Origin of the sequence: Lyngbya sp. PCC 8106 (assembly GCF_000169095.1) — a bacterium.
In the GTDB taxonomy this organism is placed as follows: Bacteria; Cyanobacteriota; Cyanobacteriia; order Cyanobacteriales; family Microcoleaceae; genus Capilliphycus.
Genome location: NZ_AAVU01000053.1, coordinates 1 through 44,235 on the forward strand (window position 1 = coordinate 1; position 44,235 = coordinate 44,235).

At 39.9% G+C, this 44,235-nt stretch carries 35 protein-coding genes and 2 pseudogenes; 18 read left to right on the forward strand and 19 right to left on the reverse strand.

Annotation, left to right across the window (positions count from 1 at the left end):
* Positions 1 to 276: hypothetical protein (locus L8106_RS25315; protein ID WP_009787370.1), on the reverse strand; the 276-nt coding region annotated here is incomplete at its 3' end.
* Between the two features lie 579 nt (positions 277 to 855).
* Here L8106_RS25315 and L8106_RS25320 point away from each other — a divergent pair.
* The 3 genes from L8106_RS25320 (at position 856) to crtO (ending at position 4,414) form a co-directional block, all read left to right on the forward strand.
* The gene (locus L8106_RS25320; protein ID WP_009787371.1) at positions 856 to 1,695 is read left to right on the forward strand and encodes an SDR family oxidoreductase; all 840 of its coding nucleotides are present in this window, start codon (positions 856 to 858) and stop codon (positions 1,693 to 1,695) included.
* A gap of 314 nt (positions 1,696 to 2,009) precedes the next feature.
* Complete coding sequence (locus tag L8106_RS25325; RefSeq protein ID WP_039897234.1) at positions 2,010 to 2,207, forward strand: hypothetical protein; 198 nt, start codon at positions 2,010 to 2,012, stop codon at positions 2,205 to 2,207.
* A gap of 512 nt (positions 2,208 to 2,719) precedes the next feature.
* On the forward strand, positions 2,720 to 4,414 hold the full coding sequence (crtO, locus tag L8106_RS25330) for a beta-carotene ketolase CrtO (RefSeq protein WP_009787373.1): 1,695 nt from the start codon (positions 2,720 to 2,722) through the stop codon (positions 4,412 to 4,414).
* Between the two features lie 124 nt (positions 4,415 to 4,538).
* On the opposite strand, the gene L8106_RS25335 is transcribed toward crtO, so the two are convergent.
* The gene (locus L8106_RS25335) at positions 4,539 to 5,438 is read right to left on the reverse strand and encodes a phosphorylase (RefSeq protein ID WP_198012996.1); all 900 of its coding nucleotides are present in this window, start codon (positions 5,436 to 5,438) and stop codon (positions 4,539 to 4,541) included.
* 104 nt (positions 5,439 to 5,542) lie between these two features.
* On the opposite strand from L8106_RS25335, the gene dusA reads away from it, so the two are divergent.
* Positions 5,543 to 6,559 (forward strand): tRNA dihydrouridine(20/20a) synthase DusA, encoded by a 1,017-nt coding sequence (dusA, locus tag L8106_RS25340; protein ID WP_009787375.1) that lies wholly within the window; start codon positions 5,543 to 5,545, stop codon positions 6,557 to 6,559.
* Between the two features lie 83 nt (positions 6,560 to 6,642).
* On the opposite strand, the gene L8106_RS25345 is transcribed toward dusA, so the two are convergent.
* Together L8106_RS25345 and L8106_RS25350 are read right to left on the reverse strand one after the other, a co-directional pair.
* Positions 6,643 to 6,852, reverse strand: coding sequence for a molybdopterin-binding protein (locus tag L8106_RS25345; RefSeq protein ID WP_009787376.1), 210 nt, complete (start codon positions 6,850 to 6,852; stop codon positions 6,643 to 6,645).
* Between the two features lie 231 nt (positions 6,853 to 7,083).
* Entirely contained in the window at positions 7,084 to 8,040 is a 957-nt protein-coding gene (locus L8106_RS25350) for a 3'(2'),5'-bisphosphate nucleotidase (RefSeq protein WP_009787377.1), read from the reverse strand.
* 93 nt (positions 8,041 to 8,133) lie between these two features.
* Here L8106_RS25350 and cpdA point away from each other — a divergent pair, with 93 nt between their 5' ends.
* The gene (gene cpdA, locus L8106_RS25355; RefSeq protein ID WP_009787378.1) at positions 8,134 to 8,964 is read left to right on the forward strand and encodes a 3',5'-cyclic-AMP phosphodiesterase; all 831 of its coding nucleotides are present in this window, start codon (positions 8,134 to 8,136) and stop codon (positions 8,962 to 8,964) included.
* Positions 8,965 to 9,065: 101 nt separating this feature from the next.
* Here cpdA and L8106_RS25360 read toward each other — a convergent pair whose 3' ends face one another.
* The gene (locus L8106_RS25360; protein WP_009787379.1) at positions 9,066 to 10,148 is read right to left on the reverse strand and encodes a class I fructose-bisphosphate aldolase; all 1,083 of its coding nucleotides are present in this window, start codon (positions 10,146 to 10,148) and stop codon (positions 9,066 to 9,068) included.
* Between the two features lie 227 nt (positions 10,149 to 10,375).
* Positions 10,376 to 12,451, reverse strand: coding sequence for a 7TM diverse intracellular signaling domain-containing protein (locus L8106_RS25365; RefSeq protein ID WP_009787380.1), 2,076 nt, complete (start codon positions 12,449 to 12,451; stop codon positions 10,376 to 10,378).
* A 688-nt stretch (positions 12,452 to 13,139) separates the two neighbouring features.
* On the opposite strand from L8106_RS25365, the gene L8106_RS30005 reads away from it, so the two are divergent.
* From L8106_RS30005 to L8106_RS25385, 4 genes are all read left to right on the forward strand, one after another.
* The gene (locus tag L8106_RS30005) at positions 13,140 to 13,721 is read left to right on the forward strand and encodes a COP23 domain-containing protein (RefSeq protein WP_009787381.1); all 582 of its coding nucleotides are present in this window, start codon (positions 13,140 to 13,142) and stop codon (positions 13,719 to 13,721) included.
* Positions 13,722 to 13,951: 230 nt separating this feature from the next.
* Positions 13,952 to 14,194 carry a hypothetical protein gene (locus L8106_RS25375; protein ID WP_009787383.1) on the forward strand — a complete coding sequence of 81 codons (243 nt, stop codon included), beginning with the start codon at positions 13,952 to 13,954 and terminating at the stop codon, positions 14,192 to 14,194.
* A 347-nt stretch (positions 14,195 to 14,541) separates the two neighbouring features.
* Positions 14,542 to 14,766: a hypothetical protein gene (locus L8106_RS25380; protein WP_009787384.1), complete on the forward strand. Its 225-nt coding sequence runs from the start codon at positions 14,542 to 14,544 to the stop codon at positions 14,764 to 14,766.
* Positions 14,767 to 14,884: 118 nt separating this feature from the next.
* On the forward strand, positions 14,885 to 15,460 hold the full coding sequence (locus L8106_RS25385; RefSeq protein WP_009787385.1) for an SH3 domain-containing protein: 576 nt from the start codon (positions 14,885 to 14,887) through the stop codon (positions 15,458 to 15,460).
* A gap of 7 nt (positions 15,461 to 15,467) precedes the next feature.
* Here the strand turns inward: L8106_RS25385 and L8106_RS25390 are convergent, their stop codons facing one another.
* The 5 genes from L8106_RS25390 to L8106_RS25410 all read right to left on the reverse strand — a co-directional run bounded on the left by L8106_RS25390 (position 15,468) and on the right by L8106_RS25410 (position 20,762).
* Positions 15,468 to 15,815 carry a hypothetical protein gene (locus L8106_RS25390; RefSeq protein WP_009787386.1) on the reverse strand — a complete coding sequence of 116 codons (348 nt, stop codon included), beginning with the start codon at positions 15,813 to 15,815 and terminating at the stop codon, positions 15,468 to 15,470.
* A 63-nt stretch (positions 15,816 to 15,878) separates the two neighbouring features.
* Positions 15,879 to 16,244, reverse strand: a complete 366-nt coding sequence (locus tag L8106_RS25395) for a response regulator transcription factor (protein WP_009787387.1) — start codon at positions 16,242 to 16,244, stop codon at positions 15,879 to 15,881.
* A 500-nt stretch (positions 16,245 to 16,744) separates the two neighbouring features.
* Positions 16,745 to 19,114 carry a CHASE2 domain-containing protein gene (locus L8106_RS25400; RefSeq protein ID WP_009787388.1) on the reverse strand — a complete coding sequence of 790 codons (2,370 nt, stop codon included), beginning with the start codon at positions 19,112 to 19,114 and terminating at the stop codon, positions 16,745 to 16,747.
* Between the two features lie 2 nt (positions 19,115 to 19,116).
* On the reverse strand, positions 19,117 to 20,049 hold the full coding sequence (locus tag L8106_RS25405) for a DUF1822 family protein (protein WP_009787389.1): 933 nt from the start codon (positions 20,047 to 20,049) through the stop codon (positions 19,117 to 19,119).
* A 53-nt stretch (positions 20,050 to 20,102) separates the two neighbouring features.
* Positions 20,103 to 20,762: a hypothetical protein gene (locus L8106_RS25410; RefSeq protein ID WP_009787390.1), complete on the reverse strand. Its 660-nt coding sequence runs from the start codon at positions 20,760 to 20,762 to the stop codon at positions 20,103 to 20,105.
* Between the two features lie 201 nt (positions 20,763 to 20,963).
* On the opposite strand from L8106_RS25410, the gene L8106_RS25415 reads away from it, so the two are divergent.
* Both L8106_RS25415 and L8106_RS25420 read left to right on the forward strand, forming a co-directional pair.
* The gene (locus tag L8106_RS25415; RefSeq protein WP_009787391.1) at positions 20,964 to 21,431 is read left to right on the forward strand and encodes a hypothetical protein; all 468 of its coding nucleotides are present in this window, start codon (positions 20,964 to 20,966) and stop codon (positions 21,429 to 21,431) included.
* Between the two features lie 55 nt (positions 21,432 to 21,486).
* On the forward strand, positions 21,487 to 25,755 hold the full coding sequence (locus L8106_RS25420) for an FG-GAP-like repeat-containing protein (RefSeq protein WP_009787392.1): 4,269 nt from the start codon (positions 21,487 to 21,489) through the stop codon (positions 25,753 to 25,755).
* Between the two features lie 127 nt (positions 25,756 to 25,882).
* Here L8106_RS25420 and L8106_RS34650 read toward each other — a convergent pair whose 3' ends face one another.
* Positions 25,883 to 26,029: a hypothetical protein gene (locus tag L8106_RS34650; RefSeq protein ID WP_156803827.1), complete on the reverse strand. Its 147-nt coding sequence runs from the start codon at positions 26,027 to 26,029 to the stop codon at positions 25,883 to 25,885.
* Here L8106_RS34650 and L8106_RS31790 point away from each other — a divergent pair.
* The 3 genes and pseudogenes from L8106_RS31790 to L8106_RS33965 form a co-directional block, all read left to right on the forward strand.
* Positions 25,976 to 26,274, forward strand: a pseudogene (locus tag L8106_RS31790) (hypothetical protein); the annotation flags it as partial. The gene L8106_RS34650 and the pseudogene L8106_RS31790 overlap by 54 nt on opposite strands.
* 85 nt (positions 26,275 to 26,359) lie before the next feature.
* Positions 26,360 to 26,932: pseudogene (locus tag L8106_RS33960) on the forward strand (Rpn family recombination-promoting nuclease/putative transposase); the annotation flags it as partial.
* 6 nt (positions 26,933 to 26,938) lie between these two features.
* A complete protein-coding gene (locus tag L8106_RS33965; protein WP_232228574.1) occupies positions 26,939 to 27,229 on the forward strand; it encodes a DUF4351 domain-containing protein in 291 nt (96 codons plus the stop codon).
* Positions 27,230 to 27,388: 159 nt separating this feature from the next.
* Here L8106_RS33965 and L8106_RS25430 read toward each other — a convergent pair whose 3' ends face one another.
* A complete protein-coding gene (locus L8106_RS25430; RefSeq protein WP_232228570.1) occupies positions 27,389 to 27,622 on the reverse strand; it encodes a hypothetical protein in 234 nt (77 codons plus the stop codon).
* A 176-nt stretch (positions 27,623 to 27,798) separates the two neighbouring features.
* On the opposite strand from L8106_RS25430, the gene L8106_RS31795 reads away from it, so the two are divergent.
* Positions 27,799 to 28,470: a DUF4351 domain-containing protein gene (locus L8106_RS31795; protein WP_232228572.1), complete on the forward strand. Its 672-nt coding sequence runs from the start codon at positions 27,799 to 27,801 to the stop codon at positions 28,468 to 28,470.
* A gap of 123 nt (positions 28,471 to 28,593) precedes the next feature.
* Here L8106_RS31795 and L8106_RS25445 read toward each other — a convergent pair whose 3' ends face one another.
* Positions 28,594 to 33,003: a filamentous hemagglutinin N-terminal domain-containing protein gene (locus L8106_RS25445; protein WP_009787398.1), complete on the reverse strand. Its 4,410-nt coding sequence runs from the start codon at positions 33,001 to 33,003 to the stop codon at positions 28,594 to 28,596.
* A 143-nt stretch (positions 33,004 to 33,146) separates the two neighbouring features.
* Between L8106_RS25445 and L8106_RS25450 the strand changes: the two genes are divergently transcribed.
* Together L8106_RS25450 and L8106_RS25455 are read left to right on the forward strand one after the other, a co-directional pair.
* On the forward strand, positions 33,147 to 35,822 hold the full coding sequence (locus L8106_RS25450; protein ID WP_009787399.1) for a CHAT domain-containing protein: 2,676 nt from the start codon (positions 33,147 to 33,149) through the stop codon (positions 35,820 to 35,822).
* A gap of 104 nt (positions 35,823 to 35,926) precedes the next feature.
* A complete protein-coding gene (locus L8106_RS25455; RefSeq protein ID WP_009787400.1) occupies positions 35,927 to 36,760 on the forward strand; it encodes a DUF928 domain-containing protein in 834 nt (277 codons plus the stop codon).
* A gap of 127 nt (positions 36,761 to 36,887) precedes the next feature.
* Here the strand turns inward: L8106_RS25455 and L8106_RS25460 are convergent, their stop codons facing one another.
* On the reverse strand, positions 36,888 to 37,118 hold the full coding sequence (locus tag L8106_RS25460) for a DNA-binding transcriptional regulator (protein ID WP_009787401.1): 231 nt from the start codon (positions 37,116 to 37,118) through the stop codon (positions 36,888 to 36,890).
* A 165-nt stretch (positions 37,119 to 37,283) separates the two neighbouring features.
* Positions 37,284 to 37,844 (reverse strand): hypothetical protein, encoded by a 561-nt coding sequence (locus L8106_RS25465; protein ID WP_009787402.1) that lies wholly within the window; start codon positions 37,842 to 37,844, stop codon positions 37,284 to 37,286.
* Between the two features lie 306 nt (positions 37,845 to 38,150).
* Here L8106_RS25465 and L8106_RS25470 point away from each other — a divergent pair, with 306 nt between their 5' ends.
* Positions 38,151 to 40,028, forward strand: coding sequence for a tetratricopeptide repeat protein (locus L8106_RS25470; protein WP_009787403.1), 1,878 nt, complete (start codon positions 38,151 to 38,153; stop codon positions 40,026 to 40,028).
* A 120-nt stretch (positions 40,029 to 40,148) separates the two neighbouring features.
* Here the strand turns inward: L8106_RS25470 and L8106_RS25475 are convergent, their stop codons facing one another.
* The 3 genes from L8106_RS25475 to L8106_RS30025 all read right to left on the reverse strand — a co-directional run.
* Entirely contained in the window at positions 40,149 to 41,624 is a 1,476-nt protein-coding gene (locus tag L8106_RS25475) for an alpha-amylase (protein ID WP_039897232.1), read from the reverse strand.
* Positions 41,625 to 41,946: 322 nt separating this feature from the next.
* Positions 41,947 to 43,119: a hypothetical protein gene (locus L8106_RS25480; protein ID WP_009787405.1), complete on the reverse strand. Its 1,173-nt coding sequence runs from the start codon at positions 43,117 to 43,119 to the stop codon at positions 41,947 to 41,949.
* An 83-nt stretch (positions 43,120 to 43,202) separates the two neighbouring features.
* On the reverse strand, positions 43,203 to 44,235 hold a 1,033-nt coding region (locus L8106_RS30025; RefSeq protein ID WP_009787406.1), incomplete at its 5' end, for a DUF2235 domain-containing protein.

Below are 44,235 nucleotides of genomic sequence, written 5' to 3' on the forward strand. Positions count from 1 at the left end.
GGGAGTCGAGGGAACTTCTACCCCACCTGAATTAATCGGATCATCCCCAATATTTCCGGGAGTTGTTGTGGGAACGTTTCCGGGAGTTGTTGTGGGAACATTTCCGGGAGTTGTTACAGCTTCTTGAGCAATTAAGAGATTATTCTCGAACGGCTCTGAATTTGTTTTAGTATTAATTGATTCTGCTAAACTCGATTGAGCAACTAGAGGTGTAATTCCTACTACCGCAGTCAAAGCAATAATTTTAGAGTTGAGTAAATTTTTAAAGTTAATCATTTGGGTAACTCCAAGTTACATGAATGAACAGTTATAAAAAACAACGTACTTATTATTATGAGGCAATCATTGCTGTTGTACATCTGTAACAAGAAAGATATCTTGAGAGAGAAACAAACCAAAAGATTAAACGTTCAATTGCTAATTTTTGCGAAGTTGATTCAGCATTTTTTTAGCCACAATCGCACCAAGAACAACTCCACCCACAATTTCAGCCGTTTTGACCGCTTTATCTACTTCTCCACCTGAATGTAGATGTTGTTTGAAAATCTCATCCTTTAGCCAATCTGTTGTAATACTTAAGTTATGAATGGGAATATGAAGTAACTCACTGAAGCGACAAGATTGTACCAGCCGACATCAAAGAAGCCTGAACATAACCGAGGAAGACCTAAAAGTTTTAATAGAGGATAAAAGGATTTAAGATCAGGTAAAGTCAGACTATAATTTATTAGGCATCGTCGCAAAATCCCTGCTTTGAGATTTGGTATTCCCCACACCTAACATTTATCCGCGCCATAGCCGATCGCGTATCTATCTACAGACAGAGAATTGACAATCAATTTTGAGGAAACGATTATGACTTCAACAGTTTCATCGACAGACCGAGTATTAGTTGCGGGTTCAACAGGTGGAGTGGGTCAGCTAACAGTCGCCAAACTTTTAGAAAAAGGGTTTCGGGTTCGGGTTTTAACTCGTAATGCCGAAAAAGCTCAGAAAATGTTTGAAAATAAAGTAGAGATTGGGGTTGGCGATATTCGCAACCTCTCTAGTTTACCGCCAGTCACCGAAAATGTTACTCAGATTATTTGTTGTGCTGGAACGACTGCATTACCTTCGACGAAGTGGGATTTTGACACCCTCCAACAGTCAACCGCACAACAAAGTTGGGCAGAATGGCTAAAAATCTATTTTGATGCTCAGTATCGCCGCAAACACGCCCAGAACAGTCCAGAACAAGTCGATGCCGAAGGGGTAAGTAACCTAGTCTCGGCTGCACCCAAAGACCTGAAACGGTTTGTATTTGTGTCTTCTGCGGGTGTTCTCCGCAAAAATCAATTGCCCTACAATCTTCTTAATGCGTTTGGGGTACTCGATGCTAAACAAAAAGGTGAAGAAGCTATTATTCGTTCAGGACTTCCTTACACAATTATTCGACCTGGACGGCTAATTGACGGCCCTTATACATCCTACGACCTGAATACATTGGTTAAAGCCACCACAGGCGGAAGATTAGGGGTTGAGGTGGGGGTTGGAGATCAACTCACAGGTCAAACCAGTCGGGTTGATGTGGCTTCAGCTTGTGTGGAATGTCTGAGTATTCCCGAAACCGAAGGTCAAACTTTTGAATTGGTCAACAAAGGGGTCAAACCCGAGAATGGGACGAACTGGAAAGCCCTGTTATCGAATTTGAGTTAAGGACTCGCCAACCTCTGTAACACCTGTGAGTTGAAAATCCGAGTTTATACAGAAGTTCAGGATAGATGGGTGGGGTGGGGTGACGATGATTACGGTTGTTAGCCTGTTGAGTCGTGACACCAGGGAGTTGAAAACCCGAGTTTATACGCAAATTCACGATAGATTGGCTCGGTTCAGTGACTCCCATCACCGTTGTTTACCTGTTGAGTTCACTCCATCTTTCCGTTATTCTCACCGAACCCCAAGAAGATGAGTCACTTCGCGAATTGGGAAAACAGGAGATTATCAATATATCGAGTTCAACCACTTACCCCATGCCTCAAGTTAACCTACTTCCCGGAGCCATCAACGAAATCATCGCCTCTGTCGCTGACAGCCAAAGCCTCTCCCAAACTGACCGTTATGGGTTAATGGCGGCGATGTTGGATGAGTCTTTGAGCGAAGATGATCATCGTTCAATTGACAGACTGTTACGCTCTGTGGTTAGAGGCTGGGTGCAAATCACAGCTTAAGCTGGTTGCCACCAACTTAGTCTACTCAACTCAACCCTGGCACTATTGAACTCGATGCGAATAGTGCTGGGGTTGTTTTTTAGATTGAAAAACTCAATAATTGACGAACGGTTAATTTGGCTTGACCGTCTTAACAAATTTTTGTTTAATCCTGCTGAAGTGAGGGTTTGCTAATTTATTTAATCCTTGTTTAATGATTTCTTATATATATTGCTTATTTAATGTCGAAATACCAAAATAATATGATCAGAGTTAGGATTTGTCCAACTCCTGTTAATCAAATCAGGGATGTATGTTCTCTGATGTCTGGACTAAAGACAGTCTATCTAAATATAGATTTCAACTGACTCTTTGATTGCGTACAATGCAATAAATCATTATAGTGAGATTAGATTTGTCAGTTTAGAGAATGTCTTGATCAGAGATGAACACCGCATCGAAAGATCCCTAAAAGATAATTTTATACTGAAAATCACACCTGTTCTCATCAACTACCATTCACACAAACTCACATGGAAACTTACGATGTAATTATTATTGGTGCAGGTCACAATGGTTTAACCTGTGCAGCTTATTTATTAAAAGCCGGATATAGTGTTCTGTTGTTAGAAAAGCGTTCAGTTCCTGGTGGTGCAGCGACAACAGAAGAACTTTTACCGAAAGAAGCACCTGGCTTTAAATTTAACCTCTGTGCGATCGATCATGAGTTTATTCACTTGAGTCCGGTTGTTCAAGAACTTGAACTGCATAAATATGGTTTAGAATATCTCTTTTGTGATCCGGTAGTCTTTTCGCCTCAACCTGATGGTAAATATTTCTTAGCCCACAAATCTGTTGAAAAAACCTGTGCGGAAATTGCTCGATATTATCCAAAAGATGCTGAACGTTATCGAGAATTTGTTAACTACTGGCAGCGTTTTATTAATGCAGCAACTCCGATGTTTAATGCACCGCCTAAATCAATTATTGATATTGCCCGCAACTATAATTCCGCAAATTTTAAAGATTTACTCTCAATGATTAATTCTATTGAGAAAAGTCTAGACTTTGTTCGCACGATGTTAAGCAGTTCTGAGGATGTTTTAAATGAGTGGTTTGACTCGGAGTTTATTAAAGCACCTCTGGCTCGTTTAGCCTCAGAATTAGGCGCACCTCCTTCTCAAAAAAATCTTGCTGTGGGGGCGATGATGATGACGATGCGACATAACCCGGGTATGGCTAGACCCAAAGGCGGAACGGGTGCTTTAGTACAAGCTTTAGTGAATTTGGTTCAGGCGAAAGGCGGTGTAATTTTAACGGAAAAATCTGTTAAAAAGGTGTTAGTTGATAATGGTCGTGCTGTGGGTGTTCAGGTCGATAATGGCACTGAATATCGAGCCACAAAAGGAATTATTTCTAATATTGATGCTCAACGTTTATTTCTGCAATGTATGGATGAAGCCGATGTGGATGCGGCTGATCCAAAATTACGTCAACGCTTAGAACGTCGGATCATTAATAATAATGAAACGATTCTTAAAATTGATTGTGCATTATCAGAACCGTTACGCTTTGAACATCACAATCATCAAGATGAATATTTGATTGGTTCTTTGTTAATTGCGGATTCTTTTAAACAGGTTGAAATTGCTCATCACGACTGCACAATTGGGAAAATTCCTGATGCTGATCCGTCCATGTATGCTGTTGTTCCCACGATGCTTGATCCGACAATGGCACCGGATGGAAAACATACTCTTTGGGTCGAATTTTTCGCCCCTTATCAAATTGATGGCGCTGAAGGAACGGGTTTAAATGGCACCGGATGGACGGATGAATTGAAACATAAAGTGGCAGATCGGGTGTTAGATAAATTAGCAGATTATTGTCCGAATCTCAAGCATTCAATCATCGCTCGACGAGTCGAAAGTCCGGCTGAACTCGGTGAACGTTTGGGCGCTTATAAGGGGAATTACTATCATATTGATATGAGTTTAGAACAGATGGTTTTTCTGCGTCCTTTACCTGAATTAGCCAATTATCGCACCCCAATTAAAGGATTATATCTCAGTGGGGCGGGAACTCACCCAGGCGGTTCAATATCAGGAATGCCGGGACGAAATTGTGCGCGAGTATTCATTTCTACTCAACAACCGATGTTTCAAATGTTAACTGAAGCCGGACAGTCTTTTCAATCCTTTACTAAAGCTTTTTTAGGAATTGTTTAGAACCGTAGGGGCGCTCTTGCTTGCGCCCAATTTTGAATCTATGTTGCGCCCAATTTTATTACGCCCAATTGTCGCCCTGTTTTAAATCCGATTTTGCCTCTTTTTTTACCTCCTATTCTTAATCTTATTTCCGAATACAAACATTCCGTAAAACAGTCATCGGAGTAATCTCTTTGAGGTGTTGTAGTTGTTCTTCAGTTTTCACCAACATCGCCCCGCAACATCCCAAAGAATTCACTAAAATCCCATCAAACCCTTCTTGAACTCGCGGAATTAACAGCATCCATTCTCGGGTCATCATTAAATTATAAGCCCCAGATTGTTTCCCTTTCATGCCATCTTCTCCGTGCAAACCCACTTTAGATAACAGGTTATAATAAAACTCTAATGTTGTGGCTGCGGCTTCTTCGGGAGAGTCAACTAAAAGCGGATCAAGACGTATTAAACCATGAATAAAAGGGAGTTGGGGACAGTTCCCAATCGCACCTAAAAATTGTGCTGAATTAATAGCAGGTTCAATCGGAACTTTAACCCCATTGGGAACTAAGGGAAGCGCGATTAATTGTAGATGTTTGTGTCGTTGACTCGCCCCTGCGTCTGCACCTGCGTTATAAAAAACAAACCCATCAATTTCAGCTAAACCCATCCACAAAGCTTCAAAATCTTGCAGGGTTAATAAATTTTCTTGTTCTTCAAATTCCCGGGTGACAATCAACAAATGATCATCGACAACATTATATTTATTCAGTAAACATAAATGAGTGGGTGACAAGTTAGCAACAAATAAATCTTCTTCATAGGGAAGAAACGGATTAAACGGTTTTCCAGAGGTTTCCGTTTTTTGCTCTTGTTGTTGTTTGGCTTTCTCTTTTCGTGCTAAATTGGAGACGATTCGCACAAAGAACAAAATGCCATCCTGTTCGATAAACTGATATTCAGTAGGGATAGACTGAAGCGCACCAGTTTGAAGTGCAAATTGGGTTTGTTCCTGAGTCCGTTTCCATAGTGTACCGGGTTCCAACATCATCGAACTCTTTTGACTAAACAACAAAAATAATACTGAGTCTATTATCTCCTAAACTGGAAACAATCGCAGTGATCTATCTGCTCTCTTATCGCTAATATCCGATGAATTTAAACCCCCTATTGTTAACACCAATTTCTGCAACTGATCGCGTTCATCGCCTGAGTGTCGCGCCGATGATGGATCGCACGGATCGCCATTTTCGGTATTTTATGCGCCAAATTACTAAGCGCACATTACTCTATACTGAAATGGTGACATCTGCGGCAATTATACATGGCGATCGCGAAAAACTTTTAGGCTTTTCTCCTGAAGAAAAACCCCTCGTTTTACAAATCGGAGGAGATCAACCCCAGGAGTTAGCAATTTGTGCAGAAATTGCCGAAGATATGGGCTATGATCAGGTGAATTTGAATGTCGGATGTCCGAGTTCACGGGTACAAGATGGCAATTTTGGGGCTTGTTTGATGGCGCAACCCCAACGAGTCGCCGAAGCGGTTTCAAAGATGCAACAACGAGTCAAAATTCCAGTCACAATTAAACATCGCATTGGGATAGATGATCGCGATCGCTATGAAGATATGGCGAATTTTGTAGAGATTGTTTCTCAATCAGGTTGTCAACAATTTACCGTTCATGCGCGGAAAGCTTGGTTACAGGGTTTAAGCCCAAAAGATAACCGAAATATTCCCCCGTTACGTTATGAAGATGTGCATCAGTTGAAACAAGAATTCCCCCATTTATTCATTGAAATTAATGGCGGGTTGACAATATTTTCTCAAGTTCACGAACAGTTAAAATCTGTGGATGCAGTGATGCTCGGACGTGCGGCTTACGATAATCCGTATTTATTTGCAACCGCCGATCAAGAATTTTATGGAGAAAAAACAACCCCTTTAACTCGTCATCAAGTCGTCGAATCAATGTTTCCTTATCTAGAATATTGGCTGAGTCGAGGCGTTAAACTCAATAGTATTATGCGCCATGTTTTACAACTCTTTAGCGGACAACCCGGAACGAAAGCCTGGAAACGTTATCTGAGTGAAAATGGTTATCTCGCAGGTGCAGGGGTTGAGGTCGTGCGAGAAGCGTTAACTCAAGTTCCTCAAAATAACGATTGATGTTGATCTAAACTCAATAAAAATAACTCAAGATGGGCAGTAAATGCCCACCTCTGGCAAACACGATGAAGTGTTTTTAAATGCTAATCAACAGCTAAGATTACATTGCTAGCTTTGACAACAGCATAGGCTTCTTTCCCCGCTGCCAAACCTAGTGCTTCCGCAGAAGCCTTAGAAATGATAGAAACCACTTCTACGCCGGGAGCAACCTCAAGAACGACTTCTGTATTAACAGCTCCTTCGTGTACTGCTTTAATGGTTCCTTTTAGGGAATTTCTTGCACTAATTTTCATGGATTCACCCTCATTGGTTGTTAAGGTTGGGTCGGTTTTTTATTATCGTTTAAACATACCGTTCCAGCATACGACTATACCATAAAAGCGAGATTAATCAAACATTAATTTTTTTAGACTCGACTTGACAAAAAAGGGGGAAAGCACCCTTACCCCCCTATAATTTAAAACGATCAAATTGTCAATCTAAAATGTTATGAATTCTCGACGAGAACTTGAAAATTATTCCGACTATTTCAAGGCGGCTAATACCGTATCGTGAATAATGCCATTACTAACAACAACCCCCTGATTTTCCATCATCTTCGGTTTAGAAGCAAAATCTAATGGCTTACCGTGCATATCTGTAACACGCCCGCCTGCTTCTTCGACAACGATCGCCCCTGCTGCATGATCCCAAATATTCTCGCGGTAGTCGGGAGACTTGGGAGAAGGAAGCCGTAAATAAAGCGCCGCCTGTCCTGAAGCCACCGCCCCGTACTTGGCTTGAGAGTCCATCCGCACTGAATCGGCTTTAATTCCCACCGCTTGGGCGATCGCATTTTGTCGATCCTGATCACCGTGAGCAGATTCCACACTTTCGACAAAGCGCAAATTTGCGGTATCATCAGCTTTAACGACCCGAATAGGAGTCTGTTCGGCTGTCGCAAAGGGCATCATGATCGCCCCTTCACCCCGAACTGCCATAAATAACATTCCGGGTTTATGATTGGGAACGGGATAAGCCGGACAAGCCATCACCCCGACTTTCACTTCGCCATCTTCAATCAACGCCAAGGCGATCGCATATTGATCTTGACGCAAAAAGCCTTTCGTCCCATCAATCGGATCTAACGTCCAAAAACGCTTGCCCACTTGACCATTTCCCCGATCAATCCAGGTTGTCACCTGTTCGGATGTGGCATCTGCAATCTCACCTTTAACATATTCGGTGACTTTTGCCAAGTTCTCCGCCATTTCCGGCTTGCGTAACTCTGTCGCGTCTTCTTCCCCGACAATGGGATCATGGGAAAAGACTTCACTAATGGCTTTACAAATAATCGCCTGTGAACCCAAATCTGCTACGGTAACAGGGCTTTTATCGCCTTTTTCCATAGCGGGGGGAATATCCTGACGCACCTTTTCACACAATTTAGCGGCGGCTAATGTGGCTTCAATTGCAACTTGCTTTTCGCGATCGTAGGACATTTTATAGACTCCTGCTGCTCTCCATACCGAGTATAGCCGCAGTCTGATGGGTAATGTCTATTTTCAACCTCAAATCAAATCAATTCGTGAATTATGCCTCAAACTGAACCAATACAAGTTATTCAAATTTCCGATACTCATCTGTTTGCCAACCCTGATCAAAAAATGATGGGTTTAACGACTGCTGATTCTTTGATCGCAGTATTGGATCGGATTCGTCAACTCAATATTAATCCAGATGTCTTGCTAATCACAGGAGATTTGTCTCAAGATGAAACTAGCAAATCTTACCAACAGTTACAAGCGTTAATTCAACCGTTTAATACTTCCACCTATTGGATACCGGGAAATCACGATGATTTATCCGTCGCGGAATCTATTCTTAAAAAAACACCCATTTCAATTAAAAAAGCCTTTAATATCAGTAATTGGAAGTTTATTTTATTGAATAGTCAATGTCCGGGAAAAGTTCACGGTGAATTAACGCCTGAGTCTTTAAATGATTTAGACTCTCAGTTACAACAGCATCCCGAACAACCGACATTAATTGCCTTACATCATCCCCCTGTGCTAATTGGATCGGAGTGGATGGATAAAATTAAATTACGGAATTCAGAGGATTTATTTGCCGTCATTGATCGCTATTCTCAGGTTAAATTAGTGATTTTTGGGCATATTCATCAAGAGTTTGAAACCATTCGCAACGGAGTTGTTTATTGGGGTTGTCCTTCGACTTGTGTACAGTTCAAACCTCAGTCAGTAGAGTTGACTTTTGATCAGGTTGCAACACCCGGATTTCGAGTTTTAACGCTTTATTCTAATGGGGAATATAACAGCAAAATTGAACGAACAAGTTATCAGCTACCTAGCTATCCTAATCCTCAAGCTTTGCGGGAAATGCTGGCTAAAAGTCCCGGAATGTAAAGTTGAATAAATTCAGTAAAACCGCTTTTTTATGATCATAAAAATCCCAGTTGATTAAACAAACCGGGACTCTTGAAATTTGACGGAATTAAATCGATGAGTTAAGCAATTGTGACTTCTGAAGACAAATAGACATCTTGAATCAGATGAAAAAGTTTAACCCCTTCAGAAAACGGACGTTGAAATGTTTTTCGACCTGAAATTAATCCACATCCCCCTGCTCTTTTATTAATCACCGCAGTTCTGACCGCTTCCGCAAAGTCACTTTTTCCAGAAGCACCCCCAGAGTTAATTAAACCACTCCGACCCGCATAGCAATTGAGAACTTGATAGCGTGTCAAATCAATCGGATGATCGCTAGTAAGTTCAGAATAAACTAACTCATGAGTCCGACCATATTTTTCACCTGTAGCTTGAGCAACCGCCTCATAACCTCGATTACATTGAGGTAATTTTTGCTTGATAATATCGGCTTCTAGAGTGACACCTAGATGATTTGCTTGACCTGTCAAGTCAGCCGCTAAATGATAATCTTGATCTTGTTTAAAGATATCATTGCGAAGATAACACCATAATATTGTTACCATTCCTAATTGATGAGCCTGAGCAAAAGCTCGACTGACTTCTTGAATTTGACGGCTAGATTCGGGAGAACCAAAATATATTGTTGCTCCCACTGCAACGGCTCCTAAATTCCAAGCTTGTTCGACATTTGCAAACATAATTTGGTCGTGAGCGTTAGGATAGGTGAGAAGTTCGTTATGATTAAGTTTAACGATAAAGGGAATGCGATGAGCATATTTTCGGGACATCATTCCCAACACACCTAACGTCGTTGCAACGGCATTACAACCGCCTTCTAATGCAAGTTTGATAATATTTTCAGGGTCAAAATAAAGGGGGTTTGGTGCAAAAGAGGCGGCGCCAGAATGTTCGATTCCTTGATCAACAGGTAAGATCGAAAGATAACCTGTATTGGCAAGTCTACCTGTCGAATAAAGTTGTTGAAGACTTCGTAAAACTTGAGGATGGCGATCACTTTGAGTAAAAACTCGCTCCACAAAGTCACTACCCGGTAAATGCAATTGATCTTGAGGATATTTGGCTTTGTAAGTCAGTAAGCTTTTGGCTTCATCTCCTAAGTAAGATTCAATGGAAGAAGGGTTAGATAGAGTGGCAGTCATAGTATTAATATTTGTCTAGACAACTAAAAAGTAATGGTTTGACTCTCTGCAATATAGTTCTAATAAAGACCTATTAAAGTATAAAGTTAAAATCAATACATCACATCCCTCTTTAGACATAACAGTTACGGTATCGGAAGATAGACTTTTTAATCTTAATTTTTTATTCTTCTTCAAAATACATAAACTATGAAAATAAAAAAATTTATCTATATAGCAATAAGAAATCATGGGTAAGTGCGATCCTCGTTATCTTCTTCTGCATAAATCCAAATTAACTCTAAATTAGTTTGTAACTTTTGTAAAAGCTCATCAATGTGGATTGGTTTAGTAATTAAGTCATTACATCCATATTCTAGAGCTAATTTTTGGACTTGATTAGACGCACTTCCAGAAGCAACAATGATCGGTAAATTTTGATATTCTGAAGATAGACGTAACTGTTGAATCATTTCCAAGCCATCTAAAACAGGCATGATTAAATCTGTAATTACTAAATCCGGTTCAAAGGCTTTAACTTGTTCTATTCCTTGTTTTCCATTATCAGCTTCCTGAACAGTAAAACCCAATGATTCTAGTAAACGTTTGAAGACAGAACGATTTTCTGAGCGATCATCAACCACCAATATTTTATATTTATCACCACTAAAACCAATAATATTTTCACTCTCAAACATTGATTGAGGCGGCGTTTTTAAACGAACATCAACTGCATCAAATTGAAGTTGTTTAGTCTCAGATTTAGAGAGGTCTAACATTTCATTGATCAGTGAGGAGAGATGAAAACCACAATTGTAAATGACATCTAGACCCTCTTTTTGTTTTGCAGTTAAGTTGGTTTCTCGTTGTAAGATTTGAGCATAGCCTAAAATCCCATTTAAAGGTGTTCTTAACTCATGACTAACATTGGCAATAAGTTGACTTTTCGTTTGGTTTGCTGCTTCAGCTATTAGTTTGGCGTTCTGAAGTTCTGTGGTACGTTCTTCGACTCGTTGCTCAAGTTGATTATTGGCTTGTTTCAAAGCTGTATTCAACTGTTCTTTTATCCTTAGTGTTTCTGTTTGAGCCTGTTCTTTTTGTTCTTTAATTATATTAATTTTATCAGCTAAAGCCAGTGCTATACAGAGAGCTGTTGGTAAAATTTCTAAACCCGGATAAATGTTTAAAATCTGAAACTGGCTAGGAAGCAAATCCCAATTGGAAAATATTGTTAGGTTAACCAGTATTAATCCAAATAGTTGAGCAAAGAAAAAGTAACGAGCCTGTTTTTGTCCTCTACTCCAGGCTATTATGATCACAATAAAAATAGTCCAATAGGTCAGTAATGCTAACCCTAAAATGAAAATAAATATTATATTTGAATAGAAAAAAGTAGCTAAAATGATTGAAAAAGTTATTCCTATGAGTAAGCTGTTTAAGATTTTATCCCAGAAAGGAGTTAAAACTTTTGTATTAATAAATGTTGTAGTAAATTTAATGAAACTCAGTAAAAATAGACCGAGTGTGACTGAAAAAATATGATCATTTAATCCGGGTTTGTCAATCCATAAGTCTTGATTAGTAAATCCATTCCTGAAACTGTTAAAAGTCATATTTGTAAATAAAAATAAGACATAGTAACCATAACTTTTATCCCGTAAAGTCAACCAGAAAAATAAGTTGTACCCAATCATAATTAGCATGAAACCATAGTAAATCCCAAAGATGAATCCTTCGGTTTGTAAGTGCTTCATCAAAGCATCAACAGACCATAGACTCAAGGGAATATTCATTAAACCTGTTGTTTGCAAACGTAGATATATTATTTGTTTTGTTTGAGGCGGTAAATAGAGTTTAAAAATAAAAAATCGATTGGGAAAATCCCGAGTAGAAAAGGGGAAAGCATATCCTGTTTTTTTGACAGAAAAGGAAGTTGAACTCTCCCCATGAGTAACTGGACTATAAAGCTCTATAGAAGATAAAGTTAACTGATCTAATTTTAAACGCCAATCTGTGTTTTTTTCTGTAGCATTTAAGACGGCAAAGCGCACCCAATAAACAGACTTTGTAAATCCTAAGTTGGGTATACTTTCCTGAATTTTAGTAAACTGACGGTTGTATTCAGATGAACTCACTTGTTCAATTGTTAGTTTTCTAGTTGGATCTTCTAAAAGTTCTACATTTAAACCTAGAGGATAGTACCCTTGTTCATGGGTCAACACGATAGTTTGGTCTGATAAAGCAGCATGAGAAGATGAACAGAGTAGGAATAGAGTCAAAAATGAGAAGATAATAATTGTTATAGTGTTAAAAATTTTAATCATCTAAAAATCCAATTAATCTTGTTTTTACTTCGGAAGTATGAGAGATTCAATCAAAAGATAAAAAATCGCAGTTGAACTTCGATCTGAATTATAGCGAAACTAATCTTCAATGAATAGATTTTTACAAGTTTTTCAGACAGACTTATAAACTTTTGCAGAAGAACGTTTTTGAATCCAATTTTGATTTGAATGAGTTTCTGTTAAGTTGGAGCGGATCTATGCAAATCTCTTGTCAGAGCAGTCTATGATGAGACTGATGCCCACCCTAGACAGCTAAACGGTTGTTTCTGGTCAGTCAGTAGAGTGAGTGGGTTTGGCGTTGATGAGTGCCATCACAATCGTGATCTCGGGAAACAATATATATAGAAGAAGCGAAGGCGAGTCGTCAGATGAACAGTCCAGTGAGAATAATTGCTGATTGCTTAGGCTGAAAATCGTTTTCCCCGGCTCAATCGCTTGATTAGCCTTGCTTTTAGCTTATAAATCCCCAGAAAGACAAGAACGTTTATCACCTCCGTATTGTGATCCCCCTCACTTTTTGGTTACTTTACCCTTACCGACGGAGCGAGATCACCTCAGAACACATCACTTTGTTCTTACTGACAACGACCCTGATTTTGCCTTACCTTAAAGAGTATCGCAAGCCAAACAACTCCTTACTCTGAACATTACCTCTAGGTAAACTAACATGAAAAGCACCATCAAAGCATTCGTCGCGTCCGCCATCATCACCGCTGGTTTAGTTGGTACAGTTTCTCAAGTCGAAGCCAAGCCTTCTAATACCTATGTAAGAGATCGAGTCGTTTTTGAAGTTGTCGAAATCAGTGCTGAAGAAAACGAATTCGGTACAGTTCCGATGGTGGTTCGTGAAACCTATGACTTGGATAATCCCGATCTATTAGGTGACTATCCTGTTGTTGAAACCCAAGTTGTTCAAGTTGGTTCTGAGCCTTTAATTATTTGGAGAGAAACTCTTTCCTCAAGCGATCCTAAAGGTTCCTATACACCGGAACGTCGCGCTCATGCCGTTAGCACTCGCTTAACAAATTTAGCGGAATCTTTAGGAATTGACACTCTAGAAGAAATGTATCAAGCTGGAGTCGTCAATAACGAAGTTGTAGTTTTTGCTTCTCAAGAAGCAGGTGAAGCCAATACGGATAATGTGGTTTTCACCCTATCCCCAGGAAATCGTGAACAAGGGGACATTTTTGTTGAACACATGACAGAATACGGAAATGGAACGGCCAGTGGTGAGCCGCTCTACAACTAAATTTCAGGTGCTTATAAATGGGAGTTGTACTCTAGTTTCCGTATTATTTGAGTTCAACAAGCAACTCCCTTTTTTTTTCTAAAAATAGTCCATGCTGAAGCACATTATTGAGAGGAGTGAAAGATGTTAAGTACCGTAGACCAATTCAATACCATTATTGAAATTGGTAGTTGGTTTTTACAAGCGGTTCAAACGCAAAGTATCCGATGTTATCTAGGAGAAAGGAAACGATGAAAATCACATTCACTGAAATCTTACTCACAGCAACTGCTTTAGTTACGACAATTGGTGTTCATGCTCAAATCGCTCCCCAAAAAGCAGCAGCTACAGTTAAGTTAGCTTCCCTGAATTATTCTCAATCGTCACCTTTGATCAGTTGGTCAGGCCTCAAAAAAACGACGAAAGATACATACTTGTGCCAGAGTGCATCACTCGATTTAAACAAGAATCTGAAGTCGTCACCAGGAACATAGGTTCAGTCAACTCATCAATCAAATGTCATCCCTGGCTGTTCAAATCAACTTCAAGCAAACTTTCGGGCAAAGTTGAATTGAAAGATAAAATCAAATATCAAACTAAAATTGAATAAAATCAACAGTTTAAAACTGAAACAAAAAGCTCATTTCTATAAGCTTTAAATCTTCAAAATAGCAGATTACAACAAAACTATAATTAAATCGTTATCATCAAAAAGCTCTGGAAAATCAAGAGTTTTATTCAATTTAAACAGATTCCACAGCTTTTCCAAATCATCGGTAAAAAGTGATGATTTTAACCCTTGATCCCTAACCTTTACCTGTAAACCTTACCTGTAAATCTTATGGACACTACCACTTTCGTTCCCGAAAATCAACACCGAATTCGGGAATGTAGAAATCAGGATCTACCCAAGCCCAAATCCCAAACAAAAGTTCGTAAAACTTACCTGAAATCGTTACACGAGCAAAATCTAATGATTACTCAAGAAGAATTAGATGCACTCGAAACCTATACCTTGATGATCCGCAACAAATTAAGCATTCTCAAGGCTGTGTACGAAGTTTAAAGCCTATTAGTTATAGCCAATAACTCTGTCTTCAATGAGTTTATTCCCCAAAAGAAATCGGCTATACTTCCCCAGTTTTCAACTCTGACCACTTTTTCACCACCCAAGGAGAACTCCCATGAAACTATTCTTCGGAAAAGTCGCTGCTTTATTTGCTAGCACCTTAATTACAGGTTTGTCAACATTTAGCACTTTCACTTCTGCTGCGTCTGCAAGTCGAGTTTACTACAGCAACCCCGACTATATCTATCTGAAAAACTCTAGATGTTTGAGCTACAACGACTACGGACAAGGAGTTGGAACATTACAAAACGGTTACTACAAAGTCCGTCGTTATGGCAACTTTAGTGATGGTCAACCCTACGCAGAAATTTTTGCTGATTTTTCGGCTTCCGGACAAGGTTGGGGAACTGTAAATTTACCCTTTTCTTGTTTAGAACTCAGCAGTAATAGAGAGTACAATACAATGGTAGCAGATAACTCTATTGTTGCGGCTAGAATTTCTACAGATGGTCGTCCTATTAATCTTCGGACAACACCAAGCTTGGCTTCTTCACTCGGTTCCCTTCAAAATGGAGAGCCTGTTGAAGTGATCGAACAAGGTAAAAGTAATGATGGTGTCAACTGGTATTATATTTCTTCAGTTGATGGTTTAACAGGATGGGTTCGCTCAGAATATATTGCTTTTGATTAATTCTGATTTAACCCGGCTTACGACACCGAACTTGTAAAAAGTAAGCTACAACTTGTGAATCTTGCATCTGCGGATAGTGAGTGGTAATCACATCATTGGCTTTCGGTTCAACGAATTTTTCGAGAACGAAACCGACATCAATGAGTAAATTCAACCACTCACTTATTGTGTGATGATACATCGGAATCCGAAACAGAAGCCATTGTTTTTGAAGTTCTTCTGGGGTTGAACCGAAGATCCATTCTGTAATTTGTCCATCAATTCTATCAAAATATCCTCCGACTTCAATAGCGTAAGTTTTCCCCATTTCATCTCGTAAATTTTTCCATTTATAGAAGATTTTTTGCACCCCCATCAGTCGCTTTTTTTAAGTGACAAGCATGGACGACTTTTTTCTCTGTTAACTGAATCGATTGGCTTAACTGGCTAATAATTGATCTCCTAACAATTTAGCTGTCATTGCCGCTCGGTTAGTCACATTTAATTTACCGAAAATTCGACGGAGATAAGTCGAAACAGTCCACTGACTAATACCGAGTTCCTTCGCAATACATTTATTCGGTAAACCCTCAGCAACTAATTTCGCAATTTCCTGTTCCCGTTGACTGAGTTGTACCGATTGATCTGACTTCGGTTGACAACGGACAAGATAATAGCGCGTTCCATCAATATTAGACTCGAAAATTACCTCGTTACTGGCGACACCTGAAGTTTGCAAAACAGGAGATGACGTTGCAGAATTCAATTGAGAAATCAGAGATTTTAGAATTTCTTGAAAAGTCATAGTTTTCTGTGAGTAGATAGTGTTAATCTCGTTTTCTGTGATCTCGTTGTCAGTTTATACATTCGGGATCTTGGATCTGATGCAGTTATCTGACGTTCCGAGAAGCAATTTCCTTGCTTATGTGCCATTGAACATCGCCGACAAGAGCCACGAAGTAATTACTGGGTATGTTTTAGAAGTGACACATTCGAGTCAGGATATTCACGGATAAATCAATAAATCTTCATATCCAAAACCGTAGATTTACGGGCTTCGGGAACATTTCTTCCCAAAACTGCGACAAGGACACTTGGTAAACTGTCACGTTGTTAATATCAAATACGGCTTCACCGATACTACATATCTTTCTCCCTTTCTCCCCACCTCCCCACCTCCCTATCTCCCCATTAATCCAATCATATGTAGCAAATATTTAAGTATTTCATATAAGTACCCATCGCCAACCTTTAGGATGATGAGGAGGATGTTGACAGGGTTCTCACTTTCCTTTACAGCTTGAATTAATGGCTTTCAGGGGTTTTGAAGGTTTTTTGAAGGTATACCCCGCTTGTCGTCCCAACAATCGCCAATGCTGAAGGAATTAAGGGTATCCAACCTCCTCTGAGAAAGAATCCCCAACAACATCCATACAGAACAATTAAAGTTGTTCCCGTCATCAACAAAAAAGCTTGAGGCGATCGCACTCTCGAAGTTATCACACCTGCAATTATCGACCAACTCAAGATCCACAGACTTTCTCCCCAGTCTGGAAACCACCAAATTAAAGGTTGATTATCCAAAGCAATACTGAGAATTTGACTGACCATTTGGGCTTGAAGTTCCACACCCGTTATAGTTTGAATGGGGTATTTTTGATCACTATAAGGAGTCAACCAACGATGATCATTAAAACTCGGTGCTGTGGTTCCGATAATCACAATGCGATCGCGTACCCACTCCGGATCGACTTCACCTGCTAACACTTGAGAAAGCGTTACTTGAGGTGCAATTTCTCCAGACGTGCGATAATTGAGCATGATTTGATGTCCACGCCAGTCTAAATCGGTTTGATAAGCACCGCTTCCTTGTTTTAATATATTGAAGACAGTATTTTCTAACTTTAACTGACCTTCAGATGTCGTTTTTGCGACAATTTTTTCATCCGCTAAATACCGTTCAGCTAATTTCCAACTAAAAGAAAAGCGCGTTTGACAATCAGAAGATAATCCGACTGACAATAAATTCCGACGAATCACCCCATCAACATCGATCAAAATATTACTAAACCCTTGACGGTTTAAGGGAACTTCAGGAGGGGGAAAAACTCCGGGTTCTTGATGATGACCATATCGACAAATCCCAATAAAATTATCGCTGTTTTGCAGGGAATTGCTGAGGGCTTTATATTCCGGTTTTACAGGCGTTTCTCGAAATAGATGTAAACCAATAACTCTGGGTTGATAGGATTCTAACTTTTCTAATAATAACGCTAATGAACGATCTGAAAGTGAACGTCCTTGTCGGTCTTCTGGAGGTTGTCTCTGTACATCATTTTCTGTAATTGTTACCAGCAATAACCTTTGATCTAGACCTTGATCGGGTCGCATTTGAAGAAAATGATCATAAGCTTTCAGTTCCCAAGCTTGTAACCCTCCAAGACTTCGCACTCCCCAAATTATCCCTGTCATTGTGATTGCAGAGAACAAAACTTTGGGTAACTCCCGCCATCGCCAAGCAGGAGATTTAGCAGGATTATAAATTTGCTTTTGAGGTCTATTTTCCTCTAAAACAGGAGGTGGATATCCGATCAAATCTTTCCAAGTGGGAGGAACATAAACCGGATTTTGACAAATCACCGGAAGCCAACTCGCACAGGGAAATTCTCGTTCAAAATCATCATGTAATCGTTCTCTTGCTTCTCTGACGGCGACATAAAAAGGTTGTCCGGCGGCGAAATTTGTGAGAAAATGTTTTAAAAATTCTTGAGCAACCCGATCCGGAACTAACTCTCGCATGACAATCACTTGAGGAATATTCAAATCATCAAGTTTGTGTGCGAGTCCCAAGCCATCACAAGAGTTAAAAATTGCCAGTTTTAATCCTCGTTCAACAGACTTTCTCAAACCGTACCATAATTGTTCTATTGTTAAACTCTCTTGAGGATTAATATAAATTCGTCCGGTTTCACCTTCCGTTTCACTGTGTCCCGCAAAAAAGATAATATCCCAAGGTTGTTCCCAAAGGCGATCATTAATTTGCTTCGCTTTCGGTTCAACTAATACCACCGGATCAGTATTCGGTAAACTTTGAATAATTTCTAAATCTTTTTTGATATCAATTCCTTCTTGATGACCCAAAATAACTAAAATTCTCACGCGGGAATGAACCGAAGACTTGGGAACATCTTTAATCGTTTCAATCTCAAGTGGACTCAACGCAATTTCAGCTTTTTGATAACTTTCAAAAAAATCCCAAAGATGCAAAGGTAATTTTTTTAAATCAGGATTTTTCGTGCGAATGAGAACCCGAACTTCTTCGTCTCTATTTAGTTCTTCTCGTAAACGTTTATCAATGAGTCGAAATGTATCAGCCTCCAACCAATCACTAATATGAACCTGTAATTTTTGAGCCGAAATCTGACAATCTTTAATCCGTTTGTGAATCGAACCTTGATGAATAATCGCTTGAGGTTTAATCCTGTAGGGTGCAGCTAAACTGCGATATTTTTCTTTCCAATGACATTTTAAATGAGCCGCTAAATCTCGATCTGCGGGTAAAAATCCTTGCTTTTCAAATAATGTTTTTCCCTCAGACGAACGAACTTCTAAGGTGACTTGAAAGCCTTTTGTTTCAAAATCTCCTTCTAATTTGAGAATAACAGATTTACTCATACTCAAACCGTTGATTCAATCACAAAAGTTTCTGTAACACTGATTTCCCTCAATACTATTTTAATACTAAACTGTTCTCCTGACTCCCCACTAAACTTAAATAATAGTTTTTCACTACCCCCCGCTTCCGCTTGCATCACTGATTTTCCGGTCTGATCGAGTATGATCAATTGTAATCCTTCGGGAAGATGACTGTAGGCTTGAGTCGGATAAAGTTCGACTGAAATATTCATTTCTGAAGGAGTTGTGGGAGTTAGCCCCACCAGCAAGGCTATTTCTGATTGATCGGGTTCGAGATAAAGCCGTTTAACTCGTTCTATCGCAGAGAGATGAGAGTCAGTCGTTTGAGAAGAAGTTCGATATCTTTGACGAAAATTCCACCCCAATTCTAGATGAGAAGGTTGGCTAATGGTTTCAATGGCTTCCCAAGTCTGATCAAAAATTCCTTGTAACCAATTCCCCAGATGGACTTCCATCTGATCAGAATGAACCGTTTCTAATTGTTCAATTAATTCTAAGAAATCATCCAGCGATCGCCAGTGTTCAAACGGTATTTTTTCGTTTTCAACTTTTTCAAGAAATCCGATAAATTTTGCTTGAGTAAATCCTTCATCAAACTGAATAGCCAGATAACCAATTCGATTATGCCAAACTTCCGCCGGAACGTCCACCACAGAAGCATCACACTTAACCGGACGACACTCTATTTTTCCTAAATTGGTTAGAGATAAATCAGCCATATCACCTAAACTTTGCGTGATCGGGTTCCAGCTATCACTTTCTTTTAAATCAGTCAAAATTTCCATCCACTGACAATAATTATTAACAGCTAAAACTGCCAAACTATTGTAATAAACTTGATCCCGTTTTTCAGGTTGAGATTGGTTTAAGGAAAAAATCTCAGCGATCTGGCGATCTTTGTTCGTTATTGGCATCGTAAAAAATGAGTTCATGGTTTTCAAATTTTGCAGCTAAAATTAGAATAAAATCAACTTTGCACCTGGTTTTTAATTTCAACAGAAAATTGTTTAATACATCGTTGATAAAAATCAGATAAGGTGGAAACTTTTATATCAAAAATATTTGAAATTTCTTCCCAGCTTTCCCGTTCGATAATGCGACGCCTAAATATATCCTGAAAATTGGCTTGAGGATAACCGCGAATATGTTTACTGGCAAAAACACCATTGACATCCTCCTCTATCGACTGTCGAACTAAATCGGATAAACATGGAGAGACTTCACCCGGTCTTAAACCCTGAATTTCCTGCTTTTTTTTCCCCATGACTTCACTAACTGCTTGGGTAAAAAATCGCCTTTCTAATAGAAAATTAACCCATCGCATGACCGGGGCTTTATCAGGCTTATACTTATCAATATTAGCGCAAATATAAAGCATCAGATTTTGAACCGCAATCTCATAAATTTCTTGATAATGTTCAGTAAATTGACTGGGATGAGGATGACGCAACCGACCCGAATTTAAAAGTTCTTGGGTGAGTCGAGTCAGCGCTTGACGTCGAGCGCGACTGCGACGAGGGTGTTGTTGGGCTGTCAAAGCCAACCGTTTGAGGTATTCATCCTGTTGTAGATGCCGATCTCGTGAGTCCACAATTGGTGTTACTCCTTTGAGTTTGACCGCCACCATTACGGTCTTTTACTTCTCTATCAAAGATTAAAGGCAGATTTTACGTCAAGTCAGTCATAGATTAACAAAATTTGATATGAGTTGTCCTCACCGATTACCAAACATTCCCTAAGTCTTAAGTTTTGTAAATAATTCCGGATCATCCGTAAAAACACGCAAACCGAAGCGATAGAGAAAGCGAACGCCTAGCAGTTCGGGACGATGACTCGTTCAGGATCTTTTCCATCAGGGGTTTTGGGTGCATTAACAGACTCTCGTTTATTTGAACAAAAGGAGTTCAGACTGATGAAGACATCTTCGCTTGACATCGACTCAACGACCAAACAACATCACCCTACATTATCTTCTGTGGGGAGAACTCAAACTCAATATGGGGAGAAATTCTATCGCTTACATTCACCAAAATTGAATTCAAATTCGACATCAAACTCAGAGCTAATTTTAACTCAGGTTCGCTTAGATGCAATTGAATCTGAACGAGTAATGGCTTGTTATCGCTATATCCAACTCTGTCAAGAACTTGATGAAATTACCTTGCAAAATGAACAATATTTTGGTTTTCATCTACAGCTTGAACAAGATAAAATTTATCAAGAAATTTTGATAATAATTGTTCAAATCTGTCAGATAGAACTTGAAAGAGTCAAAACTCAATCACTCAAGTATTGATCAGTCATTATTCAAATATCAAAACATCAATCTTCAATCTTTTTAGGGGAAACTCATGGTTTTTACACCGGACAATACAATTGTAGACGTTCTCGATGTCAACATTTTAGTTGGCACTTCAGGTTCAGATCAAATTCTGGGCTTAGGAGGAGATGATTTAATCTTCGGAGCAGAAGCAGACGACCAACTCTTTGGAAATGAAGGAGCAGATTCAGTCTACGGACACCAAGAAAACGATATCATTTATGGCGGTTCTGGGGCGGATTTTCTATTTGGCGGTCAAGGGGATGATTCCATCTTTGGAGATGAAGGAAATGACAGAATTTATGCTGACCGAGGAACAGATATTCTCATTGGGGGTGAGGGTGAAGATGTTTTTATCTTGGAAATTGGAACGGGTGACTTTAGCGTAACAACAACAAACCTGATTGTTGATTTTAATGTCGATGAAGACCAAATTGAACTACAGGATGGTTTGACCTTTGAAGATGTCAATATCGAAAGAACACCGGAAGGGGATAGTGTCATTCGAGATCCTAACTCTGGGGAAATTTTAGCATTATTACAAGGAGTAGATCCAGATTCTTTCAAAGAAAGTGTTTTACCACAACCTCCAGAAGAACCCATTATTAACGCATCTCTAGCCAATGATACCGGACTCGATGATCGCGATAATATTACAACCGATCCAACAATAACCGGAACAGTTACCAATAGCGATCAAGTTGCCGAATTAGAAGTTAGTATTGGTGGAGAATTTGTTTCCATTGCAACAGAAATTGCTGAGGATGGTTCGTTTACCCTGACTCAAGAACAGCTAGAAGAAACACTCAATATTTCCTTTACAGATGGTATCTATACCGTACAACTACGAACTGTTGATACAGAAGGATTGCGATCGCTAGAAACAGCAGAATTAACCTTTACCATTGCACCTGATGACGATCCTCCTGAACAAGACATTGAGTTAGTTCCTCCTGGAACTGATATGTTTGCACCGACCATTACCGCCGAATTAGCCAATGATACCGGAACAAATGAGAGTGATGGTATTACCTCAGACCCAACAATTACAGGAACAGCAACCGATAATTTTGGCGTTACAGAAATAGAAGTTAGTATTGGTGAAGAATTCGCTTCTGTTGAAACCAATATTGCTGAAGATGGTTCATTTACTCTGACTCCAGACCAATTAGAAGGAGCCTTAAATACTTCCCTCACAGATGACACCTACACTGTGTTGTTACGAGCCGTAGATACCTCGGGATTGCGATCGCTAGAATTAGCAGAAGTTAGCTTTACCCTCGACTCGACTCCAGTAGATGATGGTCAGTCAGGTATCGATAATTCCGATTCCGATGATAATGATCAAGATACGGATAATTCCGATTCCGATGATAATGATCAAGATACGGATAATTCCGATTCCGATGATAATGATCAAGATACGGATAATTCCGATTCCGATGATAATGATCAAGATACGGATAATTCCGATTCCGATGATAATGATCAAGATACGGATAATTCCGATTCCGATGATAATGATCAAGATACGGATACGGATGAAGATAATCCATCTAATCAGCCTAACGATGAGGAAATCTCTATTCCTGAGACTATTGAAGATACACCAACAAATCCAATCGAAAACGAAGAACTCCCCGATCCATTTGAGACTGAAACAGTTGATATCGAAGAAGATCCAGGTAATACCATCGAAGACGCCTACGAAATTTCAGTTAATACTCAAACCTTCATTTACACCGAAGAAGTTAGTGAAGACGATCCCGTTGACTACTACACTTTTAATGTCGTAAACAATCAAAACCTTAACCTTTCCCTAGAAAGTCTAAGTCAAGATGTTGATGTCTATTTATTAGATATCAATCAAACAATTATTGCGGCTTCTGAAAATATCGGAATTACCGCCGAGTCAATTACTGTTCCCCTCTCGGTAGGAACCTACTACATTCAGGTACAATCTTTTGATAATCAAACCACCACCTATGACCTGGACATACTATTTCCTCCTGCTTCCCCAGAAGATGACACCACAGAAGTAATTGAAGTCCCAGAAGATCCCGGTAATACCGTAACCGAAGCCTACGACATTTCCATTGACTCTGAAACCACTATCTACAACGAACAAGTCAGTGCGAATGATCCGATTGACTACTACACATTTAATGTAGAAAACAATCAAAACTTCAACGTTTTCTTAGAAAATATAAGTCAGGATGTCAACATTTCCGTATTAGATATCGATCAGACGATTGTTGCCACATCTGAAAATGTTGGGACGACAAACGAGTCAATTAACGTTCCATTATCAGCCGGAACCTATTATATTCAGGTAGAATCTGTTAATAATCAAACCACAACCTATGACCTGAATGTATTGTTCCCTCCGGCTCCTTCAGAAGATGAAGAACCAGAAGTAATTGAAGTTCCAGAAGATCCCGGTAATACGATAATAGAAGCCTACGACATTTCAATTGACTCTTCTGTAACCAATATCTACACCGAACAAGTCGGTGCTGTTGATTCAGTTGACTACTACGAGATTAATATAGAAAACAATCAGAACTTGAACGTTTTCTTAGAAAATATCAGTCAGGATGTCAACATTTCGGTGTTGGATATCGATCAAACAGTGGTTGCTACCTCTCAAAATATTGGAACGACAAACGAATCAATTAACGTTCCATTATCGGCCGGAACCTACTATATTCAGGTGGAATCGATTAGCACTCAAACCACAACCTATAACCTGAATGTATTTTTACCACCTGCCCCCCCAGAACCAGAACCACTGGTACGATATGACTTTGTTTACTACTCCAATGGAATAAGCACCCAAAGCGATTATTACACGGGTTATGTGTACGCCGAGGAGAGTTCTTTTGAAGTTGGAGAAAGCTATAATTTCTCTTCATCCGCTGGAGCTTACTATATTGCCAGTGAAAGTTCTGCACCCACAACTGCAAGCGTTGATCAAGTCTTTATCAATAACTATTACGATGTAGATATCAACATCAATAGTGCAGTTAGTTACAGCAGTTACTACTCCAACATTAATCAGGCTTCGGGTTCCTTCGGTTTGGGAAGTGAATATGATTTTGTGGAGTTTGAAGGCATTTTCTTCGGATTTGGTTTGCAGTTCATCACCACCAATATTGTCTTACCTTTCTTTATCACTCCCAACTTCCCCCAACGGGATGACTACTTCGTTGGCGATCGCCCCAGTGGTATAACTTCAGCAGACCTCGACGGCGATGGAGATAACGATCTGATTGTTGGCAATCCCGGTTTGATTACTCAAGATGGGTCTTTTGATGGAAACCGTGTTTCTATCCTCACCAACAATGGAGATGGAACATTTACGGCCCCGAGAAGCATAACTACGGGTTTCGGGCCTTCGTTTGCGGCCGAAGACTTTGATGGAGACGGAGATATCGATCTGGCAACCGCTCATACCGAAGAAGATTCTCTATCCGTATTTTTCAACGATGGTAATGGCAACTTCGGTTTCCCCACAACTTATCAAGCCGGTGATCGTCCTTTCATGAGTGGAGTTGGAGATCTTGATAACGACGGCGATATTGACCTGGTGACTGTCAATTCAGAAGCTTTGAATTTATTCACTGCAAATAATGAGGGTAACAGCATCTCGATTCATTACAATGACGGTGATGGTGGCTTTACTGAGCGAGAAATTCTAACAGTTGGAGAAGGTGTTAGCGGAGTTGAAATTGCCGATTTAGATGAGGATGGCAATCTCGACATCATCACATCTAACCAAGCCGAAAATACCATTTCTGTCCTCTTTAATACGGGTGATGCTTTCTTTACAACACCCGAGAAATATGACGTTGGAGAACGTCCAGTCACTCCAGTTGCAGCCGATCTCGATAATGATGGCGACCTGGATTTAGGCGTCCCTAATTTTGGTAGCAATCAGTTTACTCAGGGTACCATTTCAATACTGCGAAATGATGGCAACGGTAACTTTTCGCCCAGCGAGTTCTTCTTCAGTGAAAACGTTCCGAGTAACTTGACTCCGGCTGATATTGATGGAGACGGTGACTTGGACTTGATGATGCAGAACTCGGTCTTCATCGTGAATACCGGAGAACGGGCAGGAAATACCGTTTCTGTTCTCAAGAATAACGGTGATGGTCTCTTCAGTTTACCGGAAAGCTTTCTTGTCGGTAATACGCCATTCGGATTGGTGGTAGATGATTTGGATGGAGAAGGCGATCTGGATTTTGCGACCGCTAATTATGATGATGATGATGTGACGGTTTACCGACAAGTTTAGGGAATGTTAAATCGAGTTTTGTTGTATTAATTTTTGAATAACGTTTTGGGGGTAATCTTTTTGATGGTTGCCCTCTTTTTTTGAATCAAAATACTGTTATTATTGATTGAAATTTAGATAAATAAATTTAAGCGATCGCAAAGATTAAACGAGAGGAAACGATAACAGAAGCTATCTTAAATGAAAATTCACCCTTTGTGTTGTAAATGCGTCCGGTTTCGAGAGGACTGATGAGCAATTCTTTGAATTTTGCCAACTCAACCGCGACTATCACATTGAACGCACAGCTAATGGAGAAATGATTGTGATGTTCCCAACAGATTCAGAAACGGGAAACCGCAATGCCAAACTAACCCAACAGTTGGGAATTTGGACATCGGTTTTTTAATTGACCGCAAGCACCGCAAAGTTTATATTTACCAACCTCAAACAGAGATTGAGTGTTTAGAAAATCCGACAACTGTTAGTGGCGATCTAGTGCTGCCAGGATTTACATTAAAGATGGAAAAAATTTGGTAGAGACGCTCTAGCTTGCGCCCAAATTTTATAGAAATAACGAGTATATTAATCTATAATATTAACAAAGCGGATTCTACTAACAAGCGTGAAAACCGACTCACTATTCTACCGCATCTTCCAAACCGCACCAACGATTTTTTTTGAGTTAATTGGTCAACCTATGCAGGAAGGTTATCAATTTCAATCGGTTGAACTCAAACAAACAGCATTTCGGATTGATGGGGTATTTTTACCGCCACCCGAAGCCGACAATCAAACGGTATATTTTGTTGAAGTTCAATTTCAAAAAGATCCCCTGCTGTATCATCGTTTATTCGCGGAACTGTTTCTATTTCTTAACCAGAACCCAAATACAGTAGACTGGCAAGCGGTAGCCATTTATCCGAACCCCAATCTAGAACCCGAACAAACCTATCTCTACCGAACACTGTTAGCCAGTTCCCAAGTTCAGCCTATCTATCTCAGTGAACTTTCTAGTTCATCGGTGGAGTTGGGAATTGTGGAATTAATTCTTTAACCCCAGGAGACGGCAACCAACAAAGCCAAGCTGTTGTTATCTCAGGCACAACAAGCCTCACAACTTCCTCTAGCCGTCATAATGGAATTAATAGAAACGACAATGGTTTACAAATTTCCGCAGTTGAGTCGTCAGGAGATTATTCAGATGTTGGAATTAGCAACAGACTCCAAGCAAACTAGAGTTTATCAAGAAGGATTAGAAGAAGGTCGCCAACAGGGCTTACAGGAAGGCTTACAAGATGGTCGTCAACAGGGAGAGCGATCGCTAATTTTACGCCTTCTTACCCGAAAGTTTGATCGGATTAATCCTGAAGTTCGCTCTCAAATTGAATTGCTTTCATTGGAACAATTGGAGGCGTTAGCAGAGGTGTTGCTCGATTTTTCATCTTTGGAAGATTTGACCAATTGGTTACAGGATAATTACAGATCCTTTTGAAACCCTCCAGCCCCCAATTAATTGCCCCCCTCGCCCCTTCTCGCGCGTTCCCTCTCTTGGTCGGCGTTCCCTAGCGCCGTGAGACGACGCGGGGTCCGACCGCTTGCGCCCACAGGTGGCGCGGGGTCGCTCGCCAATTCTGGGGGGATTTAGTGGGCTTTAGTGGTTTGACTTGTTGCTATCCGGTTGACAGTCAAACACCAGAATAAATGACGCTTGTGGAATAAGTTGCTTTAAACGCTGCAAATGTCCCTCCGCATCAGAACGACTCCGAAATCGTGCGACAACAGTTCGTTGCAAGTTCGGAAGCAACCGGGCGATCGCCCAGGTATTGAGACGATCTCGGTATGCGATCGCTTCTGATTTTGAGGTTTCGGTATTTTGTGGCATCATTAAACTATCCAAAAACATTATAGATCGGGGCGTTGATGACTTCTAGAGTTTAGAGTCGTCGGCGCCCTTTTTATGTTATTAAATAACGAACACATACCAAATGTCAATTGTCAATACTTAACGCTAAAACTTGACACTAAACTCGAATTTATTCGGATAATATGATTGATTTAAGAATGCTAAGACAACGCGCTGGCTTGAGAATTATTGATGTTGCAGAACTTCTAAAATGCTCACAATCATCGATTCGGAATTGGGAGAAAGGAAGAACAACACCAAAATTAGAAATTTGGCAAGTTTTCTATTTGCGAGATTTGTATCAATGTACGGAAGTGGAACTCAAACAAGCGGTTATAAAATCAATGGGATTGGGAGAGAAAAAAGTTTACAAAATTCCCCCGTTGAGTTGTCGAGAGACTGTTCGGAGGTGTGAACTAGCAACAGACTCACAGCCAACCCGAGTTGATCAAGAAGGATTAGAAGATGGAGAGCGATCGCTGATCTTACATCTCCTCACTCGCAAGTTCAGCTATCTCAATCCTCAAATTCGTTATCAAATAGAATTGCTTTCTTTAGAACAATTGGAAGCTTTATTAGAGGTGTTATTGGATTTTTCCTCGTTGACAGAATTAACCCGTTGGTTGCAGGGCTTACAGGAAGGATTACAGGAAGGGCGATCGCTGATTTTACGTCAACTTACCCGGAAGTTTGGTCAACTCAGTCCTCAAATTTGTGATCAAATAGAATTGCTTTCTTTAGAACAGTTGGAAGCTTTATCAGAGGTGTTATTGGATTTTTCTTCTCTAGCAGATTTGACTCGTTGGTTGCAGACAAATTTAGGGAAATAAGAGACTTTAGTAGCGCGTCTAGTTTAATTTGTTGGGTAGAGTAAATTGATTTTAGCCCCCTAACCCCCAATTCTGGGGGAAGAAGTTTAAAAATTAACTCAACATTTTAGCCAGGACACGACACTAGGGTTGACAGGTATGCGGGTTGTTGGGTTGACGCTGAACTCCCGTTTTTGTTGGGTCATAACTCACTAATATAACTTCTCCATCTTCGGTTCTTATCCAACCCCTCGCCGGAACAATTGTTCTTGAATCTACAGGAATATTATCAAGATTATTATCCCGTTTTTGTGATTGTTGTTGGCGACGTTGAGAGGAATTATTATTAGGTTGAGGAGTAACAGGTTCAATGAGTAGAGATTCCCATTCAACTAACCCTTCAATTGCCGATAAAGCTTGAGTTGGGTCAGGTGCAATACCACCTCGTCCGGTGATAATAAACGAACTATTTCGACCTTGAACACAGGGGTCTTGAGCAATTAATTCCGCCGGGTCAACAACTGTAACTTCGGGTGCTTCTGGCGGGTCAAAATTAAGCGTTGTATCAATAGAAAGTTCTCCGGCTGCATTGATAGTGCTATTTTGAGATTGTAAAAGTCCGAGTTCCGAATTTCCAAAAGGACGGATATTAATATTGCTTCCTCCCGTTGGGTCAAAAGCGCTGGTAACAATTTCGCTATTTTCCAACAACACTAACAAATTAGAATTAATATCAATATTACCATCAAACGTTTGACCGCTTTCGCTTCCTGCGGCAGAAATTTCGCTTTGACGACGCACGCTAATATCCGGTGAATTGATAGTAATATTTCCGCCTTCACCTGTTACTGATTCTGCAAGTAGACCTGCTTGCTCTAAGCGAACTTGAGAAGCACTCACGTCTATATTTCCGGGATTACCTTCACCTTCACTACCTACACCAATAATAGACTGATTTCTCATCGTTAAACTTTCGGTATCAACAGTTATCGTTCCCCCATTTCCAACCCCGGTTTCTGAAACGTTCGCAAAGATAAAAGAACTATCTATTAATTCAATATTTTCAGCCTGTATATTAACCGAACCTGCATCCCCATTTCCTTGAGTTCCTGTAAATAGTGAAGCTTGATTACTCATAGTTAAATCTCCAGTTTCAATCGTGACATTCCCCCCATTTCCAACCCCCTTTTCAAAAACTGCTGCACTGATAAGAGAACCATCTATTAATTCAATATTTTCAGCCTGTATATTAACCGAACCTGCATCCCCATTTCCTTGAGTTCCTGTAAATAGTGAAGCTCTATTGTCTATAGTTAAATCTTCGGTTTCAATAATAACATTTCCGCCATTTCCTCTGGCTCCTTCTTCACTGACTCCAGTGCTAATTGATGTTCCTTCCCCCTCTACATTAATTGATTCTGAGGCTTTAATGAAGATTGTTCCTCCTCTGCGATTTTCTGGAATTTCAACAGTAGTAATTTCCGATTCATTTGGCAGACGAATTCCCGAAAAAATTACAGAGCCGTTTTGCACTCTTAATTGTTCCGTTTCAATGGTAATATCTCCTCCATTACCCACACCTGCCGTTCCACTAGAAATAAACACCTGATCATCAAATAAAACCTGTTGAGCTTGTATACTAATTGAACCCGAAGAACCCGTTCCCGAACTAGAAGTGCTAATGAATGCTCCATCTTGTCCGATTAATCTTTGTGCGGTAATTGAAATATCTCCGGTGTTTCCTCCGTTACTAGCTAAAGCGGAAATTTGGCTACCTATTGTGGATGGTTCTCCTGTAAATGAAGTAATCGTTCGAGTTCCCCTACCAATAATTTCGATAGTATTGGCACGAATATCGATTGAACCCGAACTGCCTACATCCCCTGTAAAAGTTGATATCTCCGCTCCGTTGAGAATTCTTAATTGGTCTGCTTTGAGTGTGATACTTCCTACGCTACTACCGCTAAATTCTATATTAGGAGATGTTTCGTCTGGTATCCTATTTGTTGTCACATAAATTCCACTGGGAAATTTTCCTTCACCAATTAATTCAATAACAGAAGCTTGAATATTGATAGAGCCAGCGCTACTACCGTTTACACTGCTTACTGATATCTGACCTCCATCTCGAACAGTTAATCGTCCAGTTTCTAAGTTGAGAGTTCCTGCGCTTCCTGCATTATTTGTAAAGATATCTAAGCTACTTCTTGAATTCAATCCATCAATACTCAATTCTCCCCCTATTTCCACTTCATTTGCTTTGACTTGTACAACACCCGAACTACCCCTTCCTGTAGCAGAAGTTCCAATTTGTCCTCCCTCTTGAATTGTGAGTTTATTTGTTGTGATCAAAACACTTCCTGCGTTTCCTTCTACATTATCACTCCGGGTTGATATACCACTAAAAACTGCTCTGATATCTTCGGGAGAAACAGGAGGTTCTGTACCAAATTCAACGGATTCTTGATCAATTTGAACGGAGCTTCCTCCCCTAACTTCAATAGATTCGGAAGCATTAATAATCACATCCCCTGCTTGTCCGATGTTAGAGCTATTAGCAAAAATTCTCCCTCCATTTTGAACAGCTAATCTGGGAGTATTAATAATAATGCTTCCCGCACTACCATTACCAAATGTTAGAGTAGCAATTCGACTGGTAATGCCACTCGGTGAAACTCCTATTATGTTTACAGATTCAAAAGCGTTAACAGTTATATTTCCCGTTGAACCTGTTGCTTCTTGGTTAGTATCAAGCCGAATATCTCCACCATTACGAATGACTAAATTTCCCGTATCGATGGTAATATTTCCGATGTTACCCGTTCCAGAAGTTTGACCGACTATCATAGAATCTGAAAGCTCAATCTGCTGTGCTGCAATCTGAATATTTCCTGCGTTTCCATTTGCTCCTTCTTCTAAGACAGCAAGCCGAATCTCAGAATCATTACGAATAACCAAACTTTCGGTATCAATGGTAATATTTCCGACGTTACCTATTCCAGAAGTTTCGCCCACTACAAGAGAATCTGAAAGATTAATTTGCTGGGCTTCTATCCGAATATTTCCAGCGTTTCCGTTACCTGATGTAGTTAAACCAATCTGTCCATTTGTTGCACTAAGCGATGGGGTTAAAATTTCAATTTTTCCCCCATTTCCAACTGCATTTTCTTCGGGTCCCCCTAAAATAAAACTGTTTGATAACTCTACCGAATCAGTTGCAAAAAGTGATAGAGAACCCCCATTTCCTTGTCCGAATAGAGCGATTTGAATTTGCGCTCCCTCTGTTAGCCGAAATTGTCCGGTTTCTATTGTAATATTACCTCCATTACCCATACCCGTACTATTGACATCCGCAAAAAAACCGCTTTCAGACTCACCATCAGGAGAGGTACCTGAAGCTTCAACGGATGCGGCTGTGACATTTATATTCCCCGCATTTCCTTGTCCAAAAATAAGTGTATTGATAAACGCTCCATTCTTCATTGTGAGTGAATTAGTTGTGATGTTAATGTTTCCGCTTTGACCGATTCCATCAAAGTCAATAACGTTTCTAATTGAACTATCTGCACCTGTTAGCAGAATATTTTCCTGAGCATTAATATTAACATCTCCAGCTTGTGCTTCTTGAAACCCTAAACCTTCATCAATTCCCACCCGAATAATACTATCGCCCGAAATTTCAACATTTCTCGCATTAATATTAACGTCTCCGCCCCCGTCTGCACGAACATTTATTTGTGATTCATTGGTTAACCTAACATTTCCCCGTTGAATATTATCGGGAAAGGTTAAACTATTATCGGGGTTAATTTGCACAGTCCCCGGTTCTGATAAACCCCCCAATTGAATTCGACTTCCTGGAGAAATGGCAACACCATTATCAAATAATACATCTCCCCCAACCAATGCCAAAGTTTGATTTTGAGGAACATTTAAACCTTGACGAACCAGAAAACCTGCATCATCTCGTAATGAACTTCCATCTTCTAAAGTGGTTAGAGTCGCTTGATTAACAATGGTTCCCGGATTTTCTCGAATGTTTAACCCGATGGGCATATTAATGGTTAACAAAGGCGGCGCTTCTGGGTTACTCGCTGCAAATTCAAACCCATCAAATAATACTCCATCCGCAGTCGTCGCAAAAAACGAACCCCCAACATCCAACCTCGCGTTAGGCCCAAATACAATCCCCGCAGGATTAATTAAAAATAAATTAGCATTTCCCAAAACCCCCAACGTTCCAAGAACTTCCGAGACATTTCCGCCCGTAACCCGGGTTAAAATATTAATGATATTATCTGGATTGGAAAAATACGCCCCTCGTCCTTTGTCTACGTTAAACTCTTGAAAACTATGAAATAAGTTAGACCCCCGAACCGCTCCCCCGTCTATGCGATCGCTATCAATCCCCCGAATATTCTGATTGGGAACAACCACCGAGTTTTCCGAACCCAGCGTGTTATCGGGGACAATTTGAGCGTTGACTGGAATACAACTGACTAAACCGCAAAAGGTCACAACACCTGTGAAAATGGGGAGTAAGTTGGTTTGCATGGTTGATGAGGGTAGATGCTCAACGTTATTCTACATGATTTTTTTGCAGCTAAATTAAATTTTAGATTTTTTTAGAAGTTGAATATTCGGTCAAGTTTGTATAATCAGAATGTGGATTTACGCTGAGGGACGAGGAGACTCAAATGAAACTTTGGGGAATGGGTTTAGGGGTGATGTTGGCTGTTTCTACTTCTGGGGATATTGCTAATTTTTCCCCCTCAGAACCTCGTCAAGCAATTACTGATAATTGTTTAAATTTTAATTCACTTTATTCTAATCCCTGTCTGGCTCAAGTTAACAGTTTAGAATCTCAAGCGCAACAACTGTATCAACAGGAAAAATATCAAGAAAGTCTTTCTCTTTTGCAACAAGCTATCGAAAATTATACCACAAATGGAGAGAGTTTAAGAGCCGTTCAAGCGTTGAGAAATTTAGCATTAGTTTATCTCAAACTGCAAGATTGGCAAAACGGAGAATCAGCGATCGCCACCAGTTTAACGCTTCTCGAACAACTGCAAGAAACGAAAGAAACCCAACAGTTAACCGCTTCGATCTTGGAAGTTAAAGGACAACTCCAACTGGCAAAAGGTCAACCACAACAAGCCTTAGAAACCTGGAAACAAGCCAGCAAAATCTATGAGAATCTGAATAAAATTTCGGGTTTAACGCGCACAAAAATTAATCAAGCCCAAGCGTTACAAGCAATGGGATTTTATTCCCAAGCGTTGAAAACTTTAACCGCAGTGGGCGAACAGTTAGAAACTCAGCCGGATACTGTTTTAAAAGCAAAAGCGTTACAAAGTTTGGGGGATGTTTTGCGAGGTGTCGGTCAATTTGAAGATTCATTAGAGTTATTAGAAAAAAGTGTAAATATTGCAGCAGAATTTAACGCCACCGAAGAACAAGCCATTGCATTAATTGGCTTAGGAAATACTCAAAGAGCGATAGCAGAACGAAACTGGCGTTTGAGTATTAATGAAAGTGAACCCCCGCAACTGCAACGTCTTAAACGACGAATTTATCTTGATAGTTTACAAGTTCCTTTCAATTCCTATCAACAAGCTGCTGATATTACCTCTTTATCTTTAACAAAAATTCAAGCTCAACTCAATCAATTAAACCTATTAATTTCCAGCGAACAAGAAGAAAATATTAGCGAAATTATTAACAATCTTAAACCTAAACTCCAACAACTTCCTCCGAGTCGGGCTGGAATTTATGCTCAAATTAACTTTGCTCAAAATCTAATTAAACTGAATTCTGCTAATAATTTGCAACTTCCAGATTTAGAAAATAGTCTTGAAAATACCGTTAAAATTGTACAAAATGCAATTGCCCAAGCCCAACAAATCGAAGATCAAGATGCCGAAGTTAGGGCGTTAGGAATGCTTGGAAAACTCTATGAAAATAATCAACAATTCCCTTTAGCAGAAGAACTAACTCGTCAAGCCGTTAGTCAAGTCTCAGCTTACAAAAATCCCGAAATTGCCTATCAACTTTTTTGGCAATTAGGACGTATTTACAAAGCAGAGGGTAAACTGACTGAAGCCATTTCAACCTATACCCAAGCCGTTGATATTCTCCAGTCTTTACGCAGTGATATTGTCGCTATTAGTTCGGAAGTTCAGTTCAATTTTCGCGAACAAGTTGAACCCATTTATCGAGAGTTGGTAGACTTGTTATTAGTGGCGAATGCGACTCCAGAAAACCTACAACAAGCGCGACAAGTCATTGAAGCGTTACAACTCGCTGAACTTGATAATTTCTTTCGAGATGCTTGTTTAGATGCTGAACCCTATGATATCGATCAACTCGACAAAACCGCAGCAGTTTTTTATACAATTATTTTAGCAGATCGGATAGAAGTAATTTTAGCACTACCCGACCAACCCTTAGTCCGCTACACCACAAAATTACCTCAATCTCAAGTTGAGTTAACCTTGAAAACGATGGTAGAACAAATTACTCAACCGAGTAAACGAGAATTTATACTAAACTTTCTCACCGTTTCTCAACAAGCTTATGATTGGTTAATTCGTCCAGTTGAAGAACAACTAGAAGCGAGTAATGTAGAAACATTAGTCTTTGTTCCCGATGGACGACTGCGAAATATTTCCTTGGCGAGTTTACACGATGGTCAACAATATTTAGTTGAAAAATATAAAATTGCCCTTGCACCCAGTTTACAATTAATTGACCCGCAACCGTTAGCTCGTCAGCAGGCGCAAATTCTTAGTGGGGGTTTGAGTGAAGCCAGACAAGGATTTATTGCGCTTCCTTCGGTTGAATTGGAGTTAAAACAAATTGAAAAGCAAGTGGGGAGTAAAGTCTTACTCAATCAATCTTTTACCGAACCCGAATTTGCTACAGAAGTTACAAGTTTACCCTATTCTGTGGTTCATATTGCAACGCATGGAAAATTCAGTTCTAATTTAAAAGAGACTTATATTTTGACTTGGGATGAACGAATTGATATTGAAGAATTGCGTCAGTTACTCACCGCAAATATTGAACAAACAGGCCCGATAGAATTGTTAGTTTTGAGCGCTTGTACCACCGCTACCGGAGATGAACGAGCCGGACTGGGGCTGGCGGGAGTGGCTGTGAGAGCGGGGGCGCGTAGCACAGTAGCCAGTTTGTGGGCGGTGAATGATAAAGCCACAGCAGACTTAATGACGGCGTTTTATCAGGAGTTGAGCAACCCCAATTTAACCAAAGCAGAAGCCTTGCGTCGCGCTCAAGTCAGTATCTTACAGCAACCGGATTATGCTCATCCCTACTTCTGGGCGGCGTTTGTCTTGGTGGGAAATTGGTTGTGAAGTTTGGGTGAACTTGCATAAGTAGACATCCTCAAGAGATATGTAGAGTTGGATAAGCGCAATTAGGCTTTTTCCCAACAGTCATCCATCTACTCACTTTCAATATGAATATCACGAAATTATTCTCATCAGGTGTGTTTGGTATTGTTAGTATTTTTTTACTCAAGTCAATACCCGTTTCTGCTCAACCGATACAGTCTGTTTCTAGCACTTACAACTCGACTTCTGATATTCAAATTCACTTTCAACCCCCTCATTCAACATCCGATGTCGCAGATAATGGAAAACCCAAAACGGAGGGAACAGGGACTCGCAGTGGAAATAAATGTCTGGCTACAAAAATTCCGTTAACTGTTTTAACAGGTCAATCTAGCTCTTTATCTTTAACAGCGAGTAGTCATCCCACTTTTTTTGTTTATGTACCTTATACCTCAACTGAGGTTTCCTATGGTGTTTTTTCGCTTTATGATGAACAAACTAAACAAGAAGTTTGGAATGTTGTTTTTCAGCTATCCAAACAGCCTGGAATCATTAGCATTCCCTCTCCTAAAGATCAAAAACCTTTAGAATTGGAGAAGAATTATCGCTGGTTCTTTGAGTTGCATTGCGCGAAAAATGATGCTATTAATCAAGAACCAATGATGGTGAGGGGAAAAGTGAAACGGGTTTCTAGTGAGGGTTTTGAGACGGAGTTAAGTGCAGCAACACCTCTAGAAAAAGTGGCGATCTATGCTAAACAGGGTTTATGGTATGATGCTATTGGTCAGTTAGCAACTCTACAACAAAGTGATCCGCATAATTCTCAACTCAACACTCTATGGGTAGAACTTTTAAAAGCCTCAAATCATCAGCAACTCAAACCTATTTATCAGGAGTCTCTTGTCGGAGATATTATCCTGAATTTATCATCACACATTGAGGAGAATAGATCAAATTAAAGGTCAATTAATCATTCTCCTTATGTGCAATTTTATCGTTTCTTTCTAGAAGGAGTGAAAGAGGGATGATCATCAAAAGCAGCGAGATAAGATTTGATCATTAGACTGTTGCTTTGATGAATAAAAGTTATTTTTTAAAATACTTTTCTAACAAATCTGTTCCCTCATCACCCATCTGTTCTAAGTGACGCTGAATTAGCATTAAAGCCATACGAGTCGGTTTCGTGCGTCCGTTTTCCCAGTTGTTAACGGTTTGAAAGACAACACCCAATTTTTGTCCAAACTTTTCTTGTGATAAGCCTAAACGGTGTCTCAGAGTGCGAATAAGAGTTGGAATTTCAGAGGTGGTAACTGACATGGCAATAAGAAAAACTCTATCTTTAAGATAAACAATCCCAGATTATAAAGTCAACCGTAGTTCCACTGAACTTTTAAAGTTATTTTTTGTCAAAACAAGAATTCTTTAAGTGAATTTACGGAGAAAATTTTTTTTAGCCCAAATCTATCTTTCTCTCGGGAATGACTAAAACGAACGAGAACCCCCCTCAATTGCACTATTGGCTATGGCTTGTAAGTCTTCTAAGGAGCCGTTTTTCAGCGTCACTCGATAGAGAACCCCTTGATATCTCCATTCCACTAAAGCAGTACAGTACAGTCTACAACCATTGTAATATTGTCCTTCGATCCCATTGGCGAGTAATATCGTTTGATATTGACTTCTTGAATCTGACTTCGGAGGGGGTGGTGTCAGCATTCCAGAAGATTCTGCACTCATTCCCCCCTGACGACAAGCAGTAGCACGACAGTTCGGTGTTGCGGTAAAATTGATCAAATAGCCTTGAGGATTAACTTTCTCCTCAAAAAATACACTTCCCCGATCCGAGGGAAAATTAGAAGGAAGTAAAATCGGTACTGATGTTCTTCCTTTCATTTTAGTAGTCATTTCTTGGACGGGAAATTTAATCTCTGCTTGGGCTGACGGCGACAAAAATAATGAGGGAGTCGCACAAAGACTCAAGCTAGCCAAAAAAGTCAATGCTTTGTTCTTCAACAGGGTTTTCGTCAATTGAGCGATTTGCAGCATAATTTATCCTTTGTGATCGCGAAATTGCTTCTATTTCTAGCTTAGAATTATCAAGGGCAATTAGCCAATCGTAGGATTACTGAACTTTCTGGCTGAAATCTGTATACAAATATGACAAACTCCCGTAAAATTACAGAAGGCTTATAATTGAGTGCTGAAATAGATCGAAGCAAACTTCAATTATCAAAACTCCTTCTACTCATCCCCTTATTCCTTCCGAAACCCCAAAAAGTGAACCTGTTAAACTCAATTCATTACAACAAATAATCCTAAGTCTTAGTCGCTAAAAACGAGGTCAACCGAATCATGAATTCCCCGACTGATCGCGAACGCTATATCACCTTCATCGAAGACATCCTCACCAGTATTCTCAAAGGAAAAATTGCTTCTAAAGAGTTAATCTATAAACGCCTCGCCGATGAACTCAAACCCGGAACCGGAGAGATCTTTGAGCGATGTTTGATGGAAAAAATCACAGTTCTAGAATCTCAGGTTGAAAGCGAATCTGATGAACTCAAACAAGCCAAAGCCACTCGACTACTGCGTGCAGTTAAAATGGTGCAGCAATCTTGGGAACAATGGCAAAAAAAACATCAAGCTCAAAATAAATGTAGCGGTGCAATTCGACAAATTCTAGAGGTAGAAGCGAGTCAACGGCTTTCGGTTCTCCTACAAATTCTCGATCCCAATCAATCCTATGTTTTCAAACATCCGCAAATTCGACAACTGGCGATCGCCCTTCAGCAAGAAGCCGAGGGGTTAACCGATGAGTCGGAAGCCTTTGAATTGCGCCAGTACGCCTCTGGACTTCTCGAAGGTTTAACATCCGTCACCGAGTTAGAACCTCATTTAATGAGTTGGGTTTATGAACTTCCCAACAGCACTCTCGGTTTTGGAGATGTTTCTGAAAGTCATGGCCCTTGGAAAACTTGGGCGAAACAAGTCAGCAGTCCTCTGGCCAAAGAGTTATTTACCAAACAAGCCCAAAATCAATCTGCGGCTTTCGTGGCTCAAGCTCAGAATACCATAGACTGGAAGGCTTGGGTGGGGTTAATGCTAATGATGCGGGACTTACAAACGGGTTTAGTCGCCTGGTTTGATAAACAAGCCTACAGCGCTAAAGCGGGACAAAATTTGTCGGGTGTGACTTTTATGGTTTTTGCGATGGTTTGGTGTGAACTCAGCCAGGGGTTTAAAGCCGCGTCATTTCAACCCAACACTGAACGTCTTTCTCAGGCTTGTTTTCAAATGTCGCTACAAATTTTACGCACTTTTGCTCAACGAGATAATTTTCCGCTTTATGGCGGTGTATTTGCTTCTTTTTCCGGTGATGGTTTCCGAGAAACAATTAGTTACCTCGATCAACCGTTGAGTTTTGTCGAAAATGTTCAGGAGAAAGCTCGTATTCTCACTGTTTTAGGCTATTCTCAACACTGGATGGGCAATTACCAACAAGCATTAACTTTTCATCAAGAGGGTTTAGAATTGGCTCGTCAGACTGAAGATCGTCCCTGTGAAGTGGCAAATTTGAATCATTTGAGTCGCTTAAATTGGCGACAAAAAGATTATTCTCAAGCGATTGCTTTGGCTCAACGAGCATTAATTTTAGCTCGACAAATTGGCGATCGCAAAGGGGAAGCGCATTGTTTAGTCAGTTTAGGGTTTTGTGAAGTTCTCATGGCTCGACAAGAACGAGCAGTTACATTTGAGCAGCTAGAATCATCAATTAGTTATCTCGAACAAGGTTTAAAACTCTCTGAGAAGTTTAATGATTTGCTCAATCAAGCTTTGAGTTCTATCGGTTTAGGAATTGCCTATGTTATCCTCGAACAACCGACTCAAGCAGTCCCTCCTTTAGAACAAGGATTATCTGTTGTTCAGCAAGCCGGAGAGCGAGACTTACAAGCGTTAGGTTATGCTTATTTGGGTGAAGCCTATTATCAACTTCATCGAGAAGATTTAGCGGTTTATCATGCTTGTTTGGGAATGTATTTGCTCGAACAGCGAGGGGATATTCAATGGCGACAAGTGGCTGCATTGGTGATAATTTTAGAAGGAAAACTCGGGACTGAAAACTTTCAGAAAATTCTCTCCCAATATCGTTCTCAATTAATTGCTCAAATTGGGGTTGATGGATTAGATCATATCCCGAATTTAATTGAAAATTACCGAAAAGAAACTTGAACAAGTCCGTTCATTGAATTTATAAACATTAAAATTGGAGAGGAAAATTACACCTCTCCTTGAGCCTTTTATTAAAAAAAATCGTACCTAAACTCTAGGTAATAGCACGATAATCTCTAACTATTCTTCTATCCAAACAGAAACAGAACCGCCATTACAATGAAACTCAGCCCAACCCCATTCATTACTATAAATCGGGTCTTTTATATGTTCGGTTAGATCAATAAACTTAGTATTGGGTTTACCAACTTCCATCCATTTCCAACCCGGAACACTATCACTGATAATCACAGCCATTGCTTTTGGATGTTCACGATCTCCTAAACGAGTCCAACCAATGGTATTATAGTGATCAATATAATCATATTGTTCTCCATAAGCGTAGTGTTGACGAGCATAGAGAAGCTTGTCAATAATCCAACGATGCTCGGGTAAATAAATCGGATAACGATTCCCATCACGACCATAATCTTCGTATTCTGCGCCGTAATAGTCTGCATAAAAAATACAAGGATATCCTTCTCGTCGCAGTAGAATTATGGCATAAGCTAGAGGTTTAAACCAGGGTTCAACGGGGGCTTCTAAAGCTTGTAAGGGTTGAGAATCATGATTTTCAACAAAAGTCACCGCATGAGTCGGGCGTTCCTTCATCATCGTACCATTGAGGATATTTCGCATATCATAATGTCCGCCTGATTTACTCGCATAATAAAAGTTGTAATGCAAGGGAACATCAAACACTGACATTTTGCCTTCTACTGCATTCACATACCAATGTAATGTACCGATATCATTGTGCCAATATTCCCCCACAACAAACAAATCTTTGCCAACATAACGTTCAAGTTCATCAATCCAAATCGGGAAAAACCAAGAAGAAATATGTTTAATCGCATCGAGGCGAAACCCATCAGCGCCTGTTGTATCAAGATACCATTTCCCCCAACGGATTGCTTCTTCTTGAACTTCCGGATTTTGAAAGTCAAGATCACATCCCATTAAGTAAGCAAAGTTACCATTTTCTAAGGCAACATAGTCATCAAATTGTTTCCCTTCAAACAGATAAATGGTATCATAGTTGTGGGGATCGTTTTTGTTGTAATCTACGGCATCAAAATGCCACCAATGCCACTCGAAGTTGGAATATTTTCCTTTGCGTTCCGGAAAATTAAAATGGGTATAAGCTTGAATTTCTCGTTGTTCTCCAATGGGATGAAGACGGTCACTTTTACGGAAGGGAGTTGCTTTAACGGTTTCCGAAAAATCAGCCGCCATTCTGTGGTTAAGAACAACATCAGCATAGATTTCTATTCCGGCATTTTTGAGGGCTTGAATAGCATCTATATATTGTTGAGAAGTGCCGTATTTTGTACGAACTGAACCTTTTTGATCGAATTCACCCAAATCGTACATATCATAAACACCATACCCCACATCATTACCGCCACCAATGCCTTTGTAAGCAGGAGGAAGCCAGAGGGCGGTAATTCCCGCATCGGCTAATTCTTGGGCTTTATTTTTTACCTGTTCCCACAAAGTACCATCGCCAGGGATGTACCAGTGAAAATACTGCATGATTACGCCGTTGATAGACATGAAAATTGCTCCTTGTGTTGATTTGAGGGTCAGAAGTCAAGGAAAAATTGCTGTTAATTCACCCTGACTTCATCTACTATTTCACAAAAACTGCTATCTTTTACAGGTCTTCTACAACATAAACCGAATAATTTTACTAGAACTCGCCTGACTCTAATCGATGATTACTATTTTTGAGGTCGTTCACCAGAAATTATGAATGTAGAATTATTAATTCTGAAAGGAACTTCCGAATAGGACAACAAAGATCTCCGTCCTCTAAAAATTAATCCTTTTTATCATTCATAATTGATAATTTATCATTCATAATTCATCTCATATCCTAATCGAAACGTTCTGAACCTGTAGGTTCTTGATAGTTGAGTCCTCGTTTTTGATGACGATATTCACCGACTAAAGAATAAACCACTCTCCGCAGTCGATTTAATGCACCGACTGGACGATGAACCGCTAAACCATTCCAAGGAGAAAAACGTAAATTCTCACAAAAATCGCATTGTTTTTCCAGGTTAATCTGTTGATGTTTAACTGTTAAGCGACCGACCGTAAAGAAAGGAGATTCATCTTCATTCCAAAGGACTGTAACATCATCAATAGACATTTCCGGCTTGGTTTGCAATTGAATTTGAAAATCCCAACAATATTCAGCATCGGGTTTGGCTAAAGCTTGAATTAATTCTTCGCGGTAATGATTATCTTTTACTCCTTTACTTTTCGCCTGTTGGAGGTCGTTTTGGCTGCGAGATGAAAACGGTATGGGAGAGTGGGGAGGTTGGGGGGAAACGGGAGTAAAGGCATATTTAATCACGGCTGGATATTCAACTGGAACAACACCTGTTTTAGCCGGATCAAAATCGGGTTTTAGTCCCAATGCTGAGGCTGAACTACTCCAATAGCGTTCGGTGAGTAAACTCTGGGGATATCGGTTAGTAACCGTTTCTAGGTGTTTTTTTTGTTCGGGATGAAAAATCAACCACAAAATTGGAAAAATGCCTCCTTGAACGACTGTACTGAAAAAACCATAGTAATATTTAATGGTTTTCAAAAAAAAGTATTCAGCATTGTGTACAATAATATCTTGAGTATGAGACTCGTGACTTTGAGAAAGTCGTTCGCCTTCAACCCCGATAATTTTCACGGACATCGAACGGGTATCCGGCACATAATCTCCTTCACGTTTGCTGCGTCCATTGGCATATCTCAGCCAAACCGGATATTGTTTGGGTGTGGCGAGTAACCCTTGTTTGAGAGAAATATTATTGAGTATTGCTTCGGTTAATGAGGTTGTTTGACTTAATTGTTGTTTGATTTCTGCTTCATTAAAGTCAAATATTTCTAGGCTGGCTTGAACACAAGCATGACTTTTAATATGGGTATCTCGAAATGCTGTATCCGCATTTTTGTAGAGTTTATCCATATTATACTTGGTCTTTTTCAGCGTTAAATCAAAGTATTTTTGTTCTTCGTTTTCGGGATATTCTGTAAAAAGTTTCATGGTTTTAGAGTGAATTTTTCAAGTTGAAATGTTGGAAGACTTGAGTGTAGATTTTGCCGATCGCTTAGAGAGGAAATTAACCCTTACTCATTCACAAACGAGTAACTCCAGTTAATTGTAATAATTCCATCATTGTTATTATACAAGTTGGTTTGAGCGTTGTTCGCAAAATAAACGGTTTCATTGGGTTTGAGTTCAAATTCTTGCTCCGTTCCCCAGGCGACAACTTCATAGCGATCGCCATGAATTTTGAATGTCACCAAAGCAGCAGGAGGAGGATTTTGTTCTTGGTCTTTATTGACAAAGGTTAACTCCCAATTGCGGTATTCTTCCGGTGACATTTCTACATGACCATCGCCTGAGACCAACTCGGCAGATTGTCCATCATTGCCATAATTCCATTCACCAATAGCGAGAATTTTGACTTTGATTGTTTTGCCTTGATCATTGCAAATTCGAGGAGGGTGATCTGGATTAAGTTCTGTTTTGGTAATGTCAAAACCTATCTCTTTTAAAACATCATAACTAGCATAAACTTTGAGATCATCTCCTTCAGAAACTTGGGGTTGATTGAGATTTAAACGTTCGCTAATAAATTCCTCTAGTTTCTCCCCATATTTTGCTAATAAATTGGGAGGTCGATAATCCTGACGTTTTTGAAAACGAAGTACCACGCTATCATCAAGATCCTCAAACTTTTCACTAATTTCACGCAATGCTTTCCCTCCCAACGTTGTGATCCAACCAATAATATTCATAATCAGATCCACTTCTGGATCGGGTTGAATACCTGTGGGAATCGCACTGGGATCGAGGTCAAGACCCAAACCAAGTTGACCGATAGTATCCATCATCCACTTCAACGCACAATCGGATAAACCCCGTATCTCCTCGGTTCCACCCCCAATACAGCCATGATCACCCGGAAACCAAACTTGACGGACAACCTGGGTTTCACAATGACGACTTTTGGTCATCGGTGTAACAGAAAAAGCTTTGCGGGGTTCATCAATTGCAACAGCATGAAGTGCGTTTTCAATAATCGGACTGAGGGAGGTATCATGGAAAGTATATCGACGGTTAAATGTTTGGCTAAATAAACTCAATAACGGAACT

What these genes read in the sequence shown, in the direction of transcription:
- L8106_RS25320 (WP_009787371.1), top strand. Translation starts at nt 856, where the DNA reads ATGACTTCAACAGTTTCATCGACAGACCGAGTATTAGTTGCGGGTTCA.
- L8106_RS25325 (WP_039897234.1), top strand. Translation starts at nt 2,010, where the DNA reads ATGCCTCAAGTTAACCTACTTCCCGGAGCCATCAACGAAATCATCGCC.
- crtO (WP_009787373.1), top strand. Translation starts at nt 2,720, where the DNA reads ATGGAAACTTACGATGTAATTATTATTGGTGCAGGTCACAATGGTTTA.
- L8106_RS25335 (WP_198012996.1), bottom strand. Translation starts at nt 5,438, where the DNA reads ATGTTGGAACCCGGTACACTATGGAAACGGACTCAGGAACAAACCCAA.
- dusA (WP_009787375.1), top strand. Translation starts at nt 5,543, where the DNA reads ATGAATTTAAACCCCCTATTGTTAACACCAATTTCTGCAACTGATCGC.
- L8106_RS25345 (WP_009787376.1), bottom strand. Translation starts at nt 6,852, where the DNA reads ATGAAAATTAGTGCAAGAAATTCCCTAAAAGGAACCATTAAAGCAGTA.
- L8106_RS25350 (WP_009787377.1), bottom strand. Translation starts at nt 8,040, where the DNA reads ATGTCCTACGATCGCGAAAAGCAAGTTGCAATTGAAGCCACATTAGCC.
- cpdA (WP_009787378.1), top strand. Translation starts at nt 8,134, where the DNA reads ATGCCTCAAACTGAACCAATACAAGTTATTCAAATTTCCGATACTCAT.
- L8106_RS25360 (WP_009787379.1), bottom strand. Translation starts at nt 10,148, where the DNA reads ATGACTGCCACTCTATCTAACCCTTCTTCCATTGAATCTTACTTAGGA.
- L8106_RS25365 (WP_009787380.1), bottom strand. Translation starts at nt 12,451, where the DNA reads ATGATTAAAATTTTTAACACTATAACAATTATTATCTTCTCATTTTTG.
- L8106_RS30005 (WP_009787381.1), top strand. Translation starts at nt 13,140, where the DNA reads ATGAAAAGCACCATCAAAGCATTCGTCGCGTCCGCCATCATCACCGCT.
- L8106_RS25375 (WP_009787383.1), top strand. Translation starts at nt 13,952, where the DNA reads ATGAAAATCACATTCACTGAAATCTTACTCACAGCAACTGCTTTAGTT.
- L8106_RS25380 (WP_009787384.1), top strand. Translation starts at nt 14,542, where the DNA reads ATGGACACTACCACTTTCGTTCCCGAAAATCAACACCGAATTCGGGAA.
- L8106_RS25385 (WP_009787385.1), top strand. Translation starts at nt 14,885, where the DNA reads ATGAAACTATTCTTCGGAAAAGTCGCTGCTTTATTTGCTAGCACCTTA.
- L8106_RS25390 (WP_009787386.1), bottom strand. Translation starts at nt 15,815, where the DNA reads ATGGGGGTGCAAAAAATCTTCTATAAATGGAAAAATTTACGAGATGAA.
- L8106_RS25395 (WP_009787387.1), bottom strand. Translation starts at nt 16,244, where the DNA reads ATGACTTTTCAAGAAATTCTAAAATCTCTGATTTCTCAATTGAATTCT.
- L8106_RS25400 (WP_009787388.1), bottom strand. Translation starts at nt 19,114, where the DNA reads ATGAGTAAATCTGTTATTCTCAAATTAGAAGGAGATTTTGAAACAAAA.
- L8106_RS25405 (WP_009787389.1), bottom strand. Translation starts at nt 20,049, where the DNA reads ATGCCAATAACGAACAAAGATCGCCAGATCGCTGAGATTTTTTCCTTA.
- L8106_RS25410 (WP_009787390.1), bottom strand. Translation starts at nt 20,762, where the DNA reads ATGGTGGCGGTCAAACTCAAAGGAGTAACACCAATTGTGGACTCACGA.
- L8106_RS25415 (WP_009787391.1), top strand. Translation starts at nt 20,964, where the DNA reads ATGACTCGTTCAGGATCTTTTCCATCAGGGGTTTTGGGTGCATTAACA.
- L8106_RS25420 (WP_009787392.1), top strand. Translation starts at nt 21,487, where the DNA reads ATGGTTTTTACACCGGACAATACAATTGTAGACGTTCTCGATGTCAAC.
- L8106_RS33965 (WP_232228574.1), top strand. Translation starts at nt 26,939, where the DNA reads ATGTTGGAATTAGCAACAGACTCCAAGCAAACTAGAGTTTATCAAGAA.
- L8106_RS25430 (WP_232228570.1), bottom strand. Translation starts at nt 27,622, where the DNA reads ATGATGCCACAAAATACCGAAACCTCAAAATCAGAAGCGATCGCATAC.
- L8106_RS31795 (WP_232228572.1), top strand. Translation starts at nt 27,799, where the DNA reads ATGCTAAGACAACGCGCTGGCTTGAGAATTATTGATGTTGCAGAACTT.
- L8106_RS25445 (WP_009787398.1), bottom strand. Translation starts at nt 33,003, where the DNA reads ATGCAAACCAACTTACTCCCCATTTTCACAGGTGTTGTGACCTTTTGC.
- L8106_RS25450 (WP_009787399.1), top strand. Translation starts at nt 33,147, where the DNA reads ATGAAACTTTGGGGAATGGGTTTAGGGGTGATGTTGGCTGTTTCTACT.
- L8106_RS25455 (WP_009787400.1), top strand. Translation starts at nt 35,927, where the DNA reads ATGAATATCACGAAATTATTCTCATCAGGTGTGTTTGGTATTGTTAGT.
- L8106_RS25460 (WP_009787401.1), bottom strand. Translation starts at nt 37,118, where the DNA reads ATGTCAGTTACCACCTCTGAAATTCCAACTCTTATTCGCACTCTGAGA.
- L8106_RS25465 (WP_009787402.1), bottom strand. Translation starts at nt 37,844, where the DNA reads ATGCTGCAAATCGCTCAATTGACGAAAACCCTGTTGAAGAACAAAGCA.
- L8106_RS25470 (WP_009787403.1), top strand. Translation starts at nt 38,151, where the DNA reads ATGAATTCCCCGACTGATCGCGAACGCTATATCACCTTCATCGAAGAC.
- L8106_RS25475 (WP_039897232.1), bottom strand. Translation starts at nt 41,624, where the DNA reads ATGTCTATCAACGGCGTAATCATGCAGTATTTTCACTGGTACATCCCT.
- L8106_RS25480 (WP_009787405.1), bottom strand. Translation starts at nt 43,119, where the DNA reads ATGAAACTTTTTACAGAATATCCCGAAAACGAAGAACAAAAATACTTT.